Source organism: Aurantimonas aggregata, from assembly GCF_010500835.1.
GTDB classification, from domain to species: Bacteria; Pseudomonadota; Alphaproteobacteria; order Rhizobiales; family Rhizobiaceae; genus Aurantimonas; species Aurantimonas aggregata.
The window spans coordinates 339774-386025 of the sequence record NZ_JAAAMJ010000002.1; the positions used below are offsets into that span (position 1 = coordinate 339774).

The 46252-nt window shown below is 67.2% G+C and carries 46 protein-coding genes and 1 tRNA gene (1 of these 47 running past the window's edge); 22 read left to right on the forward strand and 25 right to left on the reverse strand.

Annotated elements, in window-relative coordinates; genetic code table 11:
- The 9 genes from GTW51_RS05900 to GTW51_RS05940 form a co-directional block, all read left to right on the forward strand.
- A protein-coding gene (locus GTW51_RS05900; protein ID WP_163042964.1) for a c-type cytochrome crosses the window boundary here: on the forward strand, positions 1-111 show its 3' portion. 1239 nt of this gene lie to the left of the window's left edge; 111 of the gene's 1350 nt are visible here — the last part of the coding sequence; its start codon lies off the left edge, out of view; the stop codon is at positions 109-111.
- Positions 112-365: 254 nt separating this feature from the next.
- On the forward strand, positions 366-2240 hold the full coding sequence (locus GTW51_RS05905) for an extracellular solute-binding protein (protein ID WP_425483230.1): 1875 nt from the start codon (positions 366-368) through the stop codon (positions 2238-2240).
- On the forward strand, positions 2240-4120 hold the full coding sequence (locus tag GTW51_RS05910; RefSeq protein WP_163042965.1) for an extracellular solute-binding protein: 1881 nt from the start codon (positions 2240-2242) through the stop codon (positions 4118-4120). The genes GTW51_RS05905 and GTW51_RS05910 overlap by 1 nt, the downstream gene beginning before the upstream one ends.
- Positions 4121-4239: 119 nt before the next feature.
- Positions 4240-5370, forward strand: coding sequence for a microcin C ABC transporter permease YejB (locus GTW51_RS05915; protein ID WP_163042966.1), 1131 nt, complete (start codon positions 4240-4242; stop codon positions 5368-5370).
- A 406-nt stretch (positions 5371-5776) separates the two neighbouring features.
- Positions 5777-6901, forward strand: coding sequence for an ABC transporter permease (locus GTW51_RS05920; RefSeq protein WP_163043028.1), 1125 nt, complete (start codon positions 5777-5779; stop codon positions 6899-6901).
- A gap of 4 nt (positions 6902-6905) precedes the next feature.
- Positions 6906-7862 carry a cation diffusion facilitator family transporter gene (locus GTW51_RS05925; RefSeq protein ID WP_163042967.1) on the forward strand — a complete coding sequence of 319 codons (957 nt, stop codon included), beginning with the start codon at positions 6906-6908 and terminating at the stop codon, positions 7860-7862.
- Positions 7863-7875: 13 nt separating this feature from the next.
- Entirely contained in the window at positions 7876-9528 is a 1653-nt protein-coding gene (locus GTW51_RS05930; protein ID WP_203565908.1) for an ABC transporter ATP-binding protein, read from the forward strand.
- Positions 9525-10181: an NUDIX domain-containing protein gene (locus GTW51_RS05935; protein ID WP_163042968.1), complete on the forward strand. Its 657-nt coding sequence runs from the start codon at positions 9525-9527 to the stop codon at positions 10179-10181. Before GTW51_RS05930 ends, GTW51_RS05935 begins: the two co-directional genes overlap by 4 nt.
- A gap of 39 nt (positions 10182-10220) precedes the next feature.
- Entirely contained in the window at positions 10221-11126 is a 906-nt protein-coding gene (locus GTW51_RS05940; RefSeq protein WP_163043030.1) for a 2-hydroxyacid dehydrogenase, read from the forward strand.
- Positions 11127-11146: 20 nt separating this feature from the next.
- On the opposite strand, the gene GTW51_RS05945 is transcribed toward GTW51_RS05940, so the two are convergent.
- On the reverse strand, positions 11147-11341 hold the full coding sequence (locus GTW51_RS05945; RefSeq protein ID WP_163042969.1) for a hypothetical protein: 195 nt from the start codon (positions 11339-11341) through the stop codon (positions 11147-11149).
- Between the two features lie 123 nt (positions 11342-11464).
- Between GTW51_RS05945 and GTW51_RS05950 the strand changes: the two genes are divergently transcribed.
- The gene (locus GTW51_RS05950) at positions 11465-12400 is read left to right on the forward strand and encodes a LysR substrate-binding domain-containing protein (protein WP_203565909.1); all 936 of its coding nucleotides are present in this window, start codon (positions 11465-11467) and stop codon (positions 12398-12400) included.
- A 21-nt stretch (positions 12401-12421) separates the two neighbouring features.
- On the opposite strand, the gene copM is transcribed toward GTW51_RS05950, so the two are convergent.
- From copM to GTW51_RS05965, 3 genes are read right to left on the reverse strand one after another with little or no spacing between them, the layout of a single operon-like run.
- Complete coding sequence (gene copM / locus GTW51_RS05955; RefSeq protein WP_163042970.1) at positions 12422-12829, reverse strand: CopM family metallochaperone; 408 nt, start codon at positions 12827-12829, stop codon at positions 12422-12424.
- 53 nt (positions 12830-12882) lie between these two features.
- Complete coding sequence (locus tag GTW51_RS05960) at positions 12883-13788, reverse strand: C40 family peptidase (RefSeq protein ID WP_163043032.1); 906 nt, start codon at positions 13786-13788, stop codon at positions 12883-12885.
- Positions 13789-13835: 47 nt separating this feature from the next.
- A complete protein-coding gene (locus GTW51_RS05965) occupies positions 13836-15245 on the reverse strand; it encodes a leucyl aminopeptidase family protein (protein ID WP_163042971.1) in 1410 nt (469 codons plus the stop codon).
- 127 nt (positions 15246-15372) lie between these two features.
- On the opposite strand from GTW51_RS05965, the gene GTW51_RS05970 reads away from it, so the two are divergent.
- Positions 15373-16191, forward strand: a complete 819-nt coding sequence (locus GTW51_RS05970; RefSeq protein ID WP_163042972.1) for a tetratricopeptide repeat protein — start codon at positions 15373-15375, stop codon at positions 16189-16191.
- 81 nt (positions 16192-16272) lie between these two features.
- Here the strand turns inward: GTW51_RS05970 and GTW51_RS05975 are convergent, their stop codons facing one another.
- From GTW51_RS05975 to GTW51_RS06015, 9 genes are all read right to left on the reverse strand, one after another.
- On the reverse strand, positions 16273-17265 hold the full coding sequence (locus GTW51_RS05975) for a type II secretion system F family protein (RefSeq protein WP_163042973.1): 993 nt from the start codon (positions 17263-17265) through the stop codon (positions 16273-16275).
- Between the two features lie 64 nt (positions 17266-17329).
- The gene (locus tag GTW51_RS05980; RefSeq protein WP_163042974.1) at positions 17330-18340 is read right to left on the reverse strand and encodes a type II secretion system F family protein; all 1011 of its coding nucleotides are present in this window, start codon (positions 18338-18340) and stop codon (positions 17330-17332) included.
- Positions 18340-19830: a TadA family conjugal transfer-associated ATPase gene (locus GTW51_RS05985; protein ID WP_163042975.1), complete on the reverse strand. Its 1491-nt coding sequence runs from the start codon at positions 19828-19830 to the stop codon at positions 18340-18342. The genes GTW51_RS05980 and GTW51_RS05985 overlap by 1 nt, the downstream gene beginning before the upstream one ends.
- A 36-nt stretch (positions 19831-19866) precedes the next feature.
- A complete protein-coding gene (locus GTW51_RS05990) occupies positions 19867-21147 on the reverse strand; it encodes a CpaE/TadZ family protein (RefSeq protein WP_163042976.1) in 1281 nt (426 codons plus the stop codon).
- Positions 21141-21860: a CpaD family pilus assembly protein gene (locus GTW51_RS05995; RefSeq protein WP_343033922.1), complete on the reverse strand. Its 720-nt coding sequence runs from the start codon at positions 21858-21860 to the stop codon at positions 21141-21143. The genes GTW51_RS05990 and GTW51_RS05995 overlap by 7 nt, the downstream gene beginning before the upstream one ends.
- 20 nt (positions 21861-21880) lie before the next feature.
- On the reverse strand, positions 21881-23482 hold the full coding sequence (locus GTW51_RS06000; protein WP_163042978.1) for a type II and III secretion system protein family protein: 1602 nt from the start codon (positions 23480-23482) through the stop codon (positions 21881-21883).
- An 11-nt stretch (positions 23483-23493) separates the two neighbouring features.
- Positions 23494-24315, reverse strand: coding sequence for a Flp pilus assembly protein CpaB (gene cpaB / locus GTW51_RS06005; protein ID WP_163042979.1), 822 nt, complete (start codon positions 24313-24315; stop codon positions 23494-23496).
- Between the two features lie 122 nt (positions 24316-24437).
- A complete protein-coding gene (locus tag GTW51_RS06010; protein WP_163042980.1) occupies positions 24438-24959 on the reverse strand; it encodes an A24 family peptidase in 522 nt (173 codons plus the stop codon).
- A gap of 113 nt (positions 24960-25072) precedes the next feature.
- Positions 25073-25243, reverse strand: coding sequence for a Flp family type IVb pilin (locus GTW51_RS06015; protein ID WP_163042981.1), 171 nt, complete (start codon positions 25241-25243; stop codon positions 25073-25075).
- Between the two features lie 227 nt (positions 25244-25470).
- On the opposite strand from GTW51_RS06015, the gene GTW51_RS06020 reads away from it, so the two are divergent.
- The 5 genes from GTW51_RS06020 to GTW51_RS06040 all read left to right on the forward strand — a co-directional run bounded on the left by GTW51_RS06020 (position 25471) and on the right by GTW51_RS06040 (position 29675).
- Positions 25471-25944 (forward strand): pilus assembly protein N-terminal domain-containing protein, encoded by a 474-nt coding sequence (locus tag GTW51_RS06020; protein ID WP_163042982.1) that lies wholly within the window; start codon positions 25471-25473, stop codon positions 25942-25944.
- Between the two features lie 147 nt (positions 25945-26091).
- Entirely contained in the window at positions 26092-27288 is a 1197-nt protein-coding gene (locus GTW51_RS06025) for a phosphopentomutase (RefSeq protein ID WP_163042983.1), read from the forward strand.
- A 47-nt stretch (positions 27289-27335) separates the two neighbouring features.
- Positions 27336-28331: an adenosine deaminase gene (locus GTW51_RS06030; RefSeq protein WP_163043033.1), complete on the forward strand. Its 996-nt coding sequence runs from the start codon at positions 27336-27338 to the stop codon at positions 28329-28331.
- Positions 28332-28368: 37 nt separating this feature from the next.
- Positions 28369-28998, forward strand: coding sequence for a uracil phosphoribosyltransferase (gene upp, locus GTW51_RS06035; protein WP_163042984.1), 630 nt, complete (start codon positions 28369-28371; stop codon positions 28996-28998).
- A gap of 149 nt (positions 28999-29147) precedes the next feature.
- On the forward strand, positions 29148-29675 hold the full coding sequence (locus tag GTW51_RS06040; RefSeq protein WP_163042985.1) for a retropepsin-like aspartic protease family protein: 528 nt from the start codon (positions 29148-29150) through the stop codon (positions 29673-29675).
- A gap of 22 nt (positions 29676-29697) precedes the next feature.
- Here the strand turns inward: GTW51_RS06040 and deoA are convergent, their stop codons facing one another.
- Genes deoA through GTW51_RS06080 form a run of 8 tightly spaced genes read right to left on the reverse strand, consistent with a single transcriptional unit; the run spans position 29698 to position 37140 of the window.
- Entirely contained in the window at positions 29698-31011 is a 1314-nt protein-coding gene (gene deoA, locus GTW51_RS06045) for a thymidine phosphorylase (RefSeq protein WP_163042986.1), read from the reverse strand.
- Complete coding sequence (deoC, locus tag GTW51_RS06050) at positions 31011-31772, reverse strand: deoxyribose-phosphate aldolase (RefSeq protein ID WP_163042987.1); 762 nt, start codon at positions 31770-31772, stop codon at positions 31011-31013. The genes deoA and deoC overlap by 1 nt, the downstream gene beginning before the upstream one ends.
- Positions 31773-31829: 57 nt before the next feature.
- Positions 31830-32624: a purine-nucleoside phosphorylase gene (locus GTW51_RS06055; protein ID WP_163042988.1), complete on the reverse strand. Its 795-nt coding sequence runs from the start codon at positions 32622-32624 to the stop codon at positions 31830-31832.
- Positions 32621-33013, reverse strand: a complete 393-nt coding sequence (locus GTW51_RS06060) for a cytidine deaminase (protein WP_163042989.1) — start codon at positions 33011-33013, stop codon at positions 32621-32623. Before GTW51_RS06060 ends, GTW51_RS06055 begins: the two co-directional genes overlap by 4 nt.
- A 42-nt stretch (positions 33014-33055) precedes the next feature.
- Positions 33056-34024, reverse strand: a complete 969-nt coding sequence (locus GTW51_RS06065) for an ABC transporter permease (RefSeq protein WP_163043034.1) — start codon at positions 34022-34024, stop codon at positions 33056-33058.
- Positions 34024-35160, reverse strand: a complete 1137-nt coding sequence (locus GTW51_RS06070) for an ABC transporter permease (protein WP_163042990.1) — start codon at positions 35158-35160, stop codon at positions 34024-34026. The genes GTW51_RS06065 and GTW51_RS06070 overlap by 1 nt, the downstream gene beginning before the upstream one ends.
- A 7-nt stretch (positions 35161-35167) precedes the next feature.
- Positions 35168-35611: a VOC family protein gene (locus GTW51_RS06075; protein WP_163042991.1), complete on the reverse strand. Its 444-nt coding sequence runs from the start codon at positions 35609-35611 to the stop codon at positions 35168-35170.
- Positions 35608-37140 (reverse strand): ABC transporter ATP-binding protein, encoded by a 1533-nt coding sequence (locus GTW51_RS06080; RefSeq protein WP_163042992.1) that lies wholly within the window; start codon positions 37138-37140, stop codon positions 35608-35610. Before GTW51_RS06080 ends, GTW51_RS06075 begins: the two co-directional genes overlap by 4 nt.
- Positions 37141-37297: 157 nt before the next feature.
- Between GTW51_RS06080 and GTW51_RS06085 the strand changes: the two genes are divergently transcribed.
- A complete protein-coding gene (locus GTW51_RS06085) occupies positions 37298-37756 on the forward strand; it encodes an acyl-CoA thioesterase (RefSeq protein WP_163042993.1) in 459 nt (152 codons plus the stop codon).
- Entirely contained in the window at positions 37753-37974 is a 222-nt protein-coding gene (locus tag GTW51_RS06090) for a SlyX family protein (protein ID WP_163042994.1), read from the forward strand. Before GTW51_RS06085 ends, GTW51_RS06090 begins: the two co-directional genes overlap by 4 nt.
- Before the next feature lie 26 nt (positions 37975-38000).
- Here GTW51_RS06090 and GTW51_RS06095 read toward each other — a convergent pair whose 3' ends face one another.
- From GTW51_RS06095 to GTW51_RS06110, 4 genes are all read right to left on the reverse strand, one after another.
- Entirely contained in the window at positions 38001-38942 is a 942-nt protein-coding gene (locus tag GTW51_RS06095) for a nucleoside hydrolase (RefSeq protein ID WP_163042995.1), read from the reverse strand.
- Positions 38943-39093: 151 nt separating this feature from the next.
- Positions 39094-40089 carry a BMP family lipoprotein gene (locus GTW51_RS06100; protein ID WP_163042996.1) on the reverse strand — a complete coding sequence of 332 codons (996 nt, stop codon included), beginning with the start codon at positions 40087-40089 and terminating at the stop codon, positions 39094-39096.
- A 149-nt stretch (positions 40090-40238) separates the two neighbouring features.
- The gene (gene msrA, locus GTW51_RS06105; RefSeq protein WP_163042997.1) at positions 40239-40910 is read right to left on the reverse strand and encodes a peptide-methionine (S)-S-oxide reductase MsrA; all 672 of its coding nucleotides are present in this window, start codon (positions 40908-40910) and stop codon (positions 40239-40241) included.
- 34 nt (positions 40911-40944) lie between these two features.
- The gene (locus GTW51_RS06110; RefSeq protein ID WP_163042998.1) at positions 40945-41241 is read right to left on the reverse strand and encodes a hypothetical protein; all 297 of its coding nucleotides are present in this window, start codon (positions 41239-41241) and stop codon (positions 40945-40947) included.
- Positions 41242-41690: 449 nt separating this feature from the next.
- On the opposite strand from GTW51_RS06110, the gene GTW51_RS06115 reads away from it, so the two are divergent.
- From GTW51_RS06115 to GTW51_RS06130, 4 genes are all read left to right on the forward strand, one after another.
- Positions 41691-41780, forward strand: a tRNA-Ser gene (locus GTW51_RS06115).
- Positions 41781-42479: 699 nt separating this feature from the next.
- On the forward strand, positions 42480-43592 hold the full coding sequence (locus GTW51_RS06120; RefSeq protein WP_163042999.1) for an ABC-three component system protein: 1113 nt from the start codon (positions 42480-42482) through the stop codon (positions 43590-43592).
- A complete protein-coding gene (locus tag GTW51_RS06125) occupies positions 43589-44101 on the forward strand; it encodes a three component ABC system middle component (RefSeq protein ID WP_163043000.1) in 513 nt (170 codons plus the stop codon). Before GTW51_RS06120 ends, GTW51_RS06125 begins: the two co-directional genes overlap by 4 nt.
- Positions 44102-46066: a DUF3732 domain-containing protein gene (locus GTW51_RS06130; protein WP_163043001.1), complete on the forward strand. Its 1965-nt coding sequence runs from the start codon at positions 44102-44104 to the stop codon at positions 46064-46066. It abuts the gene before it with no gap.
- Positions 46067-46252 lie beyond the last annotated feature (186 nt).

Sequence of the window (46252 nt, forward strand, 5' to 3'; positions counted from 1 at the left end):
TTGGTGCCTGGCACGAAGATGGTCTTCCCGGGCATCCGGAACGCCGACGAGATCGCCAACATCATCGCGTATCTCTCGACCTTCGACGAGACAGGCGCTGCGGCGAACTGAGCGCTGCCCGGCCTCCATTAGCCGCTTTCATCGAAAGGCCCCGGTCACCACCGGGGCCTTTTGCGTTCAAGGGATGCGCGGCGGCGGCCGTCTGCCGGGCGCCGATGCCGCATTACGTTATCGTCAGGTGACTTGGCATCGCACCTTGGCCATAAATGTCCTGAAACGTCTTCGCTTTGCCCGCCCGCAATCCTGACGGAGGTCTTCTCTTGCCATTGCCGACGCGAACCGCCCCCCTCGCCTGCCTCGTCGCCATGCTGATGGGCCTGGGTCTCGGATCCGCTCCGGCGCAGACAAGCAGCGAAACGACGGCAACCCCCGCAGCCGCGCCCGCGGGTCCGGCGGCGGGCGAGTGGCGGGAATCCACCTCGCTGATCGCCCCGTCGAAATATCCGGCGGACTTCGCGCATTACGATTACGTCAATCCCGACGCACCCAAGGGCGGGCGCCTCAACGAGACGGTGGTCGGCACGTTCGACAGCTTCAATCCGTTCGTGGTGCGCGGAACGCCCGCGGCAGGCCTGGCGGCCTTCGGCGGTGGCCTCGCCTACGACACGCTGATGGAGCAGTCCCCGGACGAGCCGGCCGTCTCCCATTCCCTGATCGCCGAGGCGATCCGCTATCCGGCCGACTTCTCCTCGGTGACGTTCCGCCTCAACCCGGATGCGCGCTGGCACGACGGCGAGCCGATCACCGTCGAAGACGTGATCTGGAGCTTTACGACGCTGACCGAGCTGCATCCGCAGTGGACCGGCTACTACAAGAACGTCACCAAGGTCGAGCAAACCGGCGAGGGCGAGGTCACCTTCACCTTCGACCAGACCGGCAACCGCGAACTTCCCAACATCATGGGTGACCTCACCGTGCTGCCGAAGCATTGGTGGGAGGGCACCGACGCCGCCGGCAACAAGCGCGACATCACCCAGCCGACTTCGGAGGCGCCGCTCGGTTCGGGACCCTACCGGATTTCCGGCAGTTCCACCGGCCAGTGGGTCGAATGGGAGCGGGTCGAGGACTACTGGGCGCGCGACCACCCGACGCGGGTCGGCCGCTACAATTACGACAGCATCCGCTACGTCTATCTGCGCGACTCCAACGCCGCGTGGGAGGCCTTCAAGAAGGGTGGCCTCGACGACTGGCGGCTGGAGAACATGTCGCGGCGCTGGGCCGAGGGCTACAACTTCCCAGCCGCAGAAAACGGCCAGGTGGTGCGCGAGACCATCGAGACCGAGCAGGTCCAGTCGATGCAGGCCTATGTGCTGAACAACCGGCTGCCGAAGTTCCAGGACCGGCGGGTGCGCAAGGCCCTGACCCTTGCCTATAATTTCGAGGAGATGAACCGGACACTGTTCTTCGGCCTCTACGAGCGCATCGCGAGCTATTTCGAGAACAGCGAGCTTGCCGCCAAGGGCCTGCCGAGCGACGCCGAGCTGAAATATCTCGAGCCGCTGCGCGGCCAGATTCCGGACGAGGTGTTCACCGAAGAATTCACCCTGCCGGTCTACAGCGATGCGGGGTCCGCCCGCGATCACCTGCGCGAGGCGCTCAGCCTGCTGCAGGAGGCCGGCTACGAACTGCGCGGCACGACGCTGGTGAACACCGCCACGGGCGAGCCCTTCACCATCGAGTTCCTCGGCAACGACCCGCAGGATACCCGCGTCCTGGAGCCGTTCGCCCGGCAGCTGGAGCGTCTCGGCATCAAGACCAATGTCCGGATCGTCGACTCCAACCAGTATATCGAGCGGATGAACAATTTCGACTTCGAGGTCGTGGGCATGGCCTACTATCCGCAGTCGCTCTCGCCCGGCAACGAGCAGCGCGACTTCTGGAGTTCCACCGTCGCCGACGTTCCCGGAAGCCGGAATTATGCGGGCCTGAAGAACCCGGCCATCGACCGGCTGATCGACGCCATCGTCTTCGCCACCGACCGCGAGGACCTCGTGGCCGCCACGCGGGCGCTCGACCGGGTGATGCTCTGGGAATATTACGTCGTGCCGCAATGGTACAAGGCGGAGGACTGGCTGGCCTATTGGAACAAGCTCGGCATGCCGGAGACCGGCCCCGCCTATTCCGGCCTCGACCCGTTTTCCTGGTGGATCAAGTCCGCCGCCGAGACCTCCACCAACTGATGGCGACGGCGCTCACGTCCCTCACCCGTCGCCGCTTCACGCAGCTGGCGCTGGCCGTCGGCGCGGTTCCGCTCCTGCCGGGGTGGGCTTTCGCGGCGGTTCCGACGGACACGCCGCTGCACGGCCTCTCGGCCTTCGGCGACCTCAAATACGGGCCGGACTACACCCATTTCGACTATGCCTCGCCCGAGGCGCCGGTCGGCGGGCAGATGAACCTCGCCGTGTCTAACTGGGTCCTCAACCAGTCGCCGGAGACCTTCGACACGCTGAACACCTTCGTCCTGCAGGGCAACGCGCCGCCCCGCATCGAAGCGCTCTATGACGGGCTGATGCTCGGCTCGCTCGACGAGCCCGACGCGGTCTACTGCGCATTGGCCGAAAGCGTCACCCTGTCCGAGGACCGCCACGGCTTCACCTTCCGGCTTCGGCCGGAAGCGCGGTTTTCCACCGGCGCGCCGGTGACGGCGGACGACGTCGTCTTCAGCTACGAGACCCTGAAGGAAGAGGGCCACCCGAGCCTCCAGGTCACGCTGCGCGAACTGGAGGACGTTGTCGCGGTGGATCCAGCGACGGTGCGGATCCGCTTCACCGAGCGCCAGAGCTACCAGGACGCACTCGGCGCGCTCAGCCTGCCGATCATGCCGCGAGCCTATTTCGCGGACAAGGAGTTTGCCCGTGTCGGCCGCGAGGGGATCCCCGGCAGCGGGCGCTTCGAGGTCGCGCGGTCCGAGTTCGGCCGCTTCATCGAATATCGCAAGCGGGCGGACTACTGGGCGAAGGACCTGCCATTCTCGCGCGGTCTCGACCTCTTCGAGACGCTGCGCATCGAGTTCTTCCGTGATCGCCAGCCGGCGCTGGAGGCCTTCAAGAAGAGCATCATCACCTTCCGCGAGGAGTTCACCTCCAAGGCCTGGGCGACCGAGTACGATTTTCCGGCCGTGGCGCGCGGCGACGTGATCACGCGCGAGTTCCCCGGCGAGAAACGGCCGAAATTCCAGTGCTGGGCGCTGAACCAGCGCCGCGAGCGCTTCGCCGACAGCCGGGTCCGGCACGCGATCAACATGTGCTTCGACTTCGAGTGGACCAACGCCAACCTGATGTTCGGCCAGCGCATCCATTCCAACTCGCCGTTCCAGTCCTCGGACTTCGTCGCCGAGGGAACCCCCTCCGCGGCCGAGCTGGCGTTGCTCGAGCCGCTGCGTGGCAGCGTCCCCGACGAGGTGTTCGGCGAGGTCTGGGTACAGCCTGTCAGCGACGGCAGCGGTCTTGACCGTGCCCTCTTGCGGCAGGCGACGACGCTGTTCGCCGAAGCCGGCTGGCGGCTCGACGGCAACCGCATGGTCAACGCTGCCGGTGAGACCTTCCGCCTCGAGTTCCTGACCTATGGCCAGGAGCAGGAACGCGTCTACGCCAAGTTCATCGACACGCTGCGGCGGATCGGCCTCGACGCCTCCCTCCGCCTCGTCGATCCGGCGCAATACCAGGACCGGGTGAACCGTTTCGACTTCGACATGATCCTCGCCGCCTTCAGCCTGAACGCTACCCCGACGCGGGAAGGCCTGACGCTGTTCTTCGGCAGCGACGCGCGGGATCGTGCCGGGGCGTACAACTATCCCGGCATGGCCAGCGAGGCGGTCGACGCGCTGATCGCGGCGGCCGGCGCGGCAGACAACCGCGACGACCTCGTCACCGCCATGCGGGCGCTCGACCGGGTGTTGCGCTGGCGGCTCGACTGGCTGCCCAACATCAGCTCGAATGTCCACCGAGCCGCCTTCTGGGACATATTCGGGTTCAAGGAGACCAAGCCCGACTATGCCTGGCCGATCGAGCGGCTGTGGTGGCTCGACCCGGACAAGGCCGAGTCCGTCCAACGCGGCTGACAGGCCCGCCAACGGTACCGGCTTTTGCGGAACCCGCGGATGCGGGCTATCAAGACGAAGCATCGTGATACAGCCCGAATCGGGCACCAAGCGCGACCACTCGGAGACGACACCCGGCCATGGGCGCCTACATCCTCCGCCGCCTGCTTTTGATGATCCCGACCCTGCTCGGGATCATGGCGATCTCCTTCATCGTGATCCAGTTCGCGCCGGGCGGCCCGGTCGAGCAGGTCATCGCCAGCCTGCAGGGCGAGGCCGGCGGCGCGACCGACCGCGTTTCCGGCGGCGGCGGCGATTTCGGCGCCAGCCAGGGCGGCGGCGAGAACTCCAGCTACCGCGGCGCGCAGGGCCTCGACCCGGCCTTCATCGCCCGGCTCGAGCAGCAATTCGGCTTCGACAAGCCGCCGCTCGAGCGCTTCGGCCTGATGCTGTGGAACTATGTGCGCTTCGATTTCGGCGAGAGCTATTTCCGCTCGATCTCGGTCTGGGAACTGATCCTGGAAAAGCTGCCCGTCTCGATATCGCTGGGGCTGTGGATCACGCTCCTGTCCTACCTGATCTCGATCCCGCTCGGCATCCGCAAGGCGCTGAAGGACGGCACGGCCTTCGACGTCTGGACCTCGGGCATCGTCATCGTCGCCTATGCCATTCCCGGCTTCCTGTTCGCGGTACTCCTGATCGTCCTCTTCGCCGGCGGCTCGTTCTACGACTGGTTCCCGCTGCGCGGCCTCCTCTCGGACGGCATCCGCGGCGACTGGTGCGCGCCTTGGTCGGAGGCGTTCGACGCCTCGCGCTGCGTGTCGCAGACCATCCCGGACTATTTCTGGCACCTGACGCTGCCGCTGATCTCGCTGGCGCTGTCGGCCTTCGCAACGACGACGCTGCTGACCAAGAACTCGTTCCTCGACGAGATCCGCAAGCAGTACGTCACCACCGCCCGCGCCAAGGGCCTGACCGAGCGCCAGGTGCTCTACGGCCACGTCTTCCGCAACGCCATGCTGATCATCGTCGCCGGCTTTCCCGGCGCCTTCATCTCCGCCTTCTTCGCCGGCTCGCTGCTGATCGAGACGATCTTCTCGCTGGACGGGCTCGGGCTGCTCGGCTTCGAGAGCATCTATCAGCGGGACTATCCGGTGGTGTTCGGCACGCTCTACATCTTCTCGCTGATCGGCCTGTTCACGACGCTGATCTCGGACCTGACCTATACGTGGATCGATCCGCGCATCGACTTCGAGCGGCGGGAGGTCTGAGCATGAACGTGATCACCTGTCCCCTCCGCCGTCATCCTCGGGCTCCGTCACTCCGTCATCCTCGGGCCCCGTCCCGAGGATCCAGGGGAACGAGGATACCGACATTGCCGGAAGTGCGTGCCGTGATCGGCGTCGCTGTTACGATGGACCGCCACTGGATCCTCGGGACGGGGCCCGAGGATGACGCCGCGTGGGTGTCAAGCGTCAGCTTCTCCCGCAGCATGGGCGGACGTCTCCGCGGCCCTTGCGCCCCTCTTGCCGCCGCGACGGGAGGGCGCTGATCATGGATGACGCCCTGAAGGATCGCCTCGACGCCGAGCGGCGGGATCGGCCGGAGTCTGGCGATGCGTTGCCGGACCAGAACGCGGCCGAGATCGCGCGTGAAGAAACCGCCGGCATCGCGCAGATGTCCCCCGAGGCGTCGCTGACCCGCCGGCCGCGGCTGTCGCCGCTGAACATTCGGCGCTGGCAGAACTTCAAGGCGAACAAGCGCGGCTACTGGTCGCTTTGGATCTTCCTTTTCCTGTTCGTGATCACCTCCTTCGCCGAACTCGTCGCCAACGACCGGCCATTGCTGGTCGAGTACAAGGGCGAGTTCTACTACCCGGTGCTCGTCGACTATCCCGAGGAGGTGTTCGGCGGCTTCCTGCCGGTGACCAATTATCGTGATCCGTTCGTCCAGGAGGAGATCGAGGCCAATGGCTGGGCCGTCTGGCCGCCGATCCGCTACTCCTACCAGACAGTCAACAACGAGATCCCGACCCCCGCGCCGTCCGCCCCTTCATGGATGTTCACCGAGGAGGAACGCTGCCAACGCTACCCGCTCGCCGTCGAGGACCCGAACTGCAATTTCGGCAACATGAACTGGCTCGGCACCGACGACCAGGCGCGCGACGTCGCGGCACGGCTGATCTACGGCTTCCGGATCTCGGTGCTTTTCGGGCTGATCCTCACCGGCGCCTCGGCCGTCATCGGCGTCGCCGCCGGCGCGGTGCAGGGCTATTTCGGCGGCTGGGTGGACCTGTTGTTCCAGCGCTTCATCGAGATTTGGTCGTCGATCCCGGTGCTCTACCTGCTGCTGATCATCGCGGCGATCCTGCCGCCGGGCTTCTGGATCCTGCTCGGCATCATGCTCCTGTTCTCCTGGGTCGCTTTCGTCGGCGTCGTCCGGGCGGAGTTCCTGCGGGCCCGCAACTTCGAATATGTCACCGCGGCACGGTCGCTCGGCGTCGGCGACTGGACGATCATGGTCCGGCACCTCTTGCCCAACGCCATGGTGGCGACGCTGACCTTCCTGCCGTTCATCCTCAACGGCTCGATCACCACGCTGACCTCGCTCGACTTCCTCGGCTTCGGCCTGCCGCCCGGCTCGCCGTCGCTCGGCGAGTTGCTGGCGCAAGGCAAGAACAACCTGCAGGCGCCCTGGCTGGGCTTCTCCGGCTTCATCGTCCTGTCGCTGATGCTGTCGCTGCTGGTCTTCGTCGGCGAAGCCGTCCGCGACGCCTTCGATCCCCGCAAGAGCTTCCGGTGAGGCCATGAGCGATCACGATCATGCCGGCCATTCCCACGGCTTTGCCGGCCACGCCCATGGTGCCAGCGAGAAGCGGATCGCCATCGCCGCGGTGGTGACCGGGCTGTTCATGGTGGCGGAAGTCGTCGGCGGGCTGGTCTCGGGTTCGCTGGCGCTGCTTGCCGATGCCGGGCACATGCTCACCGACTTCACCGCCTTGTCGCTCGGCTGGCTGGCTTTCCGCCTGGCGCGGCGGCCGCACGACGACAAGCGCACCTATGGCTATGCCCGCTTCCAGGTGCTCGTCGCCTTCGTCAACGGCATCGCGCTGTTCGCCATCGCCGGCTTCATCGTCGTCGAGGCGTGGCACCGGGTGGGCCAGCCCGGCGAGATCCTCGGCGGCACGATGCTGGCGATCGCCGCGCTGGGCCTCGCGGTCAATCTCGGCGTACTGGCGATCCTGCACGGGGCAGACAACGACAATCTCAACATTCGCGGCGCCGTGCTGCACGTCGTCGGCGACCTGCTCGGGTCGGTCGCCGCGATCGCCGCCGCCCTCGTCATCCTGTGGACCGGGTGGACGCCGATCGATCCGATCCTGTCGGTGCTGGTGGCGCTGTTGATCCTCGTCTCGGCGTGGCGCCTGGTGCGCGATGCCGGGCACCTGCTGCTCGAGGGCGTGCCGGAGGGCCTCGACGTCGACGCGATCGCCCCGCACCTCGTCGCGAACGTGGCCGGCGTTTGTGAGGTGCATCACGTCCATGCCTGGGCGCTGACCCCGGAACGTCCGATGGTCACGCTGCACGCGGCGATCGTCGACGGCGCCGAGCCGATGGCGACGATCCGCGCGATCAAGGCGGAACTGGCAAAGCGCTTCGCCATCGGCCACGCCACCGTCGAGATCGAGCGCGGCCGCTGCGCCGACGCGGCGGCCGAGGGCGATCACGCCCAACACGGGCACGCCCACGGGCATCCGGCATGAAAGGTATCGCGTCTTGACCAGCATCGCCGCCGCGCCCGCGCCAGGACCTCTGCTGTCGGTGGAGAACCTGTCGGTCGCCTTCCACCAGGGGGGCAACACCAATCTCGCCGTCGACGACGTGTCGTTCTCGATCGACCGCGGCGAGACGCTGGCGCTCGTGGGTGAGTCCGGCTCCGGCAAGTCGGTCTCGGCGCTGTCGATCCTCAAGCTCCTGCCCTACCCGTCGGCGAGCCATCCAGGCGGCGCCGTCATGTTCGACGGGGAGAACCTGATCGACGACGACGAGGACGATCTGCGCCGGGTTCGCGGCAACCGCATCTCGATGATCTTCCAGGAGCCGATGTCCTCGCTCAACCCGCTGCACACGATCGAGCGGCAGGTCGGCGAGGTGCTGAAGGTCCATCGCGGCATGCGCGACCGTGCGGCGCGTGAACGCACGCTCGAGCTGATGCACCAGGTCGGCATCCGCGAGCCGGAGAAGCGCCTCGGCGCCTATCCGCACCAGCTGTCGGGCGGACAGCGCCAGCGCGTGATGATCGCCATGGCGCTGGCCAACGAGCCGGATCTCCTGATCGCAGACGAGCCGACGACGGCGCTCGACGTCACCGTTCAGGCGCAGATCCTCGAACTCCTCAAGGTGCAGCAGCAGAAGCGCCACATGGCGATGCTGTTCATCACCCACGATCTCGGCATCGTGCGGCGCATCGCCGACCGGGTCTGCGTGATGTATCGCGGCAAGATCGTCGAGCACGGACCGACCGCCCAGATCTTCGCCGACCCGCAGCACGATTACACCAAGCATCTCCTGGCGGCGGAACCGAAGGGCAGGCCGCCAGCAGCCAACGCCAACGCGCCGCTGGTCATGGAAGCGAAGGACCTCAAGGTCTGGTTTCCGATCAAGACCGGCTTCTTCCGCAAGACCACCGACCACGTAAAGGCGGTCGACGGCGTCGACATCGCCGTGCGGGCCGGCCAGACCGTCGGCGTCGTCGGGGAATCGGGCTCCGGCAAGACCACGCTGGGGCTGGCGCTCTGCCGGATGATCTCCTCGAAGGGCGAAATCCGCTTCGACGGCGAACGGATCGACGAGCGCTCCTTCAAGGCGATGAAACCGCTGCGCGAGCGCATCCAGATCGTCTTCCAGGACCCGTTCGGCTCGCTCAGCCCGCGCATGACCATCGCCGACATCGTTGCCGAGGGGCTCGGCATCCACGAGCGCAGCCTCGACGCCGACGGCCGCGACGCCCGCGTCGTCCAGGCGCTGAACGAGGTCGGGCTCGATCCGGCGACGCGCTTTCGCTACCCGCACGAATTCTCCGGCGGCCAGCGCCAGCGCGTCGCCATCGCAAGAGCCATGGTGCTGAACCCGGGCTTCGTCATGCTCGACGAGCCGACCTCGGCGCTCGACATGAGCGTGCAGGCGCAGGTCGTCGACCTGCTGCGCGACCTGCAGAAGCGGCACAACCTCGCCTATCTGTTCATCAGCCACGATCTGAAGGTGGTGCGCGCCCTGGCCAACGAGGTGATCGTCATGCGCAACGGCCTCGTGGTCGAGCGCGGCCCGGCCGACGAGATCTTCGATCGCCCGCAGACGGACTATACCAAGGCGCTGATGGCGGCCGCCTTCGATCTCGCCGCCGCGCCCACGGGGATCGTATCGGAATGACGACCAGCCACTATCGCGATCAGCTGACCGACCAGCCCATGCCCTTCGACGTGGAAAGCGACACGCTGCTGCACGAGGGATTCCGCGACTTTCGCGTCGCCACGCTGCGCCACGCCCGGCTCGACGGCGAGGGCGAGGTGGGCCCGATCGACCGCGAATACCTAGCGACGGGGCACGTCGCAACGATCATACCCTACGACCCGGATCGCGACTCCATCGTCGTGATCCGTCAGTTTCGCTTCGCTGCCGCCCTGCAGACCGCGAACGCGGCGGCACTCGAACTGCCCGCCGGCATCGTCGACTCCGGCGAAAGCATCGAAGCGGCGGCCGCGCGCGAGCTGACCGAGGAGACGGGGCTCGTGCCCCGGGCGATCGAGGCCTGCTTCCGGATGCTGCCAGCGCCCGGCCTGACCACCGAGCATGCGACGATCTTCCTCGCCATCGTCGATGCCGGCAGCCTCACCAATTCGGCCGGCAAGGCGGACGAGAACGAGGACATCCGGCCGATCCTCGCGCCGGTCGACGACCTCATCGCCGCGGTCGACGAAGGCCGCGTCGAGAACGGCTACCTCATCGCCTGCACGCACTGGTTCGCGCGCAAGGGACGGGCCCGGGCGCAGGCGCTGCTCGGCTCGATCGACATCAGGGACTAAGCATTGACCATTCTTCTCTCCGTGACGGGTTTCGACCCCATGCGCTGGCTGGCAGCGCTGCAGCAGGCCGGGAGCGAGCGCGCGATCGTGCTCGAGCCGAAGGATTCGACCGACCCGTCAATCGAATATGCCGTGGTCTGGAAGCAGCCGCCCGGGCTCCTGGAAAACCTGCCGAACCTCAAGGCGATCTTCTCGCTCGGCGCCGGCGTCGACCACATCCTGGCGGACAAGCGCCTGCCGGACGTGCCGGTGGCGCGGATCGTCGCCGACGATCTGTCGGGCCGGATGAGCGAATATGTCGTCTGGCGGGTGCTCGACCATTTCCGCCGCGGACGCGCCTATCGCACCCAGCAGGCGCAGAAGATCTGGCACGAGCGGATGCAGCCGGCGGCGCGCGAGATCACCGTCGGCATCATGGGCTTCGGCGAACTCGGCCGGGACGCCGCAGACAAGCTGCGGGCGCTCGGCTTCCGCGTCGCCGGCTGGGGCCGCTCGCCGAAATCGGCCGAGGGCGTGGAGATGTTCGCCGGGATCGACGGGCTCGGACCGTTCCTGGCAACGACCGACATTCTCGTCGTGCTGCTGCCGCTGACCGAGGCGACGCGCGGCATCATCGATGCCAAGCTGCTGTCGCGCCTGAAGCGGGACACGCCGCTGGGCGGGCCGGTGCTGATCAATGCCGGCCGCGGCGGACTGCAGAACGAGGCGGCGATCCTCGACGCGCTGGAGCGGGACACGCTGATGGAGGCCTCGCTCGACGTCTTCACCGTCGAGCCGCTGCCGGCCACGAGCCCGCTCTGGACACATCCGCGGGTGTTCGTGACGCCGCATGTCGCGGCGTCCTCAGACCCGGACGCGCTGGCGCCGACGATCATGCGGCAGATCGCGGCGCATGGGCGCGGCGAGACGCTGCAGCATCTGGTCGATCGCTCGGCTGGATACTGAGCCGCCGATCCGGGTAACGTTCAGAATCGCCCGTTCCGTTCCGGCCGCCTGAGGGAGGGACCGCGCCCGTCCAAAAGGCCGAGATCGCGCTTCACCGCGTCGGGCAGCTCGTCGGCGTCGAGCCGGTGTGCCGGCGGCGGCTCCGACGCGATCGGCAGGCGGCCGATCGCGAGCGCTAGCAGGCTGGGCAGAAGCTTACCGAATTCCCAGGTCATGTCGGTCTCCCAAACCTCGCCGCCAGAGCGGCATTGACCGAAGAATGAGCCCGACAGGCTTGCCAAGCCAATCGAAGCGCGATCAGTTGGCATAAGGAGAGCTTATGCGAGAGGTGCGAGGCGATGAGCGGGCGATCGATGCCGCCGCTGGCGGCAGTCCGGGTCTTCGAGGCGGCGGCCCGGCATCTGAGCTTCACCCGGGCGGGCGAAGAGCTCGGCATGAGCCAGGCCGCCGTCAGCTACCAGATCAAGCTGATCGAGGAACGCGTCGGCCTGAAGCTGTTCCTGCGGCGGCCGCGCGGGCTGGTGCTGACCGAGGCCGGCGAGCGCCTGCGGCCGGTATTGACCGAAGCATTCGACATGATCGCCGCCGGGTTCGGGCAGATCATGGCGGACGACAATGCGCTGCTGCATCTCAGCGTCGTGCCGACCTTCAGCGCGGCATGGCTGGCCCCACGCATCGGCTTCTTCCAGATGCAGCACCCGAAGATCGGGGTGCGCATGGATTCCACCCGCGAAATCGTCGATTTTCGCCGTGACGCGGTCGACATCGCCATCCGCGCCGGGCGCGGGCCGTGGCCGGGCCTCGTCCAGCACCGGCTGTTCGCGACGGGCTTCACGCCGATCCTTTCGCCGAAGCTGCTGGAGCGGCTCGGCCCGCTGAAGGACCCCGCGGACCTGCTCGAAGCCCCGCTCCTCGATCCGCACGATCTGTGGTGGCCGCTGTGGTTTGCAGCCGCCGGCGTCAGCGGCTTCGATGCGACGCAGCGTCCGTTTTCGGACATGGGAGACCAGCACGTCGTCGCCCGCGCCGCCATCGCCGGCCACGGCGTCGCCATCCTCACCCCGGTCTTCCACGAGGAAGCGCTGCGGGACGGCCGGCTGGTGCAGCCCTTCGAGCTCGTTGCCGACGAGGAACACTTCTACTGGCTGTGCTACGCCGAGCCGCGGCGGAACGTGCCGAAGATCCGCGCCTTCCGGGAGTGGCTGCTGGCCGAGATGACGGCCTCGCCGTCGCCGATGACCGGCTTCGGCGCCCGGCCGGAAGGCGCGGCCTGAGGGCCGAACCCTTGTCGCGCGTCAGTGACCGCGCGCTGCCAGCCAGGCCTCCATCTCGGCGATCTCGGCTTCCTGGGCGGCGATGATGGTTTCGGCCAGCGCGGCGAGTTCGGGATCCTTGCCGTATTCGAGCTGGATCCGCGCCATGTCGATGGCGCCCTGGTGGTGCGGGATCATCGAACGGACGAAGTCGACATCGGCGTCGCCGGTGAGATCGGCGCCCATCGCCGCATGCATCCGGTCGTTGGCCTCGGCGTAGGCGCGGCTCGACGGCGCGTCTCCGGCAGCGACCATACCATGGCCCATCGCGCCGTGATCCATCTCGGCCGTGCCGTCCATCGGTGCAGCGGCGCCATGGCCGCTGTGATCCTGTGCGATCGCAGCCGGGGAAATTGCCAGCGCGGCGACAAGAACGAGGTGCTTCAACATAAGGGCTCTCCATGGTGGTGGCGCCCATCTGCGAGCTTCCTGCTACAGGAAGGTCAAGTCACGATCACCGGAACGCTGCCCGTCGCGGCGGCAGGCGCCCTGATCCGGCGGATGCTGGTCACGGCCGAGCCCCGCGCCGCGATCCGCGCGACCGCCTCGGCCAGCGGCTCGACGGCCGTCAGCATGTCGTGGGCGTTGGCATGCAGCAGCTCCGTGCCATCCAGCATGATGCCGACATGGCCCTTCCAGAATACCAGGTCGCCGCGCGCCAGCGCCTCGATGCCGGCAAGGCGCGTGCCGAGTTCGCGCTCCTGCATGTCGGTGTCGCGCGGCGCGGCGATGCCGGCCATGGTGCAGGCCAGTTGCACCAGTCCCGAGCAGTCGATCCCGGCGACGCTCTTGCCGCCCCAGAGATAGGGCGCGCCGAGGAATCGCTCGGCGACGGCCACGAAGTCCGAAGACACCGCATTCACCGGTTCCAGATGCTGCTCGACGACGAAGCCCTCAGGCAGCAGTTCGGCGTAGCTGGCATTGTGGTCGGCGGCGGTGCCGGCGATCGTGACGAGCGCGCCCATCGGCAGGAAGGAGAGCGGCGGGCGCTTGATGTCCGGGGTCGGGAAGACCAGCGTGCGCGGCACGCGGACGCGATGCGTCGGTGCCGTGCTGGCGCCGAGCGCGTCACTGGGCATGTAGCCGACATAAGCTGCTTCCGCGGAGCCCTCGGCAAGCTTCACCCACGACCAGCCCGCGTCTTCGTCGAAGACGATCACCGCCTCCCCGAAGAGCGCCTCGGTTTCCACCGGCGCATCGGGCGCCGGGCGCCGCCGCACCGGCGCCAATGGCACGGCGACACGGCGCGGCACCCCCTCGGCGAAGCGGGCCGCCTCGACCTCGCCTTCGAGGCCTTTCTCGGCAAGATCGGCACGGAAAGCGTGCCGGCGCGGATCGAGGCTGGTCATGGCGGCGGTGTCCTCGCGTCTACTTTCCGGCATCAGTCCTGGGACCGTCAGTTCCGTTCACCCGGATAGCGCTGCTTCAGCACCGCGTAGAGGGCGCGGATGCCCTGCGCCTCGCCGCCGACCGGCCCCGTAGGGCCGGGCTTCGGCCGCCAGCCGAAGATGTCGAGATGCGTCCAGCTCGCAGCCTTCTCGACGAAACCCTGCAGGAACAGGGCCGCGGTGAGCGAGCCGGCGAAGGCGTCGCTGGTGACGTTGTTGGTGTCGGCAACCTTCGACGACAGGTTCGCCGCGTAAGGCTGCCACAGCGGCATGCGCCAGAGCGGGTCGGCGACGCGCTCGCTGGCGGTGGCGAGATCGGCCGCGAAGCCGTCATCCTCGGTGTAGAAGGGCGGCAGGTCCGGGCCGAGCGCCACCCGGGCGGCGCCGGTGAGCGTCGCCATGTCGATCAGCATTTCCGGCGCCTCCTCGTCGGCGAGCGCCAGCGCATCGGCGAGCACCAGCCGCCCTTCCGCGTCGGTGTTGCCGATCTCGACGGTCTTGCCCTTGCGGCTGGTCAGGACGTCCCCCGGCCGGAAGGCGGAGCCGGAAATGGCGTTCTCGACTGCCGGGATCAGCACGCGCAGCCGCACGGCAAGGCCCCGCGCCATCACCATCTGCGCCAAGGCCAGGACGTTCGCCGCGCCGCCCATGTCCTTCTTCATCTGCAGCATGCCGGCGGCCGGCTTGATGTCGAGCCCGCCGGTGTCGAAGATCACGCCCTTGCCGACCAGCGTCACCTTGGGGTCGGACGGCTTGCCCCACGTGAGGTCGATCAGCCGCGGCGCCGAGGTGCTGGCACGACCGACGGCATGGATCATCGGGAAATTCCGGGCAAGAAGCTGGTCGCCCTCGATGGTCTCGACCGTCGCGCCAAAGGTCTTGGCCAACGTGCGGGCCGCGGCTTCCAGTTCGGCCGGGCCCATGTCGTTGGCCGGGGTGTTGATCAGGTCGCGGGCGAGGAACACGGCATCGGCCACCGCCGAAAGTTCGGCCCTGTCGACGCCGCCTGGCGTCTGGAAGCGGATCTGCGGCTGCTTGTCGTCGCCCTTCGCCCCGCCGCGATAGCGACCAAAGCGATACTGGCCGAGCAGGAGCGCCAGCGCTGCGACATCATGGTCGACCGCGGGCTCGTCGGCGAAGCGCCAGTCGCCATCGGGCAGCTTTCGCGCCAGGGCGCCGGCGAGCAGCCCCCGCCATTCGGCCGCGCCACGGCGTGGATCCGGCTTGCCGAGCCCGAGGACGGCGCTGGCGGGGGTACCGCCCTCTCCGGGCACGACGAGGACGCTTCCCGCCTCGGCGCTGAACCGCAGGGCCTTTGCCCAGGCGCGCGCCGCTTCGGGCAAGGCGTCGAGACGTCCCGTCTCGGCCAGCCAGACCGGCAGGGCTTCGTTCGTCTGATCAACCAGGGTAAGCGGCATGGCATGGATTCCAGGGGATGCAGCCGGGCGTTAACCGACCGTTAGGGTTAACAGACTATGACTGGCGAGGAGACGTGGCTCAATGAGCTGAGCCATTGGCACATCGCGGACGACACGGGAGCAGGTCATGATCGCGCGGGACAATAGAGCGATTCGCGCCTTCCGACAGGGCCTTTTCGTTACCGTGGCAGCCACGCTTCTGACCGCGCAGGGCTGCGCCTCGGTGTCGCGCGAGACCACCGGCTCGATCGGGCGATCCTCCGGCTCGGCGCCCGTCGCCGCGATGCCGGCCAGCCGGTTGCAGGGCGCCGTGCAATCCTACGGGGCAGCCTACGAGCGCGATCCGAAGGCCAAGGCAGTCGGCCTCTCCTACGCCGCCTCCCTGCAGATGGTCGGCCGCAACGACCAGTCGCTGGCGGTAATGCAGCAGGTGGCGATCGCCCACCCGAAGGACCGCGACGTCCTCTCCGCCTACGGTAAGGCGCTCGCCGCCGCCGGCGACCTGCCGAAGGCGCTGGAAACGGTGCGCCGCGCGCAGACCCCGGACTTTCCCGACTGGCGGCTGTATTCGGCAGAAGGCGCGATCCTCGACCAGATGGGCCAGTCGGCCGAGGCGCGGGGCCTCTATCGCAAGGCGCTGGACCTTGCGCCGAACGAGCCGACGGTGCTCTCCAATCTCGGCATGTCGCATCTCCTCAGCAACGACCTTCAGGCCGCCGAATCCTATCTGCGGACGGCCGCCCGCCAGCCCGGCGTCGACAGCCGCGTGCGCCAGAACCTGGCCCTCGTCGTCGGCCTGCAGGGCCGCTTCGAGGAAGCCCAGAAGATCGCCTCGGCGGAACTGTCGCCCGAGGCGGCCGAGGCCAATGTCGCCTATCTGCGGCAGATGCTGGCCCAGCAGAACACCTGGTCGATGCTGAAGGACAAGGAAGGCCAGGACGGCTGAGACCGCCGGCGCTTCCACCAGCGCGAGCCCTCCTTTTCCCATTCGATTCCCGACTGCCATCGAAGCGCGGTGCGGCAGCGACTACTGCAGCTTCATGATCTGGATGGCTGCCGGTCCGATGATCACGGCGAACAGCACCGGCAGGAAGAACAGGATCATCGGCACGGTGAGCTTCGGCGGCAGCGATGCGGCCTTCTTCTCCGCGAGGTTCATCCGGATGTCGCGATTTTCCTGCGCCAGAACCCTGAGTGCGTTGCCGAGCGGCGTGCCGTAGCGCTCCGCCTGGACGAGTGCGGTGGTGACGGCGCGCACGCCTTCGAGCCCCGTCCGCGCGGCCAGGTTGTCGTAGGCCACCTTGCGGTCGGGCAGATAGGACAGCTCGGCGCAGACCAGCACCAGCTCCTCGGCGAGCGGGATCGACTGGATGCCGATCTCCTCGGCGACCCTACGAAAGGCCGCCTCGATGGAGTTGCCGGATTCGACGCAGATCAGCAGCAGATCGAGCGCATCCGGCCACGCCCGCTGGATCGACAGCCGGCGCTTGGCCGCCTGGTTCTTCACGAACAGGATCGGCGCGTAGAAGCCGAGATAGGCGATGCCGATGCAGACCGCGACGCGCATCATCGTCGCCTGTTCGGCCAACAGGCCGAGACCGAACACGTAGAACAGGGCGACGGAGAGCATCACCAGCGGCAGCACGGCTCGGGCGAACAGGAACAGCGTCAGCGGGCGCTGGCCGCGATAGCCGGCGACCCGCAGGCTGGCGACCGTGCCCTCGTCGGCGAGCGCCGTGCGCAGGTTCAGTCGCTCGACCACCAGCGCCGCGATGCCCCGGTTCTGCTGCTGGCGCAGGCCGGCGCCGCGGCCGTTCTCCTTTTCGGTGGCAAGCCGCGCCCGCTCGCGCGCCCGCATCTCGTCGCGCTCGAGCGCTACCGAACGCATGCGGTTCTGCAGGCGGTTGCCGGCGAGCATCGGCATGGCGAAAGCGAGAAACGTGGTGAACACCGCGATGGCGATGACGGCGCTGAACACCATCGCGCTCGAGACACCCAGGAAATCGAAGAGCGATTGCATAAGTCGGCGGCCTTTCCCGGCTGTATTCCCTGCGGCCGGGCGGGTTACCGCGCGGCCTGCCCGCTCAGAAGTCGAAGCTGATCATGCGCTTCATGGTGAACACGCCGATCGCCATCCAGACCGCCGCGACGATCATGATCAGATTGCCCGAATGGGTTTCGAAGAGGATCCCGATGTAATCCGGCGTCGTCAGGTAGACGAGGAAGCCGACGATGATCGGCAACGCACCGATGATCGTCGCGGAGGCCTTGGCTTCCATCGACATCGCCTGGATCTTGCCCTTCATCTTCTTGCGCTCGCGCAGCACCTTGGAGAGGTTGGAGATGGCCTCGGACAGGTTGCCGCCGGCCTGGGCCTGGATGGTGATGACGATGGAGAAGAAATTGGTCTCGGCCGTCGGTACGTTGCGATAGAGGCGTTCGACCGCCTCGGAGGTCGAGACGCCCATCTGCTGCGTCTCGACGATCTTGCGGAATTCGCTCTTGACGGGCTCGGCCGCCTCGCCGGCGATCATGCGCAGCGTGTCGTTGAGCGGCAGGCCGGAGCGAATGCCGCGAACGATCAGGTCGAGGGCATTGGGAAATTCCTCGATGAATTTCGCCAGGCGCTTGTTGCGCAGATGCGCCAGCGCGAAGCGCGGCAGGCCGAGCCCGCCGACGATGGCGATGCCGAGCGATCCGACGAGGCCCGCGCCGAACACCAGCGCCAGGAGCCCGCTGAAGAAGCCCGTCCCGACACTGATCCACACGAACTGCGGGGCAGTGATGGTCAGCCCCGCCTGTTCGAGCCGGCGCGCCAGCGACAGCTTGCCGGTCAGTCTGTCGCGCTCGCGGGTGCGCGCCTCGAGCTCCTTCAGCGAGGTCTGGATGGTCTTGCGGCGCTTGTCCTGCTCGCGCAGGCGCTCGCGGGCGAACTTGACCGCGACCCGGTCGTTCTCGTCGCGGCTGTACTGCGACCGTCGCGCCTCGACCTTCTTCTCGGACGTGATGCGCGGCTGCAGGACCGCGTAGGCCAGGCCGCCGGCGGCGATCGTGGACAGCAGGATGAAGAGGATGCCCGCGGCCGAGGTCAGCATCAGCGCGTTCCCGCCGCGTCCGGGACGTTGCTGGCGTCGAGCGCCTGGGCGAGACGCTGTTCCTCGTTGTAGTAGCGGGCGCGGTCCCAGAAGGCCGGGCGGCCGACGCCGGTGGAGCGATGCCGGCCGATGATGTTGCCCTGCGCGTCCTCGCCCATGATGTCGTAGACGAAGATGTCCTGCGTGGTGATGACGTCGCCTTCCATGCCGAGCACTTCCGTGACGTGGGTGATCCGGCGGGACCCGTCGCGCAGGCGCGCCGCCTGGATGATGACGTCGACCGAGCCGACGATGATCTCCTTGACCGTTCGCGAGGGCAGCGAATAGCCGCCCATGGCGATCATCGACTCGATACGGTTGAGGCACTCGCGCGGCGAGTTCGAGTGGATCGTGCCCATCGAGCCGTCATGGCCGGTGTTCATCGCCTGCAGGAGGTCGAACACTTCCGGTCCGCGCACCTCGCCGACGATGATCCGCTCGGGCCGCATGCGCAGGCAGTTCTTGACGAGGTCGCGCATGGTGATCTCGCCCTCGCCCTCGATATTGGGCGGGCGCGTTTCCAGCCGCACGACATGCGGCTGCTGCAGCTGCAGCTCGGCCGAGTCCTCGCAGGTGATGATGCGCTCGTCCGCGTCGATATAGCGGGTCAGGCAGTTCAGCAGGGTGGTCTTGCCGGAACCGGTGCCGCCGGAGATCACGACGTTGCAGCGAACCCGGCCGATGATCTGCAGGATCGCCGCGCCCTCCGGCGTGATGGCGCCGAACTTGACCAGCTGGTCGAGCGTCAGCTTGTCCTTCTTGAACTTGCGGATCGTGAGCGCCGCGCCGTCTATGGCGAGCGGCGGCGCGATGACGTTGACGCGGCTGCCGTCGGGCAGGCGTGCGTCGCAGATCGGCGAGGTCTCGTCGACGCGCCGGCCGACCTGGCTCACGATGCGCTGGCAGATATTCAGGAGCTGCTGGTTGTCGCGGAACCGGATGTTGGTCTCTTCGATCTTGCCGCCGACTTCGATGAAGGTGTGGCGGGAGCCGTTGACCATGATGTCGGCTATGTCGTCGCGCGCCAGCAACGGCTCGAGCGGACCATAACCGAGGACGTCGTTGCAGATATCGCCGAGCAGTTCTTCCTGCTCGGCGATGGACATCGCGAAACTCTTGATCGCAATGATGTCGTTGACGATGTCGCGGATTTCCTCGCGGGCGCTCTCGGCGTCGAGCCGGGCCAGCTGCGACAGGTCGATCGTATCGATCAGGGCTGTGAAGACCTGCGCCTTGCGCTCGTAATAGCTGTCGGGGCGCACGCCGGGCATGCGTTCGCCCGACCGCTGGACGTCACGTGCCGGCGCCGACGGGGCGGTCGGTGCAGCCATGACCGCCACGGCATCGCGCAAGCCGGACGGCAGGCTGGGCGCCGCCGGCGGTGGCGGCGAGGCCGGCTGCGCTGCAGCCGGGCGAGCGAGCGGCTTCTCGTTCCCGCGCTTTCCGAACATGATGATCTCCGCTCCTGCCTTTGTGCCGATGCCGGACTATTTGCCGCGAAGCCGGCTGAAGAGGCTCGACTTCTTCGGCTTGCGGCCTTCGTGACGACCGGTCAGCACGTGGGCGATGTGATCGAACGCCGCGACCGCCGCATGCCTGGGATCGGTCTCCACCACCATCTGCCCGTTGTTTGCTGCCTTGCCGAACATCTGCGGGTCGAACGCGATCTGGGCGATCGGCTCGAGGCCGAGCGGATCGCAGAACTCGCCCGGCTCGATCTCCGGCCGCTTCGGGATTGCCAGCTGGTTGAGCACCAGATGCGGCGGCGGGTCGTTCGGCCGAAGCTTGCGCAGCGTGTCGACGAGATTCTTGGTGTTGCGCAGGTTGGCGAGGTCGGGGGTTGCCGTGATGACGATCTGGTCGGCGCGCGTCAGGACGCTGCGCGTCCAGTCGCCCCAGGCATGCGGCACGTCGAGCGCCACCACCGGCGCGCCGCGCTGGGCGGCCTCGATCAGCGCGTTGAAGGCGTCACCGGCGAAGTCGTAGGTGCGGTCCAGCGCCGAGGGCGCCGCCAGCAGCGACAGATGCTCGGCGCATTTCGACAGCAACCGGTCGAGCAGCACGTCGTCCATCCGATCGGCCGAGAAGATCGCCTCGGCGATGCCCTGGGCCGGATCCTGGTCGAAATTGATGTTCGCCGTGCCGAAGGGCAGGTCGAGATCGGCGAGGACGACGTCGCTGGAAAAGCGCTTGGAGATCGCCCAGGCGACGTTGTGCGCGATGGTCGAGGAGCCGACGCCGCCCTTGGCGCCAATGAAGGCGATCGAACGGCCGAGGGGCTCGGCATCCGGCGCCGTGAACAGCGATCCGATCACTTCCATGACGTCGGCGATCGAGATCGGCGCGACGAGATATTCCGAGATTCCCCGCCGCATCAGGTCGCGGTAGAGCGTGACGTCGTTGTAATGGCCAATGACGACGACTTTCGACCCCGGATCGCAGACATCGGCAAGCGCTTCCAGCTCCTCGACGAGTTCGCCGGGCGGATAGCGCGATTCGAGGATGACGAGGTTCGGCGTCGGCGCGCTGGAGAAATGCTCCGCCGCGGCACGGATACCGCCTTTGTGTACCCTGAGATGGGCCTTGGCCATCCGGCGATCGAGGCCCGCCTTCTCGATGGGCTTGGCCACGCCGTCGGTCTCGCAGAAAGCCTGGATCGAGACGCGCGGGATCGGACGGACGTCCTGCAGCGCGTCCGGACTCATCTCGATGGCGCGGGTTTCGGCCTCGCCGCCGGACAGATCGATGATGCTCTCCGATACTACCATTCGTAGTCGCTTTCGGTCTCGGGGGCTTGTGACGTCGTGCGCACGCCCCGGCGATAGTTGTCGAGGACGGTGGTCCGGCGTTCCGCGTCGATCGTGTCGACGCCGCGCGGCGACAGGAGGTCGCGCGGGTCGGCGATCTGCGCCGCGAGGTTCTGCTGCGAGGCGCAGCCGAAATTGTGGTAGTTCTTGTTCTGCGAGGTCTCGGCGAGATCCGTGGGCCAGCGCCCGCACGGTCCGGTCTTGGCGACGAGGGTCGTGAAGGCGAGGCGGATCGGCGTCGGACCGCTGGCGCCGACCGCCGGATAAGGCTGGACGAAGACCCGGTCGCGGGCAACACGGCGCCCGTTCAGCACCTTGACGATATCGTGTGACACCCGGTCCGCCGCGTACTGGTTCATCGAACCGGACGGCAGCTGCACCTGGATAAAGTCGGCGCCGGAGGCGCGGAAGCGATCGGCGAAATCCTCCACCCGGCCCCTGTTGGCGTAGGACAGCGCCCCGTCGGACACCACGACCGGAATGTCGAGGGCGGTCTCGGCCTCGGACACCACGATCGGGTGACGGGTGCGGTAATCGTCCGGGATGGCACCGACCTCGACGTGGTGGACGTTGGCGCAGCCGCCGGCGAGCAGCAGTGCGAGCAGCGGCAGGCACTGCGCCGGGCGGGCGAACAGCCGGCGCGCGGCGCCGCGGGATCTGAATGGCGATGTCACGTTCGATCTCCCCGACGCGCTCATTTGTAGATGAAGCCCACGACGCCGTGGTACCGGCCGGGCGGCAGCTTGGTTTCCATGTGGCCGTAGACGCGGTTGACGCGGCCGAGGAAGTTGCCGGCGCCGTCGCTCGAGATGGCCAGCCCATCGTCGGGCCGGGCGAGCGCCTGCCGCGCCACCGGACGCACGAGATAGGGCGTGACGATCACCACCAGCTCGGTCTCGTAGCGCTGGAAGTCGCGCGAGCGGAACAGCGTGCCCAGCACCGGGATCTTGGAAAGGCCCGGGAAGCCGGAGATCACCTGGCGAACCTCGTCTCGGACCAGGCCGGCGATGACCAGGGATCCGCCGGAGGGCAGCTCTACCGTGGTGTCGGCGAGGCGCTTGCGGATGCCGACGACGCTCAGGCCTCGGCTGGCCGAGTCACCGCTGAGATGGAAGGGGTTCTCGAAGGTCGGCTCGGAGACGCTGGTGCGGATCTTCAGGCTGATGCGCCCCGGAGAAAGCACGACCGGGGTGAAATCCAGCCCGATGCCGTAGTCGATCTCGCGCGTCTCGATGGTCGTGTAGCCTTCGACGGTCTCCGTATCGACGATGCGGCCGTTGGCGTCGCGAATGTTGGTCACCTCGTCCGGCGTCACCGATTGTCCCGAGGGGACGGTGAACTCGCCGCCGACCTTGAAGCTCGCCTTCTCGCCGGAGATCGCCGTCAGCGTCGGCTCGGCGAGGGTGCGCATCACGCCCGCCTGCTCCATGGCGTTCAGCTGGGCCGAGATACCGTTGACGCTGCTGCCGCCGTTTAACAAATAGCCGCCGGCGCTCGAAATAACCCGGCCGAGACCAGAGGGATTGTCGCCGAATGCGCCAAAGCCGATGCCGTCCGACGAGCCCCGCCCGATGCCGTTGATACCGAGCTGCTTGATGACCGAGCGCTGGACCTCGGCGACGGTGACCTTCAGCGTGACCTGATCCTCGCCGGCGATCTGCAGGAGGTTGACGATCTGGCTCCGCTGCCTGTCCTCCTGGGCGAAGGCGACGTCGCCGTCGCCGCCACCTACGCCGCCGGAAGCCGTCGCCGATTGGATATACTGGCCGGTCGTCGCCTCGCCGCCGGTGACGAAGATGCGGGCGAGGCGTTCGACCTTGGCCGCATCCTGGGGCGTCTGCACGCTGCCGGTCAGGACGACGTTGTCGTTCAGCATCTCCACCGTGACCTCGGAGCCCGGCACGTATTTGCGGATCGAGGCCTCGAGACCACCGATGTCACGCTCGATGCGCAGGTCGATCGAGGCGATCTGCCGGTTCTGGCCGTCGAAGACGACGATGTTGGTCTGCCCGACCTGCTTGCCGAAGATGTAGATCCGCCGCGCATCGCGGGTCACCGCGTCGGCGACGGCGGGATTGGCGACGAGGATGTCGTGCGCATCGGAGGCGAGCACGATGACCTTGGTCTTGTTGAGCCCGAGACTGACCGGCTGGACGCCCTGCCCGACATTGACAACGGTCTGGGCCACCGCCTGGGACGGCGAGAGCGGCGCGAGGACCATCGAGACGGCGCCGAGGGCGAGCACCGACCGGCGAAGCCCGGCCCGAAACCGATCGTAGGGGGAAAGTGCGGTCATCGGTCGGCTCGTCATTTGCTGGTGGTGATGTCGGTGGTCTGACCGTAGCGAATGACCTTGATCCGGCCGTTCGCGGCATTCTCCTGGGCAAGCAGGAAGGCGGCATAGCCGGGCGAGCCGGGCACCGAGTCCGCCAGCGAGCGCAGCGACAGGACCAGGCGGTCGGCCATCTGCTGGGCCGCGGTCAACGCCTCGGCCTGGTCGGGATCGACCTCGAGCGTCGCCGTCGAGCCGACGACCACCTTCTGGCCGTCCTGCTCCTCGATCGTCTGGTCGATGGCGAGGACCCGCAGGTTGCGCAGCACGGTCTCGGTGACGAAGCGGTCGGCCTCGCCGTTGGTGCTGGGCTGGCGCCGCGTCATGATGACGTCGACATGGTCGTTGGGCAGGACGAAGCCGCCCGCCGAGGTCTCCGCCGCGATCTGGATCGCAAGAGCCCGCTTGCCCGCCGGCAGGATCGCCGACATGAACCCGCGATCGGCCTGGATCAGCTTGGCCTCGCGCACCGGTTCGCCGGCAAAGAAGGACTGGCGGGCGATCGAGCCCTTGAGTTCCTCGATCGCCTCGGGGCGGTTCTGCTTCAGGATCAAGGTCGGCCCGACGCCGTCTTCGGGCCATTTCTGCCAGGAAAGGGCCCCTTCCACGGGCGTGCCCATGGACAGGTCGGTCGTCGTGGCGAGAACGTCGACAAGCTTGATCGGCGGCTCGGCCGGTTCGGCGGTGATGATCACCGGCTCGACCGGGGCCGGCTGCGACAGGTTGAGGGCGAGAATGCCGGCACCGAGGGCTGCAACGAGGGCAACGGCGACGACCGCGAGACGCGCAAGTTTCATCCGATCGACCTCCGCCAACAGTGCCGCAGGAACGCGGCTCGTTAGCGATGGTTATCGCCGTGAAACTCTCAATGTATGGTTAACGAAACCTGTAAAGCCGCTATGCCGAAGCAAAGAAGTGTTCAGAAAGCTGCCATGGACAGGTTCGCGACAGCATGGTCCATCCAGACACTGCCGGAAAAGACCGCAAGGCCTGCCGCACCGAGCGCGATGCCATAGGGAATGCCGGTCTCGGGAGCCAGCAGGCGGTCGACGAAGACGATCCCGGTAACAGGGGCGAGCATGGCCCGAGAAAGCAGAATCGCCAGCGTCAGGATTCCGCCGAAGACCGCACCGAAAAGCATGTACTCGACCAGCGCCGGCGTCGGGCCGAACCACAGGGCGGTCGCGGCCAGCAGCTTGGCGTCACCGCCCCCCATCCAGCCCGCGGCGAACATGCCGAAGGTCACCGTGAGGCAGGCAAAAGCCACGGCGAAATGGGCGCCGATCACGCCCGCGGGCAGGCCGACGAGCAGGGCGGCGATCGGAAAGGCGACGACAAGAGCAACGGATACCCGGTTGGCGATCGTCATCGAGACGAGGTCGCTCATGGCCGCATAGATCATTGCAAAGGGAAAGATCAGGATCAGCAGGGCGACGAGCATGGCAAGATCCTTCCGTTCAACGCGAGACCGGGACGGTGAACGATGCCGCCGTCCCGGTGCCGAGGTACATGCCGGCCCGCTCGGCCGATGCCGGGGCCTGTGCCGGCCAATGCTTACTGCGGCTGCATGCTGCTGCCGATGCTGGCAAAAGCGGTCGTCAGGTTGTCGCCGAGGGTGGCGAAGATGGCGATCAGCGCCGTCGCCATCAGGCCGGCGATGAGGGCGTATTCGATGGCGGTGGCGCCGGACTTGTCTTTGGCGAAGCGAACGAAAAGCTTGGACATGGGAACTCCTTGAAAACCCGTTTTCAGCACTCCCGTCGACTGTTTTCGTCGATCGGATAACCGAATGTACCCGCAGGCCCTTGCGAACGGCTTAAGCTTCTTGGTTGAATTTTCATTACATGACCCCGGCAGGTTCCCAGGAAAGATTACTATAGATCTTCATTAATGCTGCGTTTACCCTTGGCTTATACGAATATCGCAACCGCCCTCGCATGCAGGCCAGCCTGATGACGTCATGCCTTTCCCGGGTTCTGCCCCTTCTCGCGCTCGGCGTCGCCGTTCTCTGCGCGGGACCCGTCCGCGCCGCGGACACGGGCGACATCCTCGGCGTCGCCGTCGACCATGCCCGCATCCTCCAGATCGACCGGCCGGCCGCCACCGTCATCGTCGGCAACCCGGCGATCGTCGACATCGAGGTTCTCAGCTCGGAGCGCCTGGTGCTCACCGGCAAGAGCTACGGCATCACCAACGTGGTGATCCTGGACGCCGGCGGCGAAACGATCCTCGACGAGCAGGTGGCGGTGCAGACCTTCGAAGCCAACACCGTGCGGGTGTTCCGGCAGGCAAATCGCGTCACCTACGCCTGCGCGCCGAAATGCGAGCCGACGGTGACGATCGGCGACAATGCCGACGCCTTCATGCAGGCGACGCAGCAATACGCCACGCGCCAGCAGATGGCCGCCGACGCCGCCAAGCGCTGAGCGCCGACGCGCGATAGCCATACGGCGCCGGACCTGCCTCCTGATTTTCGCCCGTTTCCGCCTATCTCTTCGGACAGAGGGAGCACTGCTCGCCGGTTGTGACAGGCGACGGCAGGCACTCCCGCAGAAGCCCGCGAGGAGAGATTGTTGGGTCGCGCAATACTCATGGTCATGGACTCCTTCGGGGTCGGCGGCGCCCGGGATGCCGAGGCCTTCGGTGACGTCGGCGCCGACACGTTCGGCCACATCCTCGCCGCGGCAGAGGCCGGCAACGCCGATCGGACCGGCCTGCGCGCCGGCCCCCTCGCCCTGCCGAACCTTCGCCGCCTCGGGCTGTATCGTGCCACCGGCCATGATCATGGCGAGGCGCCCGTCACGGGGCGCTACGGCACGGCGGGCGAAACCTCGCGCGGCAAGGATACGCCCTCGGGCCATTGGGAGATCGCCGGCGTGCCGGTCCTGTTCGACTGGGGCTATTTCCCGCGCACGATACCGGCCTTCCCCGCGTCGCTGATCCAGCAGATCGTCGACGACAGCGCCATTCCCGGCATCCTCGGAGATCGCCATGCCTCCGGCACCGAGATCATCGAGGAACTCGGCGAAGAGAGCGTCGCGAGCGGGCGGCCGATTTTCTACACCTCCACCGACAGCGTGCTGCAGATCGCCGCCCACGAGACGCATTTCGGGCTCGAGCGCCTGTACGAGCTCTGCGCGATCGCGCGCCGGCACGTCGATCCGCTGAATATCGGCCGGGTGATCGCGCGGCCGTTCATCGGCGAAGACGCGGCGAGCTTCCGGCGAACCGCCAACCGACGGGACTATTCGGTGCCGCCGCCGGAGCCGACGTTGCTCGACCGGGCCGTTGCTGCCGGCCGCAAGGTCATCGCCATCGGCAAGATCGGCGACATCTTCGCCGGCCAGGGCATCAGCGAGGTGCGCAAGGGCGACGGCAACGACGCGCTGTTCGACGCGATGCTCGGCGCGCTCGACGACGTGGCGGATGGCGACCTGGTCTTCGCCAATTTCGTCGATTTCGACATGCTCCACGGCCATCGCCGCGACGTCGCGGGCTATGCTGCGGCACTCGAGGCGTTCGACGCGCTTCTGCCGGAACTGGAAGCCAGGCTGCAGCCGGGGGACCTCGCGATCATCACCGCCGACCATGGCTGCGACCCGACATGTACGGGCAGCGACCACACGCGCGAAAACGTCCCTTTGCTGGTCTTCGGGCCGGACGTGGCGCCCGGCCCGCTCGGCCATCGCGACACTTTCGCCGATATCGGCGAGAGCGTCGCGGCACATCTGAAACTTCCCGCCGGCCGGCACGGCACGAGCTTCCTGTGAGCGAAGCACCCTCGCCGGCAGTCGCCCGTGCAAGGCGGGGCGGGGTAATGCCGATGGCCGAACTCCACTGCCATATCGAGGGCGCCGCCCATCCCGACCTCGTCCGCGCCCATGCGGCGCGCCACGGCATCGACGTCAGCGGCATCATCCGCGACGGGCATTATGTCTGGCACGACTTCACCAGTTTCCTTGCCGCCTACGACCGTGCCTCCAGCGTCTTTCGCAGCGAGGCGGACTATGCCGACCTCGCCGCCGACCATCTCGGCCGGCTTGCCGCGGCCGGTGCGATCTACGCCGAGTTCTTCGTCTCGCCCGACCATGCGTGCGAGGCCGGTCTGGCCCCGGAGGCCTATGTCGCCAGCCTGTCGCGCGGCATCGAGCAGGCGCGGCAGGAAAGCGGCATCGAGGCGCGGATGATCGTCGTCGGGGTCCGCCATCTCGGGCCCGAGGCGGTGGAGCGGGCGGCACGCTTTGCCGCCAGGCCAAGCCATCCCCTCGTGACCGGCTTCGGGCTGGCGGGTGACGAACGCATCGGCACGCCGGCCGACTTCGCCCGGGCCTTCGCCATTGCCCGCGACGCCGGGCTCGGCCTCACCGCCCATGCCGGAGAGCTTTGCGGCCCGGAGAGCGTGCGCGCGGCGCTCGATGCGCTGAAGCCGTCGCGCATCGGCCACGGCGTGCGCGCCATCGAGGACCCCGAGCTCGTGCGGCGTATCGTCGGCGAAGGCATCGTGCTGGAAGTCTGCCCGGGCTCGAACCTCGCGCTCGGCATCTACCCGGACGCCGCCTCGCATCCGCTGAAGCGGCTCGTCTCGGCCGGCGTGCGGGTGACGCTCAATTCCGACGACCCGCCGTTCTTCCGGACGACGCTCGCCGACGAGTACGCGTTCGCCGCCGAAGCGGGGATCGATGCCGGCACCCGGCTCGGCTTCACCCGCCAGGCGATCGAGGCGGCGTTCGTCGACGACGCGACGCGCCACCGCCTGCTCGATCGTCTCGGCCGCGCGGCGATCGCACTTGGCGCGCCTTCGGCGGGCGGTTAAGCAGGAAGCGAAACGGCAGACAGGAAAGCGAGGCCCCATGGACGGCGTCACCGTCATCGACCACCCGCTGGTCCAGCACAAGCTCACGCTGATGCGCAACAAGGAGACCTCGACGGCCAGCTTTCGCCGGCTGCTCCGCGAGATCTCGACGCTGCTCTGCTACGAGGTCACGCGCAATCTCGACCTGACGATGATCCGCATCGAGACGCCGCTGCAGCCGATGGACTCGCCCGTGCTGGAGGGCAAGAAGCTGGTCTTCGCCTCGATCCTGCGGGCCGGAAACGGCCTCCTGGAAGGCATGCTGGATCTCGTCCCGGCGGCGCGGGTCGCGCATATCGGCCTCTACCGCGACCACGAGACGCTGCAGCCGGTCGAATACTACTTCAAGGCGCCGGAGGACCTCGCCAACCGCGTGGTCATCGTCGTCGACCCGATGCTGGCGACGGCGAATTCGGCGATCGCCGCGATGGACAAGCTGAAGGAGCGGGGCGCGAGGAATATCCGGTTCCTGTGCCTGCTCGCCGCGCCGGAGGGCATCGAGCGGTTCCGCACGGCGCATCCGGACATCCCGGTGTTCACCGCCGCCATCGACAGCCATCTCAACGAGAAGGGCTATATCGTTCCCGGCCTCGGGGATGCCGGCGACCGGATGTACGGGACGAAATAGACCCGCCCATCCTCAGGGAATCGACGCAGGCATTAACGTCCCGGCAACCCCGACCGCAGAATTCCGGGCGGCAGGGGGTCGCTCCTGCCAGAACCTTAAGCTCGACATCCCAGCCTGTCTGCGACCCGCAACCGCGCAGGCCGGCCGCCATGTCGAAATTCGTCCTCGTCCTCGTCGTCTCGTCCCTCGTCGGGCTTGCCGCACCGTCGGTGTTCGAGCGCTACCGGGCGCAGATGCTGTCGGGGCAGGTCGAGACGCTGGACCCCGCGCCGACGGTCCAGGACGCTGCCGTGGCGCCCGCCGTCCCCGGCCGGGCGGCGCGGCTGACCGCCGATCGCGACGGGCATTTCCGCACCGACGTGCGGATGAACGGTCGACCGGTTTCCGTGCTGGTCGACACCGGCGCGCCCCTGGTCGCCATCGACGCGGCGACCGCCCGCCGCCTCGGCGTCGTGCTGGGCGCCAGCGACTGGCGCCGTACGGTGCAGACCGCCAATGGGCCTGCCCCCGCCGCCATCGCCCGGCTCGACCGCATCGAGCTGGGCACGCTCACGGTGCGCAATGTCGACGCGATGGTCATGCGCGACGGGACGCTGCCAACCGCGCTGCTCGGCATGAGCTTCCTCAACCAGCTCAGCTTCGAGAGCGACGGCGCCCAGCTGACGCTCCGCCAGTGACGGCGGACGTGCCGGCCGGCGCTCAGCCGATCCGTTCGATGACCGCCGGCGCCGGGCCGCGCGAAGGCACCTCGGCCAGCGTGTAGGCCGACCGGAGCGTCGCGGCGGCCCGTTCCAGTGCGGCCTCGTCGCGGGCGTGGATGCGGGCAAGCGGCTCGCCCTTCGCCACATGCCGGCCGATCGGCACGAGGTCGCTCAAGCCCACGGCATGGTCGACAGCGTCCTGCGGCCGGGTCCGTCCACCGCCGAGCTCAACGACAGCAAGGCCGAGGCTGCGGGTCTCGACGCTGGCGACGGTGCCATTCCGTTCGGCCGTCACGTCGCGAACCAGCGGCGCCTGCGGCAGATAAGCGTCGACCCGCTCGACGAAATCCACCGGCCCGCCGAGGGCCGCGACCATCTCGCCGAAGCGTTCGGCCGCGCGCCCATCGTCCAGCGCCGCCGTCGCCAGGCGATGGCCGTCGGCCGGCGTCGTCGCAAGCCCTGCCAGCATGAGCATTTCCGCCGCGAGCGCCAGTGTCACCGCCTCCAGTGCCGGATCGCGCTGCGCGCCGGTAAGAAAACCGACGGCGTTGCGGATTTCGACGGCGTTGCCCGCCGCCGATGCCAGCGCCTCGTCCATCCGCGTGATCAGCGCGGTGGTCCTGAGACCCGCGCCGTTCGCCACGCCGACGAGGCTGGCCGCCAGGGCCTTCGCGTCCTCCGGCCGGGCCATGAAGGCGCCGGAGCCGGTCTTGACGTCGAGGACGAGGCCCTCGAGCCCCGCCGCCAGCTTCTTCGACAGGATCGAGGCGGTAATCAGCGGGATCGATTCCACCGTCGCTGTGACGTCTCGGACGCCGTAGAAACGCGCGTCAGCCGGGGCGAGGCGGGCGGTCTGGCCGATGATCGCGCAGCCCACCTCGCGCACCGTCCGGCGGAAGGTGGCGTTGTCGGGCGCCACGTCGTAGCCGGGGATCGCTTCCAGCTTGTCGAGCGTGCCGCCGGTATGGCCGAGGCCGCGACCGGAGATCATCGGCACCGCCGCGCCGCAAGCGGCGACGATCGGCGCCAGCATCAGCGAGACATTGTCGCCGACCCCGCCGGTCGAATGCTTGTCGACCACCGGCCGGTCGAGGTCCGACCAGTCGAGCACGTCGCCGGAATCGCGCATCGCTTCGGTCAGCGCGACGGTCTCCGGCGTCTCCAAGCCCCGGAAGAACACCGCCATGGCGAAGGCCGCCACCTGCCCCTCGGTGACGCGTTCGCCGGCAAAGCCGGCGACGAATGCCTTGATGTCCGCCGCCTCGAGCGTCCCGCCATCGCGCTTGGCGCGGATGACCTCCTGCGGCAGCATCAATAGGTTGCCTTGTGGGTGGCGCGGGCCGTGCCGCCCGCGACCGCCAGGAAGTCGCCGAGGACGGCGGAGGCGCCGATGCGGAAATGCTCCGGACCGGCCCAGCCGGTGCCGCAGAATTCCTCGACCAGGTCGCGGTAGGACCGGGCGTCCTCGAAGGAGCGGATGCCGCCGGAGGCCTTCAGGCCGACCGTGCCGCCATGGGCGGCGATCGCTTGCAGCATGATCGTCGCTGCTTCGAGGCTGGCATGGCGGGCGGTCTTGCCGGTCGAGGTCTTGAGGAAGTCGGCGCCGCCGGCGAGCGCTTCCTGCGCGGCCTGCGCGATGAGGTCCGGCGTCGCCAGTTCGCCGGTCTCGAGGATCGCCTTCAGGAGCTTCGGCCCGACAGCCTGCTTCACCGTCCGCACCTGGCGTTCGACATGGCCGGGCGTGTCGGCCAGCCGGCGATAGTCGATCACCATGTCGATCTCGTCGGCGCCATCCGACAGCGCCGCAGCGGCGTCCTTAGCGGTGCGTTCCGGATCATCCGATCCGTGCGGAAAATTCACCACCGTGGCGATGCGCAGTTCCGGTGCAGCGAGCGACCGCGCCAGGGCGACGAAGCGCGGCCAGATGCAGATCGCCGCGACGCGTCCCTGCGGCGTCTCGGCGCGCTTGCAGAGCGCCGCGATATCCGCCTCGGTGCAGTCGTCGTTCAAATTGGTCAGGTCGAGACAGGCGATCAGGGCACGCGCTGCGTCGGCATCGGAATGTTCGTTCATCTCAGGCTTTCTCAGAATTCCGTCGGGCCACGTCGGCAAACCATCATGGCGAAGACCTCAGAACCGCGGCAGAGCGGCCGCGAGAATGCGGCCGAGGATCGCCCCGCCCTTCGGCGCCACGTCCTTGGTCTCCTGGTGCGACAGCTCCGCGCCGGTCATGCCCGCACCGTAATTGGTCACGACCGAGGCGGCGACCACCCTGAGGCCGAGGAAACGCGCCAGGATCGTCTCCGGCACGGTCGACATGCCGACGGCATCGGCGCCGAGCGTGCGGGCCATGCGGATCTCCGCCGGCGTCTCGAAGGAGGGGCCGGAGAACCACATGTAGACGCCACTGGCGAGCTCCAGGCTCTCCGATTCAGCTGCCGCGCGCATGTGGCCGCGCAGGGCCCCGTCATAGGCCTCGGTCATGCCGGTGAAGCGGGCGTCGGAGGGCTCGCCGATCAGCGGGTTGCGGCCGGAGAAATTGATGTGGTCGTCGATCAGCATCACCGAGCCGGGCGGAAGCTCCGGCTTCAGCGACCCCGCGGCGTTGGTAAGGACTAGGATCTCGACGCCTAGCGCCTTCAGGACTTCCAGCGCCGGCCGCATCGCCGCGGCATCGCCCGCCTCGTAATAATGGATCCGGCCCGACAGGACGATCACCGGCACGCCGCTCAAGCGGCCCCAGACGAGTTCGCCGGAATGACCGCTGACGCCGCTCTGCGGAAACCCCGGCAGGTCGCCATAGGGAATCCGCAGCCTGTCATCGAGCGCGTCAACGAGACCGCCGAGCCCCGAGCCGAGGACCAGCGCGACACGGGCGGTCCGGTCGCCGAGAAGGCTTCGCAGGCGGCCCGGATCGACGCTCAACCGAGATCCTCCGCCGCAAAACCGCGCGGGAAGAGATCGCCGAGCAGCAGCGTCTCCTTGACCCCGGTCTCGTCGCAGAGATGCACCTTCGTGCGCGGGTCGGCGAACTCGGCGATACGCTGGCGGCAGCCGCCGCAGGGCGTGCAGAGCGCCAGCTTCTCGGCCAGCACGGCGATCTCGGCGATGCGGCCGCCGCCATCCATCACCATGTGGGCGATCGCCGTCGTTTCGGCGCACCAGCCCTCGGGAAAGCTGACCACCTCGATGTTGCAGCCCGCATAGATCCGGCCGTCGCTTGTGCGGATCGCCGCCCCGACCGGGAATTTCGAGTAGGGTGCGTGTGCCTTGCGCATCGCCGAGCGCGCCAGCGCGAACAGGTCTTCAGCCATGGAAACGGTTCCTCAAGGGCCCGCCGGCATCGCGCGGCGGCCTCATCGTTCTTTCACGTAGGGAATGCCGCCGGCCTTGGGCGGCGTCGCCTTGCCGACGAAACCGGCCAGCAGCACGACGGTCAGGATGTAGGGCAGCGCCTGGACGAACTGCGCCGGGATCTCGCCGATCAGCGGCAGGGAGAAGCCTTGGATGCGGATCGAGGAGGCGTCGAGAAAGCCGAACAAGAGGCAGGCGAACATCACCGGCATCGGCTTCCAGTTGGCGAAGATCAGCGCGGCCAGCGCGATGTAGCCCTTGCCGGCGGTCATGTCGCGGGTGAACCCCGCGGCCTGCGCCACGGAAAGATAGGTGCCGGCGAAGCCGGTGAGGATGCCGCAGATGATCACCGCCCGGTAGCGCAGCCAGGTGACCGAGATGCCGGCTGTGTCGACGGCGGCGGGGTTTTCCCCGACCGCCCGCAACCGCAGGCCGAACCGCGTGCGGAACAACACCCACCAGGTCACTGGCACCATCAGGAAGGCGACGTAGACCAGCAGCGTCTGGCCGGAGACGATCACCGCGTAGATCGGCCCGATCACCGGCACGTCGGCGATCGCCTCGGCGCCCGGCAGGGTGATCGACGCGAAGCGGCCGTCGCCGGTGAGGCTCGGCGTGCGGCCGCCCTGGGCGAACCAAGCCTGGCCGAGAATGATGGTGAGGCCGGCGGCGATGAAGTTGAGCGCCACGCCCGAAACGATCTGGTTGCCGCGATAGGTGATCGAGGCAAGGCCGTGCACAAGCGAGAAGGCGGTGGCGGCGAGGACGCCGACGAGCAGGCCGAGCAGGGCCGAGCCCCAGACCGCGGCGGCCGCGGCGGAGGCGAAGGCGGCGATCAGCATCTTGCCCTCGAGCGAGATGTCGAAGATGCCGGCCCGCTCGGAATAGAGGCCGGCGAGCGCCGCGAAGAGCAGCGGCGTCGACAGGCGGATGGTTGAATCGAGCACGTTGATCCAGGCGCCGAGATCCATCATCGCGCCTCCTCCGCGCCGATCACGGGGCCCCGGCGCAGAAGCGCCCATCGGTAGGCGGCCCCGACGCCCGGCCGGAACATGTTCTCCAGCGCGCCGGCGAAGAGGATGACGAGGCCCTGGATGATGACGATCATGTCGCGGGAGATCGCCGGCATGTCGAAGGCGAGCTCCGCCCCGCCCTGGTAGAGCACGCCGAAGAGCAGCGCCGCCGGGACGATGCCGGCGGGATGGCCGCGGCCCATCAGCGCGACGGCGATGCCGACGAAGCCGGCGCCGCCCGGAAAGTCGATCAGCAGCCGGTACTGGTCGCCCATCACCGGGTTGAGCGCCATCATCCCGGCCAGGCCGCCGGAAATCAGCATGGTCACGACGACGAGCCGCGTCCCGGACATGCCGGCATAGCGCGCGGCGCGGGGCGAGAAGCCGAGCGTGCGGATCTCGTAGCCGAGCCGCGTGCGCCAGATCAGCACCCAGACGAAGAGGGCGGCGGCGAGCGCCACGAACAGCGAGACGTTGAGCGGCGCGCCGCCGAGGCTGGCACCGAACAGCTCGAACAGGCCATCCAGCTTCGGCAACTGGCCGCCGGCCTCGAAGGTGCGGGTCTCCGGCGCCATCGTGCCGACGGGCTTCAGCACGTTGACCAGCAGGTAGACCATCAGCGCCGCGGCGATGAAGTTGAACATGATCGTGGTGATGACGATGTGGCTGCCGCGCCGCGCCTGCAGCCAGGCCGGGATCAGCGCCCACAGCGCCCCGAAGGTGCAGGACGCCGCGACGGCGAGCGGCAGGTTCAACCACCAGGGCAGGATGCCGCCGAGGCCGAGCGCCACGGTGGCGACGCCGAGGCCGCCGAGATAGGCCTGGCCCTCCCCACCGATATTGAACAGCCCGCCGTGAAAGGCGACCGCGACGGCAAGCCCGGTGAAGATGAAGCTGGTCGTGTAATAGAGGGTGAAGCCGATCCCTTCGCCGTAGCCGAAGGCCCCCCGGAGCATCAGGCGTGCCGCTTCCACCGGGCTCTCGCCGACCAGCAGCACGACGAGGCCGGCGACTGCGAAAGCGACGACGAGATTGACCAGCGGAATGAGGCCGTAGTCGATCCAGGCCGGCAGCTTGACGAAGGGACGGCTCATCGGCGCGTCATGCCGGCGTCTTCAGGAGATCGATATGGCCGCGCCGCGTCAGCCGGAAGAACGGGTTGTGGGCAAGCTCCCAGAGATGGCTGTCGGGATCGGAGAAATAGCCCGAATAGCCGCCCCAGAAGGTCGGCTCCGGCCGCTTGACCGCTGCGCCACCCGCCGCCACCGCCTGGTCGAACAGCCGGTCGACATCCTTCTCGGTGCTCATGTTGATCGCCAGGGCGACGTTGGGATAGGGGGCGGCACTACCTTCCATCGAGGTGCCGACGTCGGCTGCGAGGTCCTTGCGGCCGAACAGCGACAGGACCATGCGCTCGCCCTGCATGAAGATCACCGTGTCGTTGCCGGCGCTGGTCCGCGTCCAGCCGAGCGCCTGGTAGAACGACGCCGAGCGTTCGAGATCGTCGACTGCCAGCGTCACGAGACAGATCCGTGCGTCCTTCACTCCGCCGCCTCCCTTTCATGCACTCCGGCCATCAGCAGGCCGATTTCCCCCTCGCTGGCGTGCGGGCCGCGCTCGCCGACGATGCGCCCTGAAAACATCACCAGGATGCGGTCCGACAGAGCGCGGATCTCGTCGAGCTCGACCGACACCAGCAGGATCGCCTTGCCGGCATCGCGCATGGCGATGATGCGCCGGTGAATGAACTCGATGGCGCCGACATCGACGCCGCGGGTCGGCTGGCCGATCAGCAGGACCTCCGGGTCGCGCTCCATCTCCCTGGCCAGCACGATCTTCTGCTGGTTGCCGCCGGAGAAATTCGCGGTCTTCAGCCGGCAGTCGGGCGGGCGGATATCGTAGGCCTCGATCTTCTCGCGCGCATCCCGGCGCATGGCGTCCCGGTCGAGCAGGGGCCCACGGGCGAAGCGCTTGTCGCGCTGATAGCCGAGCATGGCGTTCTCGTTTTCCTCGAAGGCAAGGACGAGGCCCATATTGTGCCGGTCCTCCGGCACGTGGGCGCAGCCAATCCGCCGCAGCATCGCCGGATCGGCCTCGACGCAGGGGTCGATCTCGTGGCCGGCCATGGCGATCCGCCCGGCCTCCGCACGGCGGATGCCCGACAGCGCCTCGAGCAGCTCCGACTGGCCGTTGCCGGCGACGCCGGCAATGCCGACGATCTCGCCGGCCCGCACCGTCAGCGAGACGTCGTCGACCATGGTCACGCCGCGGCCGTCGCGCACGGTCAGGCCCCTGACGTCGAGCCGAACCGCGCCGGGCGCGGCCGGCTGCTTGTCCACGGTCAGGAGCACCCGTCGCCCGACCATCAGCTCGGCGAGCTCGCCGACGGAGGTTTCGGCCGTCTGGCGCGTCGCCACCATCTCGCCCTGCCGCATCACCGACACGCGGTCGGTGATCGCCATGATCTCGCGCAGCTTGTGGGTGATCAGGATGATCGTCTTGCCCTCGTCGCGCAGCTGGCGGAGCACCGCAAAGAGGTGGTCGGCTTCCGCCGGTGTCAGGACGCCGGTCGGCTCGTCGAGGATCAGGATCTCGGCGCCTCGATAGAGCGCCTTGAGGATCTCCACCCGCTGCTGGCGACCGACGGGGAGTTCCTCCACCACGGCATCGGGATCGACGTTGAGCGAATGGTCGGCTTCCAGCCGCTTCAGCTCGGCGCGGACCTTGGCGATGCCGGACCTGAGGAGCGGCGACTGCTCGGCCCCCAGCATGACGTTCTCGACGACGGTGAAGTTCTCGACCAGCATGAAATGCTGGTGGACCATGCCGATACCGGCGGCGATGGCGGCGTTGGGGTCGGTGATCTCGACCGTCCGGCCGCCGACTTTGATCTCGCCGGAATCGGCCTGGTAGAAGCCGTAGATGATCGACATCAGCGTCGACTTGCCAGCGCCGTTCTCGCCGACGATTCCGTGGATCGTGCCGCGCTCGACCGTCAGGTTGACCCGCCGGTTGGCCCGGACCAGGCCGAAACGCTTGTCGATGTCGATCAGCTCGATCGCCGGCTCGGCCATGGGCATACTCTGTACGCGACCCTCGTGACAGGACAGTAGTCAGCGCACCCCGCGATGGAAAGCGGAAAGCGCCTCGGCAGAAGCGACGTTTTGTGCGATAGCCGTCGGCACCAGCCGTCCTCGGGGCGAGGCGACGGCGCGGGACCCGGGAGCCACGATGTCAGCCGCAGAGGATCGCACCGACGCGCGGGCGCAGCCCGCCTCGCGCAGCGCCTACGCCGCCTTCGCGACGCTGCCGACCCGCTGGTCGGACAACGACATCTACGGCCACATGAACAACGTCGTCCATTACGCGCTGATCGACAGCGCGGTGAATGGCTGGCTGATCGAAAACGGCCTCATCGACATTCAGGGCGGCGACACAATCGGCCTCGTCGTCGAGACCGGATGCCGTTATTTCGCCGAACTCGCCTTCCCCGATCCGGTCACCGCCGGGATCCGCGTGGCGCGGATCGGCACTTCGTCGGTTCGCTACGAGGTCGGGCTGTTCCGCGGCGATGCGGATCGTGCCGCGGCCGAGGGATTCTTCATCCACGTCTATGTCGACCGGGCGACACGCCGCCCGACGGCGCTGCCCGGGACGATGCGGGCAAAACTTGCGGAGATCGCCCGATGAGCAGCACCGAGGAGCCGGCGACCAGCCGGATCGAGGACCTCGAGATCATGGTCGCGCACCAGGCGCAGACGATCGAGGAACTGTCGGAGGAGCTGCGCCGCGCCTTCGAGATGATCGAGCGCATGCAGCGCTCGCTGAAGGGGCTCGGCGAGCGCTTCGAGGCCCTGGAAGCGGTGGCGACGCCGAAGGCCGAGGCCACCAAGCCGCCGCACTACTGAAGTTTTCACGAACCCCGGCGTGCTGCTCAGGGCAGCCGCCCGACCCGTTCGGCCAGCAGCGCGAAATAGGCATCTGCATCGCCCGAGCGGACCCAGAAGGCGTTCTTCGGCCGGCCGGTGACGCCCCAATAGTCGACGACCGACATGCCGCGCGTCAGCGCGCTGCCGGTCTCGATCTCGACGTTCACCGCGCGGCCGGTGAAGGTCTCCGGCGCCAGCACGAAGGCGGTGACGCAGGGATCGTGCAGCGGCGCGCCCTCCCACTGGTATTTCTCGACGTCGAAGCCTTCGGAGAAGTCGAGCATCGCCGCGACAGCAGCGCCCGACCGGTTGCTGAGATCGCGGAAGGTCGCGATCCGCTCGCGCGTCGCGCGCATCTGGTGGGTGACGTCTAGGGAGAGGACGGTGATCGCCGCGCCGCTGGCGAAGACGATCGAAGCCGCTTCGGGGTCGACATAGAAGTTGAACTCGGCCGCCGGGGTGATGTTGCCGACCTCGAAATAGCCGCCGCCCATCAGGACGATGTCCTTCAGCCGCGCCGCAATGTCGGGCGCCTTGGCGACAGCGACGCCGATATTGGTCAGCGGGCCCAGCGCCAGCAGCCGGATCGTTTGGGGCGGATGGGCTCGAATCGTGTCGATCAGGAAGTCGACGCCGTGCTGGGGACTGGCGGTGACGACCGGCGGCGGCAGGTCCGGCCCGTCGAGCCCGGTCGGCCCGTGCACATGCTCGGCGGTGACCAGAGGGCGCAGCATCGGCCGCTCGCACCCGGCATGGACCGGCACGTCGGTCCGGCCGGCCAGCTCGACGAGGCTCAGCGCGTTGCGGGTGGTGTGCGACAGCGGGATGTTGCCGGCGACGGTGACGATGCCGAGCACCTCGATCGCCTCCGGCGAGGCGAGCGCCGCCAGCAGCGCCACGGCGTCGTCCTGTCCCGGATCGGTGTCGAAGATCACCTTCTCGCTCATGCACGTCTCTCCCTGCGATGGCCGGTCCATCGACGATCGGCAGCGGCTCTAGCACTGGGACGGGGCGCTGCGAAGTCGCGCGGCCGAATGGCGCACGGCAAAGGGCGCCCCGCTGCCGGGACGCCCCTTCAATACGGTGGCTGCGTGAAGTTCAGTAAGGGCAGCTCGAATCGCTCGTGTAGTCGTGCACCGTGATCGTGCCGTCGATGATCTCCTGCCGCGCCTTGTCGGCGGCTTCCTTCATCTCCGCGGTAACGAGCTCGGCATTGTGCTCGTCCATCGCATATCCGACGCCGTCCTCTTCGAGGCCGAGCACGAGCGTGCCGGCGGTCCAGTTGCCCTTCGCCGCGTCGTCGAAGGCGGCATAGACGGCGTTGTCGACGCGCTTGACCATCGAGGTCAGCACCTGGCCCGGAAACAGCATGTTCTGGTTGGAATCGACGCCGATGCCGAACTTGCCCTCGTCGGCCGCCGCCTGGAGCACGCCGATGCCGGTGCCGCCCGCGGCATGGAAGATCACGTCGGCGCCCTGGTTGATCTGCGAGCGGGCCAGCTCGCCGCCGCGGACTGGATCGTTCCAGGCCGCCCCGGTCGTGCCGGTCATGTTCTCGAACACCTCGCCATCGGCTGCGACCGACATGAAGCCGCCCTTGTAGCCGCAGGCGAATTTCGAGATCAGCGGGATGTCCATGCCGCCGACGAAGCCCACCTTGTCGGTCTCGGACTTCATCGCCGCGAGAATGCCGACGAGATACGAGCCCTCCTCTTCCTTGAACAGGATCGAGCGGACGTTCGGCGCGTCGACCACGGCGTCGATGATGGCGAACTGGGTGTCGGGATATTCGGCCGCGACCGTCTCCAGGGCCGCCGCCTGGGCAAAGCCGACCGAGACGATCGGGCTGGCGCCATCCCGCGCGAAGCGGCGCAGCGCCTGCTCGCGCTGGGCTTCGGTGGTGATCTCGAACTCGCGATATTCGGTGCCGCTGTCGGCCTTGAACTTCTCCGCGCCGTTGAACGCGGCCTCGTTGAAGGATTTATCGAACTTGCCGCCCATGTCGTAAAGGACGGCAGGGGCGAAATCGGCGGCAGACGCCGCCGAAGCCGACAGGATGGTGGCAGCCAGGAGTCCGGCCAGGAACTGTTTCATGGGTGACGCGATCCCTCTTGCTTGTGACGGGAGAAGCCGCGCGACAGCCGGAGAGGCGCCGCGACTTTCCCGAGACTGGCATGGCGGAGAAGAAGAATCACCCGAAATCCGCGCAGGGCGGGCGCGTCGCCCTGCCCTGCGCGCGACCGTCAGGAAGCGGCGGCGACACCCACCCCGATCGGGCAGGCGACGCCCGTCCCGCCGACGCCGCAATAGCCGTTCGGGTTCCGCGCCAGATATTGCTGGTGGTACTCCTCGGCATAGTAGAACGGCCCGGCCGGCTCGATCTCGGTGGTGATCGTGCCCCGGTGCCCGGCTGCGGAGAGCGCGGCCTGGTAGCGCGCCTTGGAGGCTTCGGCCGCCTCGCGCTGGCCATCGCTGAACGTATAGATCCCCGAGCGGTACTGGGTGCCCATGTCGTTGCCCTGGCGCATGCCCTGCGTCGGGTCATGGCCTTCCCAGAAAGTCTTCAGGAGTTCGTCGTAGGAGATCGCGTCAGGATCGTAGACGACGAGCACCACCTCGTTCTGCCCGGTCTGGCCGGTACAGACCTCCTGGTAGGTCGGGTTGGGCGTGGTGCCGCCGGCATAGCCTACGGCCGTCACATAGACGCCCGGCAACTGCCAGAACTTGCGCTCCACGCCCCAGAAGCAGCCCATGCCGAAGACGGCCGTCTCCAGCCCTTCCGGAAACGGGCCCTGGAGCGGCTTGCCGTTGACGAAATGGCGCTCCGCCGTAGGCAGGGCCGCGTCGCGGCCGGGCAGCGCGTCGGATCCGGTCGGCAGTTTCATCTTCTTGGAAAACATGTCGAGAACATACATGCCAAGGTCCTTTCTGGCATCTTTGAGAAATGGCTCAGCGCAGGGCGTCGCGGCGAACGCGGCGCCGGGCCCGGCCGAGAATCAGGAACAGGATGCCGATGGCGCCCGCGGTGATCGCCACCGACCAGCCGCTGACCGCCGCATAGGCGACCGTCGCCGTCGCGCTGCCGGTCGCGGCCGGATCGACGCCGATGCCGAGCAGCGCCAGCGCCTCGCCCACGGGCATCAGCCGCGTCGCGTCGGCGGCCAGCGAGCGGGCGATGTCGCCGGCGGCGAACACGACGCCGATGGCGAGGAACAGGCTGCCGATCAGACGAAGGAAAAACCGCATGCGCACCCTGCTCCCCTGGGAAAGGCCGGCGGCGACGCGGCCCCGGCCGCCCGACCTCACCGTGCCTGCCGCTGCCGTCTCAGACCCGTCCCGGCATCCTGGCTTGCCGATCTATGTGGGGATGGCCGCGTTCCCTGGCAATGCGGAACTGCCGAAACGGCTTGCCGCCTTGCGCACGATTTCGCGCGCGACCGCCGGCGCCCCTAGCCCCGCTGCCCCTGCGGAGGACCTCGTCCGGCCCCTAACCCGACGTGGGACCAAATCGGCGCTTGAACCGCGAGGCGTTCTGGCTATAGTCCGCGCCGTTCGAGGTAGCGGTTTCGTCGCTGGCCGACCGATGCGCCGGGGCGACCCGGCCGGTTGCCATTCGATGGTTCCGAACCGTTCCGGCAAAGCCCGGAACGGACCGGTGAAGCGGGTCCAACCACCCTCTTCCAGCCTGAACTTGCGGTGAGGTGGCCGAGTGGTTGAAGGCGCACGCCTGGAACGCGTGTATACGGGAAACCGTATCGAGGGTTCGAATCCCTCTCTCACCGCCATCATCTCCCAGTCGAACGTCCTCTGAAGCCCGCGGACTGTGAGCACAAGCCCTGATCTGCAGGCTCTGGGGTGAAACCTATTGACTGCGCGTTGGCCCCGGGGAGCCTGTTAGGCTCTCTCTCCTCCGGATATTCTCTGAGGCTCTGAACTGCGCCCGAAAAGTACGGAACCGGAAACACCTGCATCTTCTGCGCTTTAGCGCCTGCCCGACCCTCGCCGAGTTCGGAAATCTGTCGCACGGCGAACTCTCCCCACTTCCAACCTCGCCGACGGCGTCATTGGGCTTGTTTCGTCGCGATATGATCGCTGGGTTATGGCAGCAGTGCGCCCATGTCGGCCGTTGAAGCTGGATTTGCCTCTCCGCGGAAGCGGACATCGAGAATGCCAAGCCGTAGGTCGGGTCGCCAAGACAACGGACGGCGGTTGGCGGCCGAGAAGCGGGCCTTTGAATCCACCTGTGGCCCAACCGGCCTCCGCTCGTTTAAGCGATCAAGTACCTGCTGACGGATCTATAGGACCAAGGGTTCAGCCAACCCAGATTTCGGGCCAATCCGTCTAGGTTCCGATTGTAAGCAATGGCAAACTGCACCACAATCGTCGGTGTATTCCTCTGAGACTGCAACTCGCAAGGGTCGGGGTGGCGATGAATGTTATGACGCAGACGGGTAAACACAGCGCAGCTGGCCAATATCTCGGCTATGCGCTGCAACCTGTGCGCCTTTTGCTTTCACCTGCTCACCGCACCTGGCGGCGCCTCCGTCTCTCTCGAATATCTCGACGATGTAGCGGTTCATCTCGCCGGCGGCGAAGTCATACTGGAGCAAACCAAGAGCGCACCGAAGCAGAACCCGATTTCCGACTGGGCGGTGGACCTGTGGAAGTCGCTGGCTAACTGGCTCAGCTTCATGGTGGCCGGCGAGATCGACCCGATGACCAGCCGATTCCGGCTCTACGTCACGCCCGTAAAGGCGGGCGGACTTGCGACCGCGGTTAACGACGCCAAAACAGACGCCGACGTCGAAGCGCTGGTCGCCAACCTCATCAAGGCCCGCGGCAAGCTAAAAGCCGCTCCGGCGTGCGACGCCGACGTCCAGGCATTCCTGAACGCTGATGCGGCTCATCGCGCCGCCTTGATCAAGAACATCACCGTCGTCAGTGTCGATGCAGATCCTGTCGATCCGATACGGGCGATCTTCAAGCCTACGGTCTCTCCGCTCATCCTTGACCTGGTGTGCGAACGCGCAATCGGCGCAGCGAAGGAGGCGGCGGACAGGCTGATAAGAGCCGGGAAGCCCGCCATATTGGACGCCTATGCGTTTCAAGCCGAGCAAAGAGCATTTATTCAGAAGAACAACCTTCCAGGACTGCTGTCGTCATTTACCGAACAGCCGCCAGTCGAGGCTGTCGAACAGTTGATCGCCGACCGTCCCGCCTTCGTCCGTCAGCTGGAATTGATCGAGGTTGGAGACGAGGCGTGCGTTCGGGCCGTCAGCGACTACCTCAGAACGCTCGCCGACATCTCGGTCTGGGGCGAAAGCGGGCTGATCTTTGAGAAGAACCTAAGCGAGTGGGACGATGATCTTGTCGGTCGCTACGCGCACGTCAGCGCCGAAGTGCAGGACGTGCAGGCCGGACACCCCGCAACGGTGCGCGGGAGGATCGTCTATAGGCGTTGCGCTCAGTTGCAGCCTCCGCTTGATGGCCGTGTTGTCCCCGGCCATTTCGTCCACGGATCGTTCAACGCTCTCGCTCACGGACTGCGGCTCGGCTGGCATCCCGACTACAAGACTTTGCTGGAGCCGGCGATTTGACTGAGGCTGGCCAATCGCGCCCGCCGCTCAGCGACCTCGCTCTCGTCCAGAATCCAGGACTTGGGGCCTTCGCATTGTGGCGGTTCGGACAAGGCTTCCAAGCTGACGACGAACGCCCAGCGCCGTTGGCCCTGGCGTTTCTTGTGCTGCCGATCGTCCTGCATCGCGCGACGCTCAACATCGTGACCTCAACAAACAGGCCCTCCGGGCTGGCGCTTTTTGCAGCCAAGCTCGGGAAGGAACGCGAACAACTCCTCGCCGTCCACGAACGGGCGCTGCTGCTTCGCGAGCTGACCCTGCAATCGATCGCCGTCGGCGTGAGTGGACGCCTGCTGTCGTTGGATTACAGTAACGCCAACTTGAGAGCGAATACGCCAGAACCGAAACCGAAGAAGCTGGTCCTTCCAGAGCGCGTCAGGCATTTCGGACCGGCGGCGGAGAAGTTGGGCTTCTGGTTTTCGAAGCTGGGAACCCCTCAGGTGGCCAACCTGTTGCGGGTGGAGTTCTAGATGTATTTTCAACTTCGAAAACTGATCCTTTGGCCGCGCATCGGCACGGAGCCGCGGGTCGTCAAGTTCGAGCCCGGCGTTGTCAACGTCATCAGCGGAGCGTCGAAGACCGGGAAGTCCGCGGTGATCCCGATCATCGACTACTGCCTTGGCTCAGACAAATGCGCGATCCCGGTGGGCGTGATCCGTGAGAACTGCAGCTGGTTCGGGATTCTAATCGACACGCTGGAGGGCCAGAAGCTCCTGGCACGACGCGAACCAGGGGATCAACAGAGCACGGGCGACATGGTGCTGCTGGAGGGCACGGAGGTCGAAGTGCCGGAGACAATCAACGACAAAACGACCAACGTCGACAACGTGAAGCGCGCGATGAACCGCCTCGCAGGCTTGACAGACCTTGATTTTGAGCCGGGAACGGACAACGGGTTCAAGCTGAGGCCAAGCTTCCGCGACCTGATGGCCTTTACGTTCCAGCCCCAGAACGTGGTCGCTAACCCCGACGTCATGTTCTTCAAAGCCGACACGACTGAACACCGCGAGAAGCTTAAGACCCTCTTTCCGTACGTTCTGGGCGCTGTGACCGCAAGGATTCTCCAGGCGCGGTTCGAGATAGATCGGCTCCAGCGCAACCTCCGCCGAAAGGAAGCCGAGCTTCGAGTGATCGTATCAGCGACCGGCGCCTGGCGGGCCGAGGCGGAGGCATGGCTGCGGCAGGCTGTTGAACTTGGGTTGGTCGATTCCTCCACGGAAGTGCCGAAGGACTGGACCGACGTCGTCGACCTGCTTCGGTGGGTGTCGAACAGCAATTCGAGCCTGGCTCGACCAAGCCTGGCCGGCATCGATGTCGTGCTTACGCGTCTGGAGAGCCTTCGAGCTCTGGAAACCGAACTCGCCTCGCGCCTGACCGAGCATCGTCAACGGCTTAACGAACTGCGCCGTCTGGTGGAGAGCAGCGAGGCGTACGGCGACGCCATGCGCATTCAACGTGACCGTTTGGGCCTGTCGACGTGGCTGAGAGACATGGCCGACGAATCGGCCGATCCGGTGGTCGCCCTCGGGGACGGCGGCCGAGAGAAGATCCTGGCTCTTTGCAACAACCTCGACGGTTTGGAAATTCGGCTTCGGACACACCCTGTCCTGTCCAACACCCTCGACAAGGAAATCCTGCGCCAGCGCGGCGCCGCTGAAGCGGTGCTCTCCGAGCTAAACGAGGCGCGTATTGAAATTACAGCGCTCGAACAGGACTCGGACGCCGCCCGAGACGAGGCCAATCGCTTTGATCGACTCGAACGCTTCCTTGGGCGATTGGAGCAAGCACTCCACCTCTACGATCGCGCGGACCAGTCGTCCGACTTGCGACAGGAGATCGCCACGCTGCAGGCCGATATCGCGACTCTGCAAAAGACGATCTCCGAAACCGACATCCAGCGCAAGCTGTTCAACGCCTTGAATCAGGTCGCCCACCACGCAAACCGGCTGGTTCCGCAACTTGACGCGGAGTGGCCCGAGGCGCCGATTAGGCTGTTGATCGAAGACCTGACCGTCAAGGTGACCCGGGGGACGCGCGAGGACTATCTTTGGGAGATCGGTAGCGGCGCAAACTGGCTCGCCTATCACATTGCGCTGATGCTCGCGCTGCAGCACTACTTTCTTGCCGAGCCTCACCACCCAGTCCCTGGGCTGCTGATCTTCGACCAGCCCAGCCAAGTCTACTTTCCGAAGCGGGCCGCGGGCGACGAGGGACCCGGCCTTATCGCTTGGAGGGATCAGGACGTGGTTGCTGTAAGAAAGGTCTTTGCGCTCCTGGGCGTTGAGGTCACGGCTGCGAAGGCCCGCCTCCAGATCATCGTCTTGGACCACGCAGACGAGGATGTCTGGGGGGAGCTACCCGGTGTCGACCTGACCGAGGAATGGCGCGGGCGAGGCCTTGTCCCTCAAGCATGGATTGCAGCCGAATTCGAATGAATCCTGTCACCTGTTCTAGCTCGTTCATTCTCGGCCAATCTCAGCTTCTCAACCAAATTATACCAACGTGCGCTGATCAGAACTCATGCGCCCAGTCCCGCATTCCGATTGAGATGATTTTCCAGGGCTGATCGACGAGCTTGTTCCAAGCGTCACAGCAGTGGGCGACGATGTCGTCGTAGTCGG

Excerpts from the sequence above, each read along its gene's own strand:
- GTW51_RS05905 (WP_425483230.1), top strand. The coding sequence starts at position 366 with ATGCTGATGGGCCTGGGTCTCGGATCCGCTCCGGCGCAGACAAGCAGC.
- GTW51_RS05910 (WP_163042965.1), top strand. The coding sequence starts at position 2,240 with ATGGCGACGGCGCTCACGTCCCTCACCCGTCGCCGCTTCACGCAGCTG.
- GTW51_RS05915 (WP_163042966.1), top strand. The coding sequence starts at position 4,240 with ATGGGCGCCTACATCCTCCGCCGCCTGCTTTTGATGATCCCGACCCTG.
- GTW51_RS05920 (WP_163043028.1), top strand. The coding sequence starts at position 5,777 with ATGTCCCCCGAGGCGTCGCTGACCCGCCGGCCGCGGCTGTCGCCGCTG.
- GTW51_RS05925 (WP_163042967.1), top strand. The coding sequence starts at position 6,906 with ATGAGCGATCACGATCATGCCGGCCATTCCCACGGCTTTGCCGGCCAC.
- GTW51_RS05935 (WP_163042968.1), top strand. The coding sequence starts at position 9,525 with ATGACGACCAGCCACTATCGCGATCAGCTGACCGACCAGCCCATGCCC.
- GTW51_RS05940 (WP_163043030.1), top strand. The coding sequence starts at position 10,221 with ATGCGCTGGCTGGCAGCGCTGCAGCAGGCCGGGAGCGAGCGCGCGATC.
- GTW51_RS05945 (WP_163042969.1), bottom strand. The coding sequence starts at position 11,341 with ATGACCTGGGAATTCGGTAAGCTTCTGCCCAGCCTGCTAGCGCTCGCG.
- GTW51_RS05950 (WP_203565909.1), top strand. The coding sequence starts at position 11,465 with ATGAGCGGGCGATCGATGCCGCCGCTGGCGGCAGTCCGGGTCTTCGAG.
- copM (WP_163042970.1), bottom strand. The coding sequence starts at position 12,829 with ATGTTGAAGCACCTCGTTCTTGTCGCCGCGCTGGCAATTTCCCCGGCT.
- GTW51_RS05960 (WP_163043032.1), bottom strand. The coding sequence starts at position 13,788 with ATGACCAGCCTCGATCCGCGCCGGCACGCTTTCCGTGCCGATCTTGCC.
- GTW51_RS05965 (WP_163042971.1), bottom strand. The coding sequence starts at position 15,245 with ATGCCGCTTACCCTGGTTGATCAGACGAACGAAGCCCTGCCGGTCTGG.
- GTW51_RS05970 (WP_163042972.1), top strand. The coding sequence starts at position 15,373 with ATGATCGCGCGGGACAATAGAGCGATTCGCGCCTTCCGACAGGGCCTT.
- GTW51_RS05975 (WP_163042973.1), bottom strand. The coding sequence starts at position 17,265 with ATGCAATCGCTCTTCGATTTCCTGGGTGTCTCGAGCGCGATGGTGTTC.
- GTW51_RS05980 (WP_163042974.1), bottom strand. The coding sequence starts at position 18,340 with ATGCTGACCTCGGCCGCGGGCATCCTCTTCATCCTGCTGTCCACGATC.
- GTW51_RS05985 (WP_163042975.1), bottom strand. The coding sequence starts at position 19,830 with ATGTTCGGAAAGCGCGGGAACGAGAAGCCGCTCGCTCGCCCGGCTGCA.
- GTW51_RS05990 (WP_163042976.1), bottom strand. The coding sequence starts at position 21,147 with ATGGTAGTATCGGAGAGCATCATCGATCTGTCCGGCGGCGAGGCCGAA.
- GTW51_RS06000 (WP_163042978.1), bottom strand. The coding sequence starts at position 23,482 with ATGACCGCACTTTCCCCCTACGATCGGTTTCGGGCCGGGCTTCGCCGG.
- cpaB (WP_163042979.1), bottom strand. The coding sequence starts at position 24,315 with ATGAAACTTGCGCGTCTCGCGGTCGTCGCCGTTGCCCTCGTTGCAGCC.
- GTW51_RS06010 (WP_163042980.1), bottom strand. The coding sequence starts at position 24,959 with ATGCTCGTCGCCCTGCTGATCCTGATCTTTCCCTTTGCAATGATCTAT.
- GTW51_RS06015 (WP_163042981.1), bottom strand. The coding sequence starts at position 25,243 with ATGTCCAAGCTTTTCGTTCGCTTCGCCAAAGACAAGTCCGGCGCCACC.
- GTW51_RS06020 (WP_163042982.1), top strand. The coding sequence starts at position 25,471 with ATGACGTCATGCCTTTCCCGGGTTCTGCCCCTTCTCGCGCTCGGCGTC.
- GTW51_RS06030 (WP_163043033.1), top strand. The coding sequence starts at position 27,336 with ATGCCGATGGCCGAACTCCACTGCCATATCGAGGGCGCCGCCCATCCC.
- upp (WP_163042984.1), top strand. The coding sequence starts at position 28,369 with ATGGACGGCGTCACCGTCATCGACCACCCGCTGGTCCAGCACAAGCTC.
- GTW51_RS06040 (WP_163042985.1), top strand. The coding sequence starts at position 29,148 with ATGTCGAAATTCGTCCTCGTCCTCGTCGTCTCGTCCCTCGTCGGGCTT.
- deoA (WP_163042986.1), bottom strand. The coding sequence starts at position 31,011 with ATGCTGCCGCAGGAGGTCATCCGCGCCAAGCGCGATGGCGGGACGCTC.
- deoC (WP_163042987.1), bottom strand. The coding sequence starts at position 31,772 with ATGAACGAACATTCCGATGCCGACGCAGCGCGTGCCCTGATCGCCTGT.
- GTW51_RS06060 (WP_163042989.1), bottom strand. The coding sequence starts at position 33,013 with ATGGCTGAAGACCTGTTCGCGCTGGCGCGCTCGGCGATGCGCAAGGCA.
- GTW51_RS06065 (WP_163043034.1), bottom strand. The coding sequence starts at position 34,024 with ATGGATCTCGGCGCCTGGATCAACGTGCTCGATTCAACCATCCGCCTG.
- GTW51_RS06070 (WP_163042990.1), bottom strand. The coding sequence starts at position 35,160 with ATGAGCCGTCCCTTCGTCAAGCTGCCGGCCTGGATCGACTACGGCCTC.
- GTW51_RS06080 (WP_163042992.1), bottom strand. The coding sequence starts at position 37,140 with ATGGCCGAGCCGGCGATCGAGCTGATCGACATCGACAAGCGTTTCGGC.
- GTW51_RS06085 (WP_163042993.1), top strand. The coding sequence starts at position 37,298 with ATGTCAGCCGCAGAGGATCGCACCGACGCGCGGGCGCAGCCCGCCTCG.
- GTW51_RS06090 (WP_163042994.1), top strand. The coding sequence starts at position 37,753 with ATGAGCAGCACCGAGGAGCCGGCGACCAGCCGGATCGAGGACCTCGAG.
- GTW51_RS06095 (WP_163042995.1), bottom strand. The coding sequence starts at position 38,942 with ATGAGCGAGAAGGTGATCTTCGACACCGATCCGGGACAGGACGACGCC.
- GTW51_RS06100 (WP_163042996.1), bottom strand. The coding sequence starts at position 40,089 with ATGAAACAGTTCCTGGCCGGACTCCTGGCTGCCACCATCCTGTCGGCT.
- msrA (WP_163042997.1), bottom strand. The coding sequence starts at position 40,910 with ATGTATGTTCTCGACATGTTTTCCAAGAAGATGAAACTGCCGACCGGA.
- GTW51_RS06110 (WP_163042998.1), bottom strand. The coding sequence starts at position 41,241 with ATGCGGTTTTTCCTTCGTCTGATCGGCAGCCTGTTCCTCGCCATCGGC.
- GTW51_RS06120 (WP_163042999.1), top strand. The coding sequence starts at position 42,480 with ATGCGCTGCAACCTGTGCGCCTTTTGCTTTCACCTGCTCACCGCACCT.
- GTW51_RS06130 (WP_163043001.1), top strand. The coding sequence starts at position 44,102 with ATGTATTTTCAACTTCGAAAACTGATCCTTTGGCCGCGCATCGGCACG.